Source organism: Thioalkalivibrio sp. ALE23 (genome assembly GCF_000378545.1).
Taxonomy (GTDB): Bacteria; Pseudomonadota; Gammaproteobacteria; order Ectothiorhodospirales; family Ectothiorhodospiraceae; genus Thioalkalivibrio.
This window is the reverse complement of record NZ_KB900035.1, coordinates 224637-279182: the sequence shown is the minus strand read 5'-3', so window position 1 is coordinate 279182 and position 54546 is coordinate 224637. Positions and strand designations below refer to the sequence as shown.

Below are 54546 nucleotides of genomic sequence, written 5' to 3'. Positions count from 1 at the left end.
CACCGGGCTGGCCCGCGAGCTGCTTCAGGCCCTCACCGAAAACGCCGGCGTACCGGTCACCCTGAAGATGCGTCTGGGCCTGGACCCCGAGCGCATGAACGCGGAAACCATTGCCGGGATCGCCGCAGATGCCGGGATTGCGATGCTCACGGTGCATGGCCGCACCCGGGCGGCGGGCTATCGCGGCGTGGCGGATCACGAGGCGATCGCCCGGGTGGTGGCCGCCACGGACCTGCCGGTGCTGGCCAACGGGGACATCCGCGACGTCGAGGATGCCCGGCGGGCCCTCGCCCGCACCGGTGCCACCGGGATCATGATCGGACGTGGCGCGCAGGGACGCCCGTGGCTGCCGGGACGGATCCGCGCCGCGCTGGCCGGCGAGGCCCTGCCGGACGCACCCGACCCCGCGTCCATCGCGGGCCTGATGCGCGAGCACGTCGCCGCCCTGCACCGGCAATATGGTCCGCATCAGGGCGTGCGTATCGCCCGCAAGCACATCGGCTGGTATCTTGAGCAGCTGGGGAGAGGCGAGGCAGAGACCCGCGCACTGCGGGCCGAACTGTTCGCCCTGGAGGACGCCGGCGAACAGCTCCGGCGCCTCGAGGCAATGTTTCCATCAGGCGATTCGCCTGCGGACGATTCGGACAGGGCCGCATGAGCAGCAACGGGAATCCCGCGCGTCGCAAGGACGGCAACGGACAGACGACATGGCCGGGACAGGGTCCGGCCGCGCCGCCGGAATCGGACAGCGTCCTCGCGCAGTCCGTCCATCAGGCCATGGAAGACTATTTCGACACCCTGGACGGGCAGTCCAGCCACGACCTCTACGCCCTGGTGATGGAGGAGGTCGAACGCCCGCTGCTGGCCTGCGTGCTGGAACGCTGTGGCCACAACCAGAGCCGCGCGGCGGCCGTGCTCGGCCTCAACCGCGCGACCCTGCGCAAGAAGCTGCGCAGCCACGGGCTGCTCGACTAGCCAGCTCGGCGGGTCACCCCCAGGCGAGACGCTCGCGCAGGGTGGCGTGCAGCTCGGGGGTGCCCGCCGCCAGCACCGTGCTGGTGTCGAGGTCCAGCTCGCCGCCGGCGAGGTCGGTGAACGTCCCGCCCGCTTCGCGCACGATCACGGCCAGGGCCGCAATGTCGAGGATGTTCACGTCCGACTCGACGATGCAGTCGATGCTGCCGCGGGCCAGCAGGTGGTAATGGTAGAAGTCGCCGTAACCGCGGACGCGGTTGACCTCGGCGACGATCCCGCCCAGCGCGTTCCAGCAGTCGCCGCGCGCCGCCAGCGAGCGGAGGTTGCCGGTGGACAGGGTCGCGCGATCGACCGCGGTGATGCCCTTCTCCACGCCGATGCGCTCGCCGTTGAGCCAGGCGCCCTGTCCCTTCTCGGCCCAGGCGCGCTCGCCGAACTGCGGCCCGCTCGACAGGCCCAGAATCAGCTCGCCCTTGTACATCAGCGCGATCTGGGTGGAGAAGAACGGGTAGCGGCGCACGAAGCTCTTGGTGCCGTCGATCGGGTCGATCAGCCAGACATAGTCGGAGTCCATGTCCGACTGGCCCGTCTCTTCGCCGTAGAAACCGTGATCCGGAAAGCGCTCGCGGATGATCGAGCGGATCGCCTCTTCGCTCTCCACGTCGGCACGCGTGACCGGCGTGTCGTCGGCCTTGGTTTCAACGTCCACGCCGTGTTCGTAGTAGTGACGGATCACCTTCTCGGCGGCGTCGGCCGCAGCCTGCGCGGCTTCCAGGAACGGGCTTGCCTGCATGTTCTCGGTCCTCGGGGAAAAGCCGCTATCGTAGCAGGAGCGGCACGACGCGACGAACCCGCCATGATTGCGGACGGTTGTGGCCGGGCCGGGCAGCCCCGATAATGCCGCCGATTCATCCGAGGAGCCCGGCATGTCCAAAAAACTGCCCGACGTGAGCAATATCGAACGCCTCGAACTGTTCGGCGAGGACTACAACCCCACCGCCACCATCGAGAACCAGGAGGGGCAGAAGCTCTCCCTGCAGGTGTACTACCAGCTGGCGCTGGATTTCGGCGGCATCGGTCCCAAGGCGGCCAATTCCGGTCTGCTGATGTACGGCAGCCATGCCGACGAGGCCCGCGCCAACCCGGGCAGGCACCCCAACATCGACCGTCTGATCGACATCCTCGAGAACGACTACTACCTGTCGGTGAAGGCGGTCCCGAAGCGCAAGAGCAACGCCGGCTGAGTCAGTCCGCCACGACCCGGTTGGTGAACGCCAGCCGCCAGCCGCGGTCGGTCTGGCGATGGATCCGGGTGAGGCTGGCGTAGTCGCAGTCGAGCTGGAACAGGTGGCCGTCCGGTACGGCCATTACGCCGCCGACCAGCGCACGGATCACGCCGGCGTGGACCACCAGCAACACGTGTTCGTCGGACCGGCCGGGCGCTTCCACGCTCTCGGCAAAGGCCGCCGCCACCCGCTGACGAAACGCATCCAGCATCTCCGCCCCCTCCGGCCGGTTGTGCTCGGGGTCGGCGTAGAAGGCGCGGTATTCCTCCGGACGTTCCTCCTGCAGCTGGGCGCGGGTGCGGCCCTCCCAGGCGCCGAAGCCGATCTCGCGCAGGTCATGCGCCGTCGCCAGCGCCACACCACGCTCGTCCGCCAGGTGTTCGGCAAACGCGCGGCAGCGCGCCAGCGGCGAAGTCACGATCCGCTGCCATCCGGTCTCGGCGGCCGCGGCGCGCTCCATCTGGCGCCAGCCGGTCTCGCTCAGGGGGTCGTCGCAGCCGTGGCCGCGAAAGCGCTGGCCGCCGGCGGGCTCTCCGTGTCGCATCAGGTCGACGATCATCTACTTGCTCCAGGGGTGGATTCACCAGGGGGCGATGGCTCGAGGCTCCCCCAGCAGGGCGTGCAACCGATCCCAGTCGAAGCACGGACCGGGGTCGGTCTTGCGCCCCGGGGCGATGTCGCTGTGCCCCGCCAGGGCGTCCGCGGCGATCGCCGGGAAATGCTCCCGCAGCCAGCGGATCAGCGCCGCCAGCTCGGCATACTGCACCGCGGTGAAGGGGGTATGGTCGTCCCCCTCCAGTTCGATCCCGATGGAGAAATCGTTGCAGCGCTCGCGCCCGCGCCACGCGGAAACGCCGGCATGCCAGGCGCGCCGGCTGAACGGGACGAACTGGGTCGCCCGGCCCGCGCGATCGATGAACACATGCGCCGACACCCGCAGGTCACGGATCCCGGCGAAGAACGGATGCACGTCCGGGTCCAGGCGGTTGTGGAACAGGGCCTCGACGTGCGATCCGCCGAACTCGCCCGGCGGCAGACTGATCGCGTGCACCACGATCAGTTCCGGCCGCATCCCGGCCGGGCGCGCATCCTGATTCGGGCTCTCGCTGCACTCGGCGACCGGCCACCAGTCGCGCGCCCCGCCGTCCTCGCCGACCGCGCTCATGGCGCCTCCTCCGGCGGCTGGCGCAGGCGTTCCTCCAGGGCCGCACGCAGCAGCGGCACGCGCGGCGGGGCCTGCAGCGGGCCGTGGTACTCGCCATCGACGAACACGAACAGCGCCGGCAGGTGGAAGACCTCGAACTCGCGCACCAGTGCGGTATCGACCTCGGCATCCACGCAGAACAGCGCCGGGGGATCGCCGTCCACCTGCCAGCGCCGCAGGGCGTCGCCCATCGCGTGACAGGCGCTGCATCCGCGCCGGGTGAAGAGGACCACGGCCGCACCCGGCACCTCCTGCAGACGGTGATGGAAATCTCCTGCATCCAGGGCTGGCAGGTCCCCGGAAGCACCCGGCTTGTCGGCATTGGACGATTGCGACACGCTGCCTCCACGACGTCCCCGCGGGGAAACTCGCCGCGGGGCTTTATGATCAATGACGCGTGGGGTAGTTTACGCGCCCGCGTCCCGAGGAAGCGACCCGCCGGTGTCCGAACAGCTCAACCCCCAGCAACACGCCGCCGTCTCCACCACCGACCGTCCGCTGCTGGTCCTTGCCGGCGCGGGCTCGGGCAAGACCCGCGTGATCACCGAGAAGATCGCGCACCTGGTGGAAAAGCGCGGCCTGGACGCGCGCCAGATCGTCGCGATCACCTTCACCAACAAGGCCGCGCGCGAGATGCGCGAGCGGGTGCAGGGGCGGCTGTCGCGGGAACAGAGCCGCGGGCTGGGCGTGTCCACCTTCCACACCTTCGGCCTGCAGTTCCTGCGCCGCGAACTGGCGGCCACCGGCCTGCGCCCGGGCTTCTCCATCCTCGATCCCGGCGACTGTCGCCAGCTGCTGCGCGAGATCACCCACCGCGACGACACCGCGGCCGAGGTGGATGACCTGATCGGCCACATCAGCCGCTGGAAGAACGACCTGTTGACCCCCGACGAGGCGCTGGCCGAGGCCAGCCAGGCGGGCGACGAAGCCCCCGGGGCCCTGCTCGCGGCCAATCTCTACCCGCGCTATGAACAGGCCCTGCGCGCCTACAACGCGGTGGATTTCGACGACCTGATCAAGCGCCCGGTGGACTGCCTGCGCGCGGACGCCGAGCTGCGCAACCGCTGGCAGGACCGCATCCGCCACCTGCTGGTGGACGAATACCAGGACACCAACTCGGCGCAGTACCAGCTGGTACGTCTGCTGGTCGGGGTCAGCGACGGCCTGACCGTGGTCGGCGACGACGACCAGTCGATCTACGCCTGGCGCGGCGCGCGCCCGGAAAACCTCGCGCGCCTGCAGCAGGACTTTCCGCGTCTGGAAGTGGTCAAGCTGGAGCAGAACTACCGCTCCACCAACCGCATCCTGGCCACCGCCAACGCGCTGATCGCCAACAACCCGCACGTATTCGAGAAGCGCCTGTGGAGCGCGCTGGGCGAGGGCGAGAAAGTCGAGGTGATCGACTGCGCGGACTCCGACGCCGAGGCCGCGCGGGTGGTCTCCGAGCTGATGCGCCGGCGCTTCCGCCTGAACGCCGGCTGGGGCGATTTCGCCATCCTCTACCGCAGCAACCACCAGTCGCGGCTGTTCGAGAAGCTGCTGCGCGAGCAGGGCATCCCCTACCGCCTGAGCGGCGGGCAATCGTTCTTCGAGAAGGCCGAGATCAAGGATCTGGTGGCCTACCTGCGCCTGCTGGCCAACCCGGACGACAACACCGCCTTTCTGCGCGTGGTCAACGTACCGCGCCGCGAGATCGGCCCGGCCACTCTGGAAAAACTCGGCCAGTACGCCAACCAGCGCGGGGTCTCGCTGCTGCAGGCCGCGCGCGGGGCCGGCCTGGCCGAATACATGGACGAGCGTGCCCGGGCGCGTCTGGAACGCTTCGTCGACTGGGTCGACGGCTTCCGCGCACGCGCGGCCGAGGAGGCCCCGGATGCCCTGCTGCGCGCACTGGTCGAGGACATCGACTACGAATCCTGGCTGCTGGACAACAGCGCCAACCCGCGCGCCGCCACCCGGCGCATGGAACAGGTGCGTGAATTCATCGACTGGGTCGCACGCCTGGCCGGCTCGCGCGCGCCGGAGGCCGAATACGGCGACGACACGGCGGACGACGAGGACGGCATGGAACTGGCCGACATCGTCAACCGCATCAGCCTGATGGACATCCTCGACCGCAACCGCGATGCCCAGGACGATACCGAGGCGGTGCAGCTGCTGACCCTGCACACCGCCAAGGGCCTGGAGTTCCCGCACGTGTGCCTGGTCGGCTTCGAGGAGGAGCTGCTGCCGCACCGCGTGAGCCTGGAGGACGACGCCATCGAGGAGGAGCGCCGCCTGGCCTACGTCGGGCTGACCCGCGCGCAGCAGACCCTGCTGATCACCTACGCGCGCAGCCGCAAGCGCTACGGCGAGACCCTCGACTGCGAACCGTCGCGCTTTCTCGACGAGCTGCCCGAGGAACACCTCGACTGGCCCGACGCAAAGCCGCCGGACCCGGAGACCCAGCAGCTCACGGCGCGCGCCCATCTCGCCGGGCTCAAGGCCATGCTGGAGAAGTGATCACTCCTTCTTCAGCAGCTTGAGGCCGACCCGGGTGATGCGCGCGCCCTCCATCTCGCGCACCACCAGGCGCGTGGGCCCGAGATCCACGAAGTCCCCCACCACCGGCTCGGTCTGCAGTTCGGCGCGCAGGAAGGCCTCCAGGGTCTCGCCCTGACGTTCGGACGGCACCGGCGCGCCGTAGGTCATGCCCACCGCCCCCAGCAGGGCATCGCCGTTGAGGGCAAACTCCCCGAACACGCTGCGCTCGGTCAGGCGTTCCGGCACCTCTTCCTGCGGCACGAACAGGCGGTCCAGGTCCGGCAGGTCGGCGGGTGCGACCATGATGTAGAGATGGTCGCCGGCCTGCAGGTCCAGCAGTTCCAGGGTCTCCAGCAGCTGCCCTTCCCGCAGATGTGCGACCACCCGCGCCGACCCGGGCAGACGGAAACCGGACCAGGCCTCGCGCACCACCGGCGTGGTCTCCGCCAGCCGGTAGCCCACCAGCTCCATCTCCTGCTGCCCCGGGATGTCCAGCTCGGTGCGCTGGACCCGGGTGGTGGTCGGCGGCAGCTCCAGGCCCAGCCAGCGCGCCGAGGAGGCCACGGTCCAGCCCTGCACCATCAGCGAGATCAGCACCACGAAGAACACCACGTGGAAGAAGTATTCCGCCAGCTCCAGCCCCGCCAGCAACGGAAACAGCGCGAGGATGATGGGCACCGCCCCGCGCAGCCCGACCCAGGCGATGAACAGCTGCTCGCGCCACGGGAAGCGGAACGGATACAGGCACAGCGCCACCGCCAGCGGGCGTGCCAGCAGGATCAGCACCAGCGCTACCAGGCCCGCGTCCAGCGCCACCGGCGGCAGCTCCGAGGGCGTGACGATCATCCCCAGCATCAGGAACATGCCGATCTGCGCCAGCGCCGCGATGCCGTCGTGGAAACGCTTGATGTTCTGCGAGGCCTCCAGCGGGCGGTTGCCCAGCAGCAGCCCGGCGAGATACACCGCGAGGAAGCCCGATCCGCCCACCATGCCGGTCAGGCCGAAGATCGCCAGCGCCCCGGCCAGCGCGAACAGCGGGTAGAACCCGGCCGACATCGGCACACGGTTGATCAGCGCCAGCAGCGCGAGCCCGCCCCCGACCCCCAGCAGGGCCCCCAGCCCCATCTGCTGCACGAACTCGACCAGCACCACCACCCCGAAATCGGGCTGATCCATCAGGATCAGCTCGATCAGCACGATGGTGAGGAAGATTGCCATCGGGTCGTTGGATCCCGACTCGATCTCCAGGGTCGCCCCCACGCGGCTCTTCAACTCCAGCCCGCGCGAGCGCAGCAGGGAAAACACCGCGGCCGCGTCGGTGGAGCCGACGATCGCCCCCAGCAGCAGTCCCTCCAGCCACGACAGCCCCAGCCACCACACCGCGAACAGCCCGGTCAGGCCGGAGGTGATCAGCACCCCCACGGTGGCCAGCCCCACCGCCGGCTTCAGTCCGATACGGAAATTGCGCGCCGGCGTGCGCATCCCGCCATCGAACAGGATGATGGCCAGGGCCGCGGAGCCGATCAGATGGGCCAGGGTGATATTCTCGAACGACACGCCGCCGGGGCCCTCCGGGCCCAGCAGCATGCCGATGCCGAGGAACACCAGCAGCAGTGGTACACCCAGCCGCGAGGTGACCACGCTGGACAGGATGCTGCCGAGCAGGACCACGGCGACGAGAAAGATGATCTGACTGGAGAAATCCATGGCGCCATCATACCGGAGCGTTCCCCGCATCCGGCCCGCGGTCTCCGTAATCGCCGTCACCGCCCTGCTGGCGGGGTCGCTGGCCGGCTCGCCCGCGGCGGCCGAACGCGGCGGCGTGGATGCCCTGCATTTCGAGTTCGAGAACGACCTGTTCGCCGGCGAGGACCGCTACTACACCAATGGCGTGCGCGCCGGCTGGACGCGGCGCGGCGAACGGGTCCCGCCCTGGCTCCAGGACGTGGCGGACTTCTTCCCGCTGTTCGTCGATCGCGAGGAACGCGGCCGCCTGAAGACCTCGGTGCACCTGGCGCAGAACATGTACACCCCGGAAGACATCGAACGCGAGCAGCCGGACCCGGACGACCGCCCCTACGCCGGCTGGCTGTACCTGAACTTCAGCCTGGCCGAGGACCACGGCGACCGGCTCGACCGGCTGCAGGTCACGCTGGGGACAGTGGGCCCGGCGTCCCTGGCCGACCGCACCCAGGAGACGGTCCATGACCTGACGGGCGCCCCCGATCCGCGCGGATGGGACGCGCAGATCGGCAACGAGCCCACGCTGATGCTGGGCTACGAACGCCAGCTGCGCGGCCGATCCGGCCATCTGGGGAGCGGCTGGGACTGGGATCTGACCCCGCACTGGGGCGCCTCCATCGGCAGCCCCTTCACCTTCGCCAATGCCGGCGCGATCCTGCGCACGGGCCGCAACCTGCCCCGCGATTTCGGCCCACCGCGGATCAACCCGGCACTGTCCGGGTCGCACACCTTCGAGGCGGTCGACACCGCCGGCGGCTACCTGTTCGCCGGGGTGGACACTCGCCTGATGGCCTTTGATCTGTTCCTCGACGGGCCGCTGTTCCGCGACGGGCCCTCGGTGGACAAGCACCCGGTGGTGGGCGAATTCACCGCGGGCGTGGTGTTCCACTGGCACGGGGTGCGTCTGGGCTATACCCATGTCTGGCGCTCGCGCGAATTCAGCGGCCAGGCTACCGGCGCCGCGGAGTTCGGCTCGCTGCACGCCACCTGGCAGTTCTGAACCGACCCGCCCCGGCGTTGTTACGATCGAGGCGTCGCCCCTTCCGGAGAACCTGCGTGCGCAAGATTTCCCGAACCTTCCTCACCGGCCTGGCCGCGATCCTGCCGGCGATGGTCACGCTGGCCCTGCTGTGGTGGCTGGGCAGCACCGCGGAACAGGTGCTGGGCGGCCTGCTGCAGGCCATCCTGCCGGAGCTGCTGTACGTGCCGGGCATGGGGATCGCGGCCGGCGTCGGCCTGGTATTCGCGGTGGGGGTACTGCTGCAGGCCTACGTGGTGCGCTGGCTGTTCAACTGGCTGGAAGGCCTGATGCAGCGCATCCCGGTGGTCAAGACCATCCACGGCACGGTGCGCGATGTTACCAACCTGGTCTCCGGCGACATCCACCAGCAGTTCGGCCAGGCAGTGCTGGTCACGCTGCCGGGGCTGGAAGCGCGCGTCATCGGCTTCGTCACGCGCGAGGACTTCGAAGGCCTGCCGGACGCACTGGGCGGGGCGGAGACCCTCGCGGTCTACATGCCGATGAGCTACCAGATCGGCGGCTACACCCTGATGCTGCCGCGCGACCGGGTGGAACCGCTGGAGCTGTCGCTGGAAGATGCCATGCGCTACGCCCTGACCGCCGGGGTCTCCGCGCGCAAGGACGAGCCCGGAGTGTAAACGGGGACGTGAACCGGACGCTGCAGCGCGGCGCCCCCGTCAGCCGTCCTCCAGCGGGGAGATGTCGCGCACCGCGCCGAACGCGGCCGAGGTGGTCATCAGAGCATAGGCGCGCAGGGCCTGAGTCACCGGCCGATTGCGCGACTCGGGCTTCCAGGCCTTCGCCCCGCGGGCCTCCATCGCCTCGCGCCGCGCCGCCAGCGTGGCGTCGTCGACGTCGATGCGAATGTCGCGCGCGGGGATGTCGATCACGATGGTGTCGCCCTCTTCAACCAGGCCGATCGCCCCGCCCTGCGCGGCCTCCGGCGAGACGTGGCCGATGGACAGGCCGGAGGTGCCGCCGGAGAAACGCCCGTCGGTGATCAGCGCGCAGTCCTTGCCCAGCCCCTTCGACTTCAGATACGAGGTGGGATAGAGCATCTCCTGCATGCCGGGACCGCCCTTCGGACCCTCGTAGCGGATGATCACCACGTCCCCCGCCCGGATGCGGTCAGCGAGGATGGCCTCCACCGCGGCGTCCTGGCTCTCGAACACCCGCGCCGGGCCGGAGAAGGTCAGGATGCTCTCGTCGACGCCGGCGGTCTTCACGATGCAGCCATCCGGGGCCATGTTGCCGTAGAGCACGGCCAGGCCCCCGTCCTGCGAGTAGGCGTGCTCGATGTCGCGGATGCAACCGTTGGCGCGGTCGAGGTCGAGGCTGTCCCAGGCACGGTCCTGGCTGAACGCGGTCTGGGTGGGCACCCCGCCCGGCGCGGCACTGTACAGACGCTCGGATTCGGCCGCATGCCGCATCACGTCCCACTGTTCCAGGGCGGCGCCCAGGGTCGGGGCATGCACGGTCGGGATGTCGCGATGGATCAGCCCGCCACGGTCCAGTTCGGCGAGGATGCCGACCACGCCACCGGCGCGGTGTACGTCCTCCATGTGGTACTGCTGCGTCGCCGGGGCCACCTTGCACAGGTTGGGCACGTGGCGCGACAGGCGGTCGATGTCGGCCATGGTGAAGTTGACCTCGCCCTCGCGCGCGGCCGCCAGCAGGTGCAGCACGGTGTTGGTGGAACCGCCCATCGCGATGTCCAGGCTCATCGCGTTCTCGAACGCCTCGAAGGTGGCGATGGAACGCGGCAGGGCCGAGGCGTCGTCCTGCTCGTAGTAGCGCTTCGCCAGCTCGACCACGCGCCGCCCGGCCTCCTCGAACAGCGCCTGGCGCGCGGCATGCGTGGCCAGCAGCGAGCCGTTGCCCGGCAGCGACAGCCCCAGGGCCTCGGTCAGGCAGTTCATCGAGTTGGCGGTGAACATGCCGGAGCAGGAGCCACAGGTCGGGCAGGCGGAACGCTCGACGGCCTCCACCTCCTCGTCGCTGGCGCTGGAATCGGCCGCCTTGACCATCGCATCCACCAGGTCGAGGTGGATCACGTTGTCCTGCCCCGGCGCCTGCACCTTGCCGGCCTCCATCGGCCCGCCGGAGACGAACACCACCGGGATGTTCAGGCGCATCGCGGCCAGCAGCATCCCAGGGGTGATCTTGTCGCAGTTGGAGATGCACACCAGCGCATCGGCGCAGTGGGCGTTGACCATGTACTCCACCGAGTCGGCGATGATCTCGCGCGAGGGCAGCGAATAGAGCATCCCGCCGTGACCCATCGCGATGCCGTCGTCCACCGCGATGGTATTGAATTCCCTGGCCACGCCACCGGCCTGTTCGATCTCGCGCGCGACCAGCTGGCCCATGTCCTTCAGATGCACGTGTCCCGGCACGAACTGGGTGAAGGAGTTGGCGACGGCGACAATCGGCTTGTCGAAGTCGCCATCCTTCATGCCGGTGGCGCGCCACAGGGCGCGGGCCCCGGCCATGTTGCGGCCGTGGGTGGTTGTGCGGGAACGATAGGCAGGCATGATGGGCAGGTCTCGCGAACGTTCGTGGAAATGCGAAATCGTACATAATGCGAGCATCAATACCCAGTAGGGGAGGAAGCGTTCATGAAATTCGAGGTCGAGAACATCAAGTGCGGCGGCTGCGCCAGCTCCATCCGCAAGGGCCTGATGCAGGTCGAGGGCGTGGAATCCGCCGAGGTGGACGTCGAGAACGGGGCCGTGGAGGTCACCGCGCCGGAGTCCGCCACCGACGCGATCCGCGAGAAACTGGCCCACATGGGCTATCCGGAGGTCGGCTCGGTCTCCGGACTGCGCTCCGCCGGGGCCCGGGCGAAGTCGTTCGCCAGCTGCGCGGTCGGACGCATGAGCGGTGACAGCTGAGCGCAGGCATCCGGCATGAACCATGACGCGGGGCATGCCCGGAGCCGGCCGGCCCCGGCCGTCCGCCACCTGCTCCCGGCACGGTGGCAGACCGGACTGGTCGTCCTGGTCGCCGCGCTGTTGCTGGCCGCGCCCGCCGCGGCCACGCCGCCCGAGCACGACGGACTGCCGGAGACGACCCTGGAGGTCGGCGACCGGGAACTGACGGTGGAACTGGCCGCGGATGACGCCAGCCGCAGCCAGGGCCTGATGTTCCGCGAGGCGCTCGCGGACGATCGCGGCATGCTGTTCATCTGGGATACGCCGGACCGCCGGGCGATGTGGATGCGCAATACGTTGATCCCGCTGGATGTGGCCTTCATCGACGGCGACGGCGAGATCACCAACATCGAGACCATGGCGCCCGAGACCACCCGCCTGCACTGGTCCGTGGCACCGATCGAGTATGCACTGGAGGTCAACGCGGAATGGTTCGCGCAGCACGGGATCGAGGCAGGTGACCGCATCCCCGGCCTGGATGCCGCGCGCGAGACCGAGCGCGGCCAATGAGCACCGCGCCGGGGCACTTGCCTGCCGTCGCGCACCGCCTCCAGAATTGATTCAGGCCACCGGGAACGCGCCTGCATTCGGCCACCCACCGTATCGCCCGGCCCCGCCGCTCAACCCTTAGCCCACCTGCATCGCGAGGGATCCGCGTGAACCCGCCAGACCATCCATCCCACCCGCGCCCCGCACGTCGCGCCCCGGCGCCCGGAGAACTCGCGTGGTTCCGCGACGCCGTGCCATACATCGCCGCGCACCGCGGACGCACGATGGTCATCGCGCTGGCCGGCGAGGCCGCGCAGGCGGCGGAGTTTCCTGCCCTGATGCGGGACATCGCCAAGCTGCATGCACTGGGTGTGCGCGTGGTGCTGGTATACGGCGCGCGCCCGCAGATCGAGGCGCGCCTGGCCGAACGCGGCCTGCAGCCGCAGTACGCCGGGGGCCTGCGGGTCACCGATGCCGCGGCGCTGGATGCCGTACTGGACGCGGTCGGCCGCCTGCGGCTGCAGATCGAGGGCCTGCTGTCCCGCAGCCTGGGCCAGCCGGGCACCGGCAATGCACGCCTGCGGGTGGCCGGCGGCAACTTCGTCACCGCGCGCCCGCTGGGCGTCCGCGACGGGGTCGATTTCCATTACACCGGCGAGGTGCGCGGGGTAGACACCGCCGCGCTCACCGCGCTGCTGGATCAGGAGCAGGTCGCGCTGGTCTCGCCGCTGGGGTATTCGCCCACCGGCGAGGTCTTCAACCTGTCGGGCGAGGAGGTGGCGACCCGCGTGGCGATCGCCCTGGACGCGGACAAGCTGATCTTCCTGACCGAGGCCGGCGTGCTGCGCGGGCCGCAGGACGACGTCCTCGACCAGCTGACCGTGCCCGCCGCGGAGCGCATCCTGGAACAGCGCGACGATCTGCCGCAGGAACTCGCCAGCCACCTGCGCAGCGCGGTGGATGCCTGCCATGCACGCGACCTGCGCGTGCATCTGGTCGACCGCCGCGATGACGGCGGGCTGCTGACGGAACTGTTCACCCGCCAGGGCATCGGCACCCTGGTCTCGCGCGAGCCGCTGGAGCGCCTGCGCCCCGCGACCCTGGACGATGTCGGTGGCATCCATGCGCTGCTGGAACCACTGGAGGCCGAGGGTGTGCTGGTGCACCGCGCCCGCGAGCACCTGGAACTGGAGATCGACCGCTTCCACGTGCTGGAGGTCGACGGGCTGATCATCGGCACCGCGGCGCTGTACCCGTTCGGCGACCACGCCGCGGAGATCGCCTGCCTGGCGCTGCACGCCGAATACCGCGGCCACGGCCGGGGCGACCGGCTGCTGACCGCGATGGAAGATCTGGCACGCGAACAGGGGGTTCGCCGGGTATTCGTGCTCACCACCCGCACGGCGCAGTGGTTCCAGGAACGCGGTTACGCCCCCGGCAGCGTCGACGACCTCCCGCCGGAGCGCCGCCAGCGCTACAATCAGGCGCGCAACTCGCGGGTCTTCACGCGCGAGCTGGAGGGCTGACCCGGGGCAGCGCCGGGCTCAGCGGCCGCGGGCCTCGTCGCGTTCGTGGGCCTCCTGCGCGGCCACGCTGAGGGTGGCGATGGGACGGATCTCGAGGCGCTCGAGGCCGATCGGCTCGCCGGTCTCCTCGCAGTAGCCGTACTCGCCGCGCTCGATGCGAGCCAGCGCCTCGTCGATCTTGGTCAGAAGCTTGCGCTCGCGGTCGCGGGTGCGCAGCTCCACGCCGGCATCGGCCTCGTGGGTGGCGCGATCGGAGGGATCCGGCTCCTGCCAGTTCTCGGTGCGCAGATGCTCCAGGGTCTCTTCCGACTCGGCGATCAGCTCGGCCCGCCACGCCTCGAGTTTGCGCCGGAAATAGTCCAGCTGGCGCGGATTCATGTAGGGTTCGTCCTCGGAGGGACGATAGTCGGGATCCACCATGTTGCACCTCCGGATCGTGACCCGAGCCACGGGCCCGCCACAACGGGTAAACCTGCACTAGAACACATGTGCCGGACTCAGTACAGACCGCCAGACCACAGGGATCGAACATGCACGAACCGCTGCGCCTGATCCAGGTAACCGACAGTCACCTGGGGACCGAACCGGGCCCGGTGCGCGCGGGCTACCCGGACAGCGACCTCGCATTGCGCCACGTCCTGGAAACCGCGCGGGCGCGGGAAGGCCTGCCCGACCGCCTCCTGCTGACCGGCGACCTCGCCGAGAACCCGTCGCCGGAGACCTATGCGCGCCTGAAGGCACTGCTGGACGACACGGGACCCTGGCCCACCAGCGCGCTGGCCGGCAACCACGACGACGCACGCGAACTGGCGGTGACCCTGGAGTCGGCCGGCCATGCGGTCCATCGCAGCGAACGCCTGGGCAGCTGGCAGCTGATCGCCCTGGACTCCTCGCAGCCCGGAGGGCCGGCCGGCCATCTGTCCGACGCCGAACTGCAACGCCTCGAGGGGGCCCTCACCGCGCACCCGGAACGCCCGGCCCTGATCGCCGTACATCATCCGGTGGTACCGGTGGGCAGCCCGTGGATGGACGGCATGGGCCTGACCAATGCCGACGCGCTGTTCGCCGTGCTCGACCACCATCCGCAGGTGCGGGCCTGCGTGTTCGGCCACGCGCACCAGGTGGTCGACACCTTTCATGGCGACGTACGCGTGCTCGGCTGCCCCGCCACCTGCGTGCAGTTCCGCCCCGGGGCCACGGAATATCAGCTCGACGATGACCCGGACACCGGGCGCCCGGGTTACCGCGTGCTCGAACTCTATCCCGACGGCCGCCTGGACACGCGGGTCGAGCGGCTGCCTGCGCCGCCCGCGTGAGGGCCGCATGAGCGCATCTTCGGTGCCGGAGGATACCCGCGCCACCGCCCTGCAGGCCTGGCTGGCGCAGCGACCCGGGTACTTCGAGGGGCTGCAACTGCTGCGCGCGGATGCCAGCTTCCGCCGCTATTTCCGCGCGCGACGCGACGGTGAGCCGGTGGTCATCATGGATGCCCCGCCGGAACGCGAACCGGTGGCCCCGTTCCTGCGCATCGCCCGTCTGCTGGAGGCCCTCGGCCAGCGTCCGCCACGCATCCATGACGAGGACCCGGACGCGGGTTTCCTGGTGCTGGAGGACCTCGGCGACCGCACGTTCACCCGGGCACTGGCCGAGGGCGAGGACGAGAAGGCCCTGTATCAGCGGGCCATCGACCGGCTGGCCGACCTGCACCGGGCCTGGCCACAGCGGCCTGCGGAGGCCACACCCGCGCTGGCCGCCTACGACACCCCGCGCCTGCTGGACGAGGCGCGCCTGTTCATCGACTGGTATGTCCCGGAACAACAGGGCCATCCACCGGCGGAGGCCGCCCGCGGCGCCTGGGAAGCGGCCTGGACGCAGACCCTGGACGCCCTGCCGTACCTGGAGCCCACGCTGGTGCTGCGCGACTTTCACGTGGACAACCTGATGATCCCGCCGGAAGGTACGGGCTGCGCGCTGCTGGACTTCCAGGACGCGGTGCTCGGGAGCCCGGCCTACGACGTGGTATCGCTGCTGGAGGATGCGCGGCGCGACGTTTCACCGGCGGTCGCGCGGGAGGCCCTCGCGCACTACCTGCAGGCCACCGGGTGGCCCGATGAGGCCTTTCGCGTGCATTACCGGGTGCTCGGGGTCCAGCGCGCGATCAAGATCCTCGGCATCTTCACCCGCCTGCACCGGCGTGACGGCAAGCCCGACTACCGCCGCCACGAACCGCGCCTGCAGACGCTGGTGCGACGCGGACTGGCACACCCGGACCTGCAGCCCGTGGCGCAGTGGTTTCGCCGGCATCTCCCCGGCGATCCCGCCACTCCCGAACCCGCGCCGGAGGCACGCGCGTGAAACGGGCCATGATCCTCGCCGCCGGGCGCGGCGAACGCATGCGCCCGCTGACCGACGAACGCCCCAAGCCCCTGCTGGAGGCCGGCGGCAAACCGCTGATCGTCTGGACCCTGGAACGCCTGGCCCGCGCGGGGTTTGGCGAGGTCATCATCAACACCGCCCACCTGGGTGAGCAGATCCCCCGGCGGCTGGGCGACGGCTCGGCCTTCGGGCTGAAGATCCGCTATTCGCCGGAACCCGCCGGCGCCCTGGAAACCGCCGGCGGCATCCGCCAGGCCCTGCCCCTGCTGGGCCCCGAAGCCTTCCTGGTGATCAACGGCGACATCTGGTGCGACCACCCGCTCGTACCCCCCTCGCGGCTGCCGGGGGCCATCGAAGAACACGATGCCCCACTGGCCCATCTGGTGCTGGTGGACAACCCGCCGCAGCATCCGGACGGGGACTTCGCCCTGGGCGCCGACGGCCGCGTCACCACCGACACCGGCCCGGAACGCCTGACCTTCAGTGGCATCGGCTGGTATCACCCGGCCCTGTTCGCGTCGCTGGAGCCGGGCCGCCGCCCGCTGGGGCCGGTGCTGCGCGAGGCGATCGCGCAGGGCCGGGTGAGTGGCGAACACTACCTCGGCGACTGGCGGGACATCGGCACGCCGCAGCGCCTGGCGGCGCTGGACCGCGATCTCGCGACCACGGATCAGGGCTTGATGTAGGTAAACCCCTTGCGCTGCAGGCGATACAGCTCGGTGATCCCGCTGGTCACCATCTCGTCGCGGATCACGTCGTGGAGATCGGCGCGCTCCAGGCCACGGGCCTCCATGGATCGCCGGCTGACCAGAAACTCGAAGCCCTGCAGCCGCAGGGTGTCGATGCGAATGGCGGTGGCGGTGTCCATGGAGGCCGATTCCAGCAGGCGCACCCCCTCGCCATGCAGCACGATGCGTACATCGGCCGGCCCGTGTCCCGGATCGCCCAGGTGCTCCTTCAGATAGCGCAGGACGTTGGAGAAATGCTCGCGGTCGCCGGAATCCAGGTGGTAGACGATCCGGGTGACGGAGGGGCCGGCGTCGGGTGCCGCGCCACCCTCCCCCGCGACCGCGACCGGCTGCAGGGCCGCCAGCAGCAGGCACAGGCCGGCCCAGCGGAGCAGCGGAAGCGTCCGAGAGGAGGGCACTCGACGCTCCCGCCCCGGATCAGACCTTGATGTAGATCCAGCCTTCCGCCTGACGACGGGCAGCTTCGGCCACACCCGAATCAATGCGCTCGGCCTGTGGCAGGATATCGATATCCTGCAGCCCCTCTTCCCGCGCCAGGCGGCCGAGGGTCTCGTTGCAGGCCGTAAACCGCAGTCCGGGGTGTTCCCGGCTCAGACTGTCGACCCGCTCCGGGAACGGGGCCCGGTCCGCGCGCAGCATGTTGATGGCCTTGTTGTGCACCACGACCTGGACATTCAGCTGCCGGCCATCGCGCGCGGCCTCATTGAACATCGCCTCGATGTCGTCCAGCAGCTCCTCCATCGCGACCCGGTCGGCGTCATTGACATGCAGAAGGATCTGATCGGTCTCGCTGGCTGCATGGACCGGCTGCGGTGCGGCGGCTCCGCCCGCGGATTCGGCTTCCGCCATCTCCGTGAACAGGGCACTGACGGTGTCGTCGAGCTCGGGCACCCCCTGGCCTTCGGACGCCGTCGCATGGGCTGCCGAGCCGGTCCCGGCCCCGTCCACGAACCAGCCGGCGTCACGGGTCACCTCGTAACCGGCCACCGAGCCCAGCACCAGCGCCACGACACCGGCGGCCACCGATGAGAACCAGCCGGTACGCCGGGGACCACCCCTCGGCGAGCGGAGCAATCCCGCACCACCGGAGCGGCCGCCGGCACCGCCGTGGTCATCCGCGCCGCCACGGTGATCCCGGGCCGGCGGTTCCACGTCCTCGTACGCCATCGCCACCAGCTCCTTGAGCTGGTGCATGTCACAGACCTCACGGCTCAGGTGCTCGCTGGAGGCGATCGCCTGCAGGGTCTGCAGCCGGTCCTCCGGAGAGAATTCGCCATCGACGAAGGCGTTGAGAATCTCTTCGCTCGGACGGTCCTGCGCCTTGAGTCGGTCTTCAGCCATTCTGGCTCCTTACTACCCTGAGTTGCGGCCCCTCTTCAGCGGGTTCCGCGGCGGATTCCGTCGCCGCTGTGTCCTGCGGGGCCTGCTGCTGTTCCAGCAGCTGCTTTTTCAGTTGTGCCCGGGCGCGGCTGAGGCGGCTCATCACGGTGCCGATCGGGACGTCCAGCACTTCGGAGACCTCGGCATAGGCAAAGCCCTCCAGGTCGACCAGCGACACCACCTGCCGGTGATCGCTGCTGAGCCGGGCCATCGCCTGGTGCACGTCCGCCACCCGGCGGTTGCGCTCGGTCTGCTGCTCCGGGCAGTCCTCGCAGGCCAGCTCCATGTTGTCGACGTCCACCGTGTCCTTCTGCCGCCGTCCCCAGTCGCGGTAGCAGTTGGTCATGATGCGGAACACCCAGGACTTCAGGGCATTCTCGTCCTGCAACGACTTCAGCCGGGTGAGGGCCTTCATCATGGCCTCCTGCACCAGATCGTCGGCCAGCGCGGCGTCGTGACACCAGGCATAGGCCATGCGGTACATCTGCGGCCGCAGGTCGCAAACCTGCTGGCGCAGCCGCCTTTGCGCGAACCAGGTCGCCATTGTTCTGTCTCCTCACATCCTGCAGGCCGTCTGTGCGGCCCTGCTTGTTCTTGTACCCTGTAGGACGCGGTCCCCGGGGGCGCTATTCCCGGTCCCGGACCGGGTTGCCGCGCGCACGCGACACACTTCTGCAGTCAAGGATACGCAATGCCCTTCGATCCGCAACAGCTCGAGGCCTCGTTCGCCTTTGACCCGGACACCACAACGGACCTGCGCGAGCGCTGGGCGCAACTGATGACCGACGCGGTGTGGGCCGACCTCAAGACCGGCACCATCGGCGCGGTGCCACGCCTGCGCAAGCGCCTGCTGGAGCTGGGCGAAAACCTGCGCTCCCTGCTGTCCGATCGCGCCTGGATCCCGCACGAGCGCGAACGGGTAAAAGGGGCGATGGCCGCCAGCCTCAACCTGCGCGACAGCCTCAACCAGACCGACCGCGCGGCGAAACTGCTCAATGGCGGCGAGGACTTCGAGCGCTTCGAGGCCGACTACCTGGCTTTCCGCAAGGCGCTGCTGGCGTTCATCGAACACCACGAGCAGCTCTGGGGGGACCTCCTCGAGTCGCTTTACGAAGACGCCCCGGACGACGCGGACACGGACGAGGACTGATCCATGGGCGAGGAGATCGGCTCGGAGTACTTCACCCCGGAGGACCGTGAACGGTTCCGCCGGGCCCTGGCCCACGAGACCGATCTGCTGCTGACCTGGCTGGACAGCCACCGGGATACTCCGCGGGGTCCGACCACCCTGGGCTTCGAAATCGAGGCCTGGCTGTGCGACGCCGAGGGCCGGGCGCTGGCGGAGAACGGTGCCTTCCTGGAGGCGATGGACAGCCCGCTGGTGTCGCGCGAGCTGGCCCGCTTCAACGTGGAACTGAACACCAGCGTGTTCACCGCGGGCCCGGGCTGCTTCACCGCGATCCTGCAGGAGCTGCGGGACACCGTGAAACGGGCGGATCGCGCGGCCGCGCGCTTCAATGGCGGGATCCTGATGGCCGGCAGCCTCGCCACCCTGCCCCCGGAGGAGCTGGGCCAGCACCGCATGTCACCCCAGGCGCGCTTTCGCGCGCTGAACGAGGCGGTACTGGAGAACCGGGCGCGGCGGCCGCTGCACGTCGACATCCGCGGCCGCGAACACCTGCTGCATGACCACGACGACGTGATGCTGGAGGCCCTGGCCACGTCGTTCCAGGTGCATATCGGCTGCGCACCGGGTGAGGCGCATCGCAGCCTGAACGCGGCCATGGTCGCCAGCGCCCCGGTACTCGCGGCGGCCGGCAACTCGCCCTATCTGTTCGGGCACGAGCTGTGGGAAGAGAGCCGCATCCCGCTGTTCGAGCAGGCGGTGGAAAGCGGCGGCTTCGCCGACTCGGCCCGGGGGCCGATCCGCCGGGTCACCTTCGGCAGCGGTTATCTGCACCAGTCGGTGGGTGAGCTCTTCCGCGAGAACCGGGACCATTTTCCGGTGATGCTGCCGGTCGACCTGCAGCATCCGCCGGAGGATCTGGCCCATCTCGCGCTGCACAACGGCACCATCTGGCGCTGGAACCGGCCGATCGTCGGCACCGACGCCGGGGGGCGGCATCACCTGCGCGTGGAGTTTCGCTGCCTGCCCGCCGGCCCGTCGCTGATCGACATGCTGGCCAACGCCGCCTTCGCGCTGGGGGTGATCGAATGGCTGCGCGATGCTCCCGGGGACGGCACCGCCCACACCCCGTTCGCCGAAGCCCGCGACAACTTCTATCATGCCGCCCGCGAAGGCCTGCACGCGCGACTGCGCTGGGGCCACGCGGACCCGCTCCCGGCCCCGCGCCTGATCCGGCACCAGCTGCTGCCGCGGGCCGCCGAGGGCCTGGAGAACCTGGAGATCGACCCCGGCGAGCGCGACGCGCTGCTGGGCATCATCGCCGCGCGCGTGGACAGCGGCCAGACCGGAAGCGTCTGGCAGCGCCGCTGGGTCGCGCGACACGGACGCGACTGGGCGGGACTCGTGCGCGCCTATCGCGGCTGGCAGAACACCGGCGCCCCGGTACATACCTGGGGCCTGTAACCCGAGATACCGAATCATGCCGCAAGACCGACCCGCGATCCGCGAATATTTCGAGCTGCCCGACGGCTTTCTCGACGCCACGCCACGCACCCTGAGCGAGGTCGTGCCGGAACCGGCCCTGATCCACCTCGGCGGGCGCCGCGAGCCCGCGGTGGCCGTGGTGCTCCTGCTGCACGGCAACGAACCGGTCGGCCTGCATGCCATCCAGCAGCTGCTGCGCCACTACACCCATCGCGAGCTGCCGCGCGCGCTGACCCTGGTGATCGGCAACCCGCAGGCCGCCGCGCTGAACCAGCGCCACCTCGACCAGCAGCCCGACTTCAACCGGATCTGGCCGGGCACCGAACAGCCGGGATCGCCCGAGGCGGAGAGCTTCGCCGCACTGGTGGCCCGGCTGCGCGAGCGCGGGCTGTTCGCGGCCATCGACCTGCACAACAACACCGGACGCAACCCGCATTACGCCTGCATCAACCGCCTCGACCCGGCGTTCATGCAGCTGGCCGCCCTGTTCGGACGTACGGTGGTCTATTTCACCCGCCCGCGTGGCGTCGCCTCCATGGCCCTGGCCGAACTGGCGCCCTCGGTCACCCTGGAATGCGGGCACCCGGACGATGCCGCCGGGGTACAGCACGCCTTCGAGATGGTGGATGCGGTGCTGCACCTCAGCGCCTTCCCCGACCACCCGCCGGAGCGCGACGCGATCGACATCTACCACACCGTGGCGCGGGTGCGGCTGCGTCCGGGGATGCGGGCGAGCACCGGAACGGATGCGGACGTCCGCCTGGAACCCGACCTGGACCGGCTCAACTTCCAGATGCTGCCGGCCGGTTCCTGCCTGGTTCGGCGACAGCCGGAGGTGGACGACCCGCTGGTGGTCACCGCGGAGGACGGAGCGGAGGTCACCGGAACCTATCTGGAGACCCGCGGGGAGGAGATCCGCCTGCGGCGCGACGCGATGCCGTCGATGCTGACCCTCGACAGCCGGGTCATCACCCAGGACTGCCTTTGCTACCTGATGGAACCCATGGACATGGGGACACTCACCGGAAACGTCGGCTGAGGCGGGAGACGGGAATCAGGCGTCGCGCTCGATGCGCTCGACGATCTGAGCGGGGCGGTCACCCTTGCGGTAGTTCGACAGATCGGCGGTGGTCTCGGCAAAGGCCTTTTCGCGGGCCTCTTCGGTCTCGTACCAGCGACAGGCCTCCCAGTCGGGACCCAGCAGATGCGGCATGCGGAAGGTCGCGTCCTCGGGCATGCGAATGCGAATACCGTAACGTTTCATGGTTCGGGCCTGCGCGGGTAGTGGAAACAGCGCGCCAAGTGTAGCCATCCCCCGGAATCGCGGCAATACACGCCACCGGAGACCGAAGGTACGACCCGGCCAGAGCGTGAATACTTGTCCCGGCATCCACTCCGTACAGCCCGACGGGCAACCGGACGGACAATCAGGGCGCGACGAGGGCCAGGCGTCTTTGAATCTCAGTGGCGTTTTCGGATGCGATCCTGCGGAACGTGGAACCGACGCGGGTGTCTTCCGACACAGTCTGCCAGTACCCAATAGCGGTGTGACAGGCGGTGACCCAGACGCCCTGGTCACGGGGCAATGGCATGGCGGGATCGAACGTCAACCGGGGAAGCTCGCCACCCGGGAGCGGCGCGTACGCCATCGGCAGCATGTCGTACACCGGGCACAGGACGAGGCGGCCCTGATCCGGGCGAAAGGCGAGGTTGCCCGGATGCATGTCGCTATTGGCGATCAGTCGACCGAACCAGGTGATGTGACGGATAGCTGCAACCGCCTCCGGGGTCAGCAGACGCTTGTCGGCGAGCCCCGGGGCAAGGGTGTCCCATGCCGATGGCGCATGGCCGAGCAAGGCCGCGTTCACGGTCTCCAGCGTCACCACCGGGCTGCGGCCGACCAGGCCATGGCGATCGAAGCGTTCGACTTCCAGGAACGTGCGGCCCTGATGCTGGAGGATTCGGCTGGGCGGCCCCTGCACGCCGGGAAGCGCCGCGATCGCCTCCAGCGCCAGATGTTCCGCCACCAACAGATCCGACCAGCGCTGCATGGTCGCGGAATCATCCGCACCGGAGAATTTCACGATGACATGCGGGCTACGGCTGTCCTGCAATTCCCGGAGAGCGGTGAATTTCGGGAACTCACCCGCGGCGCTGGAGCCCGCGAGGCCCAGCGAGATGGCCTCCTCCGCCGCCTTCACATACATCCGTTCGATATCGTCCGCCCCGAGGACTGCGGGCGGATCCAGGCGAGCCTTTTGCCACTCATGGAACGCGGCGTCCCCGACGATCAGGTTACCCGGGAGGTCCGACCCCACACGACTCAGAACCCACAGGATATCGTCGTCACTCCAGGTATCCGGGCTGGACGAGACCCCCAGGGCATTCTGGAAGCGATGCGCCAGCTGGCGCCCGAGATAGCCCTGAGGGCGCATGTCATACAAAGGGTATGGCAACCCGTCCCACCAACCATCGCGGGTATGGTCGCTCTCCTCCACAGGCCAGTCCGAGCCACCGAAGTCGGCATGGCAGCCCTGCGGCTGAACGGGCGAGAGTTCCGTGAGTTCGTGCGGCCGGCCGGATTCATCAATCGTACGGATGGGGAGGGGCGCGAGGTCACCTCGCAGCGCTCGGCGCAGGGCGTAGCGAGTGCGCCGGGCCCGCCCGGCCGCAAGCACGGGCTCGGCCGTCTCCTGCAGCAGGCGGTGCAAGGTGGGGACCGACAACCCCAGTTCGCGGGCAAGATCGCCCGCACGCGCCGGCGCGAACCTGGCAAGCACCGGGCCGAGCCGCTGGTGCGCTGCTTCCCGCTTGCTCCTCATCGGAATCCACCCAAATGAAAGGATTATTGAGAAGATCTTAACCGATTAAGGTTCTGATTAATATGGCTGCAAAAGCCCACCCGGACATGGACTGAAACAATCACGGCGCCAGGGCGCGGAGCCGCTCCTGGCGAGAGAGGGAGTTCGAAGGGGTTGCCCCGGAGCGACCGCGCGCAATGGCCTGGCAGCAGTTCGGAGCTACAGGAAATGCCAGGCAAACATGCCCGGGCACCAGATGAGTACGGCGTGGGCACAACTGGGCACGGTGGGAGCCCAAACGAAAAAGGGCTGCCGAAGCAGCCCCTTGAATCTGGTTGGTGGCTACGCCCTGATTCGAACAGGGGACCCCATCATTATGAGTGATGTGCTCTAACCAGCTGAGCTACGTAGCCACGCGGGTTGCGAATTCTCCCGGGCCGGGATGGTGAAGTCAAGGCCCCGCCGGGTATCCGCCGTGTCAGATCTGCAGGCGTTCGACGATCCGTCCGTTCGCCAGGTGTTCTTCCAGGATCTCGTCGATGTCGCGCTCGTCCTGGTAGGTGTACCAGACGCCTTCGGGATACACCACCGCCACCGGGCCTTCGTTGCAGCGGTCCAGGCAGCCGGCGGTGTTCACCCGCACCTGCCCCTTGCCGTGGATGCCCATCTCCTTGGCCCGGTTCTTGGCATACGAGCGCATCTCGGTCGCCCCGTGATCCTCGCAGCAGTTGCCGTCTTCCCGGCAATTGGTACAGAAGAAGATATGCCGCTGGTAATAGCCCATGCGATGCTCCCGGATCAAATCCGCTTCATCATACTGTGTCCGGCCGGTTCAGCGAAAACGCCAGACCAGGCTGACCTCACTGATGGTATCGGTTTCCCATCCCTCCGCATCCCAGGCCTGAGCCTGCGAGACTGGTATGCTGACAAGCATGACGGAAGACAACAGTACGGCGGCAGAACGCGGTACACGCGACAACATGGGACCCTCCGGGTCAGCAGACGGGCCCGGGACCCTAGCAAAGCCGCTGGGGGGCTCCGACCAACCCTCGAAGTACACGGGGCTTTCGGCGGTGGATCAGTGCGTGCACTGCGGTCTGTGCCTGCCCCACTGCCCCACCTACGGACTGCACCGGCAGGAAGGCGACTCCCCGCGAGGTCGCCTGACCCTGATGCAGGGCCTGGCCCGCGGCGAGCTCGATCCCCAGTCCCCCCGCCTGCGCAGCCATCTGGAAGGCTGTCTCGGCTGCCGCTCCTGCGAGGCCGTGTGCCCGGCCGGAGTCCCCTTCGGTGCCCTGATGGACCGCACCCACGAAATCCTCCTTCAGGAATCGGAAACGCCGGCGAGCGCCCCGCTGCCCATGCCGCGCATGCTGCACGACCGCCTGTTGGGATCGCCCCGGCTGCGGCGACTCGCCGGCCTCGGGGCCCGGGCCGCCGCACGCCTGCCGCGCGCCGGGCTCCCGGGACTGGACGCCACCGTGCGCCGGGCCCTGGAACATGCGCGCCCCAGCCTCGCCCCGCCTCCCCGGCTGCGCGCCGACGGCCCGCCCGACGCGGTCGACGTGCTGCTGTTCACCGGCTGCATGGACGCCTTTTTCACGGGGCCGGACCTGGAAGCGGCCCTGACCGTCCTGCATGCGCTGGGTCTGAAGGTGGGCATCCCCCCCTCCCGGACCTGCTGCGGCGCCCTGGACCGACACGCCGGACGACCCGCGGCGGCCACGGAACTCGAGCGGCACAATCGCGAAGCCTTTGGTGCGGCCGAGGATGGCCCGCCGGTGATCGTCCTCGACAGCGGCTGCGAGGCGACCCTGCGCGAGGCCGCCGACAGCTTCCCCGGGACCCGCGCGACCAGCCTCACGCGTTTCGTCGCCCGACACCTGGCGGAACACGGCCCGCCCCGTGACGGCTGGCGCGAAGACCCGGTGCGCGTCGCCCTGCACCGCCCCTGCACCCAGCGCAACGTCACCCGCGAAGGCGAGATCCTGCCGACGCTGCTGCGCGGCCTGCCCGGCGTGACCCTCGCCGGGACCCCGTCCCTCCCCAACTGCTGTGGCGCGGGTGGCACCGCGATGCTCGCCTGGCCGGAACAGGCCGATGCCCTGGGGCAGCAGACCCTGCAGGCCCTGGGCACCGAGGCTCCTGACTGCATCGTCTCCGGCAACGTGGGTTGCCGGGTGCATCTGCGCGCCCTGCAGCCGCAATCGCCTGAAGACCCGCCGCTGCTCTCCCCGGCCCGTTTCCTTGCGGGGCGCCTCGCGGTAACCTGAGACAAGGCCCATACCCGAGCGCCCGCCATGCGCCGACTCTCCCCGCTGGATCATCTGATCACCCAGGCCGACGCCCTCGTCAAGGTCGTCTCCGGGCATGCCCGCTCCACCGGTCGCCCGTCGCCCGGGGGCGACGAACCCGGTCCGATGCTGGACGACCACGACCGTCAGGAAACCGGGCGGCTGATGCGGGTCAACCATGCCGGCGAGGTGGCCGCCCAGGGCCTGTATCAGGGACAGATGCTCACCGCCCGCACCCCGGCGATTCGCGCGCAGCTGGACCAGGCGGCACGCGAGGAAGGCGACCACCTGCACTGGTGCGCCCGGCGGGTCCACGAGATGGGCATGCACACCAGCCTGCTGACGCCCTTGTGGTACGTCAGCTCGCTGGGCGTGGGTGCGCTGGCCGGGCTGGCCGGGGACCGTTACAGCCTGGGCTTTGTCGACGAGACCGAGCGCCAGGTGGAGCAGCACCTGGACCGCCACCTGGACCGCCTGCCGCCCTCCGACACCGTGTCGGCGCGCATCCTCGAGCAAATGAAGCAGGAAGAGGTGGAACACGGGGCAAAGGCCATGGCGATGGGGGGTCGGACCCTGCCGTGGCCGGTGCGCAGCGTGCTGATGCCGCTGACCTCGAAGATCATGACGCACACCGCCTACCGGCTCTGAGCCCGGTTTCCCCGGGCCGGGCATCCCGCGCGGCGCGTCAGCTCCCGCGGCTCATGTTCTTGCCGTAGAAGATCTCCATCATCTCGTGCTTGAGCAGCTTGGCGATGCGCTTGGCTTCCTTCGCCGAGTAGTCGTCCTTGCCCAGCCCGAACAGGTAGTTGTCGAGGTCGAAATCCTTCAGCACCATCTTGGTGTGGAACAGGTACTCCTGGTACACGTTCACGTCCACCATCTGGTACTTGTCCTTGGTGTCGCGCGACAGGAAGTCCTGGATGGAGTTGATCTTGTGATCGATGAAATGCTTCTTGCCGCGCACGTCCCGGGTGAACCCCCGCACCCGGTAGTCCATGATCACGATGTCCGATTCGAAGCTGTGGATCAGGTAGTTCAGCGCGCGCAGCGGTGAAATGCGCCCGCAGGTGGACACGTCGATATCCGCGCGGAAGGTCGCGATCCCGCCCTCCGGATGCGCCTCCGGATAGGTGTGCACGGTGATGTGGCTCTTGTCGAGGTGACCGACCACGGTCTCCGGCAGCGGGCCCGGGCCCTCGGTGTAGCCGATCTGCTCGGTGGCCACCGGCTCCTCGGAGATCAGCATGGTCACCGACGCGCCCTGCGGGTCGTAGTCCTGGCGCGAGATGTCGAGGATGTTGGCACCGATCAGGTGCGCCACGTCCGTCAGGATCTGCGTCAGACGCTGGGCGTTGTAGGCCTCGTCGATGTAGGCGATGTACTCGTCGCGATGACGATCGCCCGACGCATAGCAGATGTCATAGATATTGAAGCTCAGGCTCTTGGTCAGGTTGTTGAAGCCGTGGAGCTTGATCTGCTTCTTGTGACGCGACATGGCGTACCCTCTTGCCCGGGCCGTAAGGAGCGGCGAATTGTAGAGACATCACGCGGCGAGTCAACGGCTTGCACCCGCCAGCGGCTCAGCGCGGAGCCGGCCCTTCCACGATCTCGAAATCATGGGTCACGCGGGCCGACGCCCCCAGCATCATCGACGCCGAACAGTATTTCTCGGCGGAGAGTTGCACCGCCCGTGCGACGTGCTTTTCCGACAGATCGTTCCCGTACACCCGGAAATGCACATGGATGTCGGTGAAGACCTTCGGCACCTCGTCGGCGCGGGTGCCGTCGATGTCCACCTGACAGTCCAGCACATCCTGCCGCGACTTCTTCAGCATCGCCACCACGTCGAAACTGGTGCAGCCGCCCAGTCCCAGCAGCAGCATCTCCATCGGCCGCGCCCCCAGGTTGCGCCCGCCGGCGTCCGGCGCCCCGTCCATCACCACCGCGTGGCCGCTGTCCGTCTCGCCGACGAAAGCCACACCGTCCAGCCATTTCACGCGTACCTGCATTTATCCACCCTGCCCGATGTTTTTGTGAACCCGTCGAAGCAGAATCGTCACCGAACCCCCCGCCGGGTGCATTACACTCTCGTGCACTACACTTTAACGTGTTCTCCCGATCGAACCGGTAATCATGAGCAAGCCTTCCGCAGTCCAAACGGCCACGCCCAACCATTCTCCGGCGATGGAGCGCCTGCTGGAACACTGCCAGCGCCGCCACTATCCGCGCCGCACCACCGTGATCCAGGCGGGCACGGTACCGGACACGCTGTACTACGTACTCGGCGGCTCGGTCTCCGTGCTGGGCGAGAACAACGGCCACGAACTGGTGCTGGCCTATCTCAACCGCGGCGAATTCTTCGGCGAGCTCGGGCTGTTCGAGGACGACCCGCGCAGCGCCACGGTTGTCACCCGCGAGGACACCGACACCGCGGAGATCCCCTACACGCGCTTCCGCGAGCTGGCGATGCGCGACCCCGAGATCCTGATGCTGCTGACCCGGCAGATCGCCGCCCGCCTGCGGCAGACCTCGCGCAAGGTCATGGACCTCGCCTTTGTCGACGTCACCGGCCGCATCGCGCACACCCTGCTCGACCTCGCTCAGCAACCCGACGCAATGACCCACCCAGACGGCATGCAGCTGCGCATCACCCGCCAGGAACTGGCGCGCATCGTCGGCTGCTCGCGCGAGATGGCCGGCCGCGTGCTCAAGGAACTGGAAGAACGCGGCCTGATCAGCGCGCACGGCAAGACCATCGTGGTCTACGGCACGCGCTGATCCCGCAGCCCCGGCTCAGCCCTCGCCGCGGAACAGCCGCCCGAGGGCTGCGCCCGGATCCTCCTCGCGCATGAAGGCCTCGCCCACGAGGAACGCATTCACGCCCGCCTCGCGCATCCGCTGCACGTCCTCGACGCTGTGGATGCCGCTCTCGGTCACCAGCAGCACGTCTTCCGGCACCCGGTCGAGCAGCTCCAGGGTGGTCTCCAGACGCGTCTCGAAACTGCGCAGATCGCGGTTGTTGATGCCGATCAGGTCCGCACCCAGGCGTACCGCGCGCTCCAGTTCCTCGGCGTCGTGCACCTCCACCAGCGGATCCATGCCCAGCTCGCGGGTCAGGAAGATCAGTTCGCCCAGGTTGGTGTCATCCAGCACCGCCGCAATCAGCAGCACCGCATCGGCCCCCAGCACCCGCGCCTCGTAGACCTGATACAGGTCGATCACGAAGTCCTTGCGCAGGATCGGCAGGTCGCAGGCCACGTGCGCCGCACGCAGGTCACCGTCGCGGCCCTTGAAGAAGCTCACGTCCGTCAGCACCGACAGGCAGGTGGCCCCGTGCTCGGCATACGAGCGGGCGAAGGCATCCGGGTTGAAGTTCGGACTGATCTGCCCCTTGCTGGGACTGGCCTTCTTGATCTCGGCGATCACCGCGGCGCGCCCGGCGTCGATGTCCGCCTGCAGCGCGGCGCGGAAACCGCGCGGCTCCTCCGCCGACGTCAGCCAGCCACGCAGTTCGCGCAGGGGCTGCACGTCGGAGCGCTCGATCAGCTCCTCGCGCTTGCGCTCGAGGATCCGCTCGAGGATATCGGGGGTGTCGTCACTCATGTTTCAACTCTCCTTTTGTGCCAGCCGCGTGGAGACGGCCTGCAGCTGTTCCAGTCGTTCGCGGGCAGCGCCGTTGTCGATCACCTCGGCGGCACGGCGTACGCCCGCCTCCAGGCTGGGCGCACCGCCGCCCACGAAGATCGCCGCGCCGGCGTTGAGCAGGACGATGTCGCGCGCGGGTCCCGGCGTACCCGCCAGCACGTCGCGCAGCATGGCCGCCGAGGCCGCCACGTCGGCGACCCGCACGGTGTCCAGGGCGGCGGTGCTCAGGCCGACATCCTCCGGCCGCAGGGTATATTCCGTAATCTCGCCGTCGCGCAGCTCCGCCACCCGGGTCGGCGCGCCGATGCTGATCTCGTCCAGCCCGTCCTCGGCGTTCACCACCATCACGTGTTCGGAACCCAGGCCCTTCAGGGCCTCCGCCAGCGGCCGCAGCCAGTCCGCGGAGAACACCCCCAGCACCTGGTTGGGCGCACCGGCCGGATTGGTCAGCGGCCCCAGCACGTTGAACAGCGTGCGCACGCCGAGCTCCCGGCGTGGCCCGATCGCATGGCGCATCGCCCCGTGATGGGCCGGGGCGAACAGGAAGCCGACCCCGACCTCCCGGATGCAGGTAGCCACCGCGTCGGGGCCCAGCTCCAGGTTTACGCCCAGGGTTTCCAGCACATCGGCGGAGCCCGAACGCGAGGACACCGACCGGTTGCCGTGCTTGGCCACCCGCACCCCGGCGGCCGCGGCCACCAGTGCCGAGGCGGTGGAGATGTTGAAGGTCCCGGAGGCATCGCCCCCGGTCCCGCAGGTATCCACCAGGCCGGCGCGCGGGACGTCCACCCGCGTGGCCAGTTCCCGCATCACCCCGGCGGCGGCGCGGATCTCGTCGATGGTCTCGCCCTTCATCCGCAGGGCGACCAGCAGGCCGCCGATCTGGGCATCGGTCGCCTCGCCGCCCATCACCGCGCGCATCACGGCGGTCATCTCGTCGGCGTCCAGGTCCTGGCGTTCAATCAGTCGGGCAATGGCTTGTGGCAGTGTCACTCTGGTTCTCCCGGATGGCGGGCAGCGGTGGCCCGGAGTCGGTCGGGGGTCAACGGGGCATCAGTGTAGGGAAACACGCGCCGTTACGCAGGCCGACCGGCCGCAGGGGCGCGCGGCACGTCGCGCGGACCGCCGCCCAGCCACCAGATCAGCGCCCCGACCGACCACACCACCAGGGCCCCCGCCACCAGGTGGCGCGGATCATCATCCAGATGGTCGACCAGGAACAGCGTCAGCAATGCACTGATCCCCAGCTGCACGAAGGCCTGCATGGCCGAGGCCATGCCGCGTGCCCCGGGGTAGCAGTCCAGCGCCAGCAGGGTCAGCGACGGCATGGCCGTGGCCAGGGCGAAACTGTACAGCGCGAACGGCCCGGTGATCGACACCACCGGTCCGTCCAGCCAGGCGCCGCCCCCGATCAGCACCAGGGCCGTTCCGCTCAGGCCCAGCCCGATGCTCACGGCCGCCTGCGGCGTCAGGCGCGCAGCCGTGCGCCCGGCCACGAACGCCCCCAGCAGCAGCCCCGCCACCAGCGGCAGGAACAGCCACCAGAAATCGCGTTCGTCCCCGCCCAGATGCTCGTAGATCAGCGTGGGCGAGGCCGCGATGAAGATGAACATCGCCCCGAACATCGCCGCGTGCACCCCCACCGGCCGCAGGAATCGCGGGTTGCGCAGGGTGCGCAGATAGCCCTGCACGATCGCCGGCGGCCGGCTGCGCACCCGCCCGACCGGCGGCAGCGTCTCCGGCAGGAACGCCCGCGCCGTCAGCAGCAGCACGCCGCCGTACAGCGCGAGGAAGGCGAACACCGAGCGCCAGCCAAAGCCGGCCTGCAGCCAGCCCCCGATGATGGGTGCGGCAGCCGGCCCGATGGAGAACACCATGGTGACCAGAGCAAAGACCCGGCGCGCATCGGTCGGGTCGAAACGGTCGCGCACCAGCGCCCTACCGACCACCACCCCGGTGGCCGCCGCCAGCCCCTGCAGGATGCGCAGGGTGACGACCTGCCAGTAGGCGGTGGACACCACCAGCAGAGCGGAGATCAGCAGATAGGCGAACAGCGCCCACAACACCACCGGGCGCCGCCCGAAGGCGTCCGACAGCGGACCGGTGACCAGCGTGGACAGGGCAAACGCCACCAGGTAGGCGGACAGCGTGGCCTGCATGGCCGCGGAATCCACCGCCAGGGATTCCGCCATCGCCGGAAACGATGGCAGATAGGTATCCAGCGAGAACGGCGCCAGCATCACCAGCGGCGCCACCAGCAGCGCGTAGCGCAGCCGGGTACGGCGGTCGCTCAATGACGGCACGGCAGTCGTCGCGCCGGGTGGTCACGCAAAGGCGTCTGGAGCGCGAACGCGCACATCGGTTCGCGTTTGCCCGGCGTCACGCCGGCTGCGGCAGGCGGCGCAGGAAGTTGTCCAGCAGCTCGTGGCCCTGACGGGTCAGGATGGACTCCGGGTGGAACTGTACGCCTTCCACATCCAGTTCACGGTGGCGCAGCCCCATGATCTCGTCACGCCTGCCGTCGGCGTGTTCCGTCCACGCGGTGACTTCCAGGCAGTCCGGCACCGAGCCGGCATCCACCACCAGCGAGTGATAGCGGGTGGCCTCCAGCGGGTTCTCCAGCCCGGTGAACACGCCCTGACCGGTGTGATGCACCGGCGAGGTCTTCCCGTGCATGATCTCGCGGGCGCGCACCACAGATCCGCCGAAGGCCTGCCCGATGGCCTGGTGCCCGAGGCAGACCCCGAGGATCGGGGTCTCGCCGGCGAAGCGCTCGATCACCGCCAGCGATACCCCGGCCTCGTTGGGCGTGCAGGGGCCCGGCGAGATGACGATCCCGGCGGGGTCCAGCGTGGCGATGTCCTCCGGGGTGATGCGGTCGTTGCGATGCACGGCCACCTCCGCCCCCAGCTCGCCCAGATACTGCACGAGGTTGTAGGTGAAGGAGTCATAGTTGTCGAGCATCAGGATCATGTCGGGCTCCCGGATGGCCTGGACGGCGAGTTGCGGACAAGCGTAGCGCGGCTCGAGGAACGAAGCCCGGAAACCCGGGCAAAAGGGGGTCCACCCGCGCCGGCGGCGAAATCAGCGGCGGTGGCGGCGCGGCCCCAGCCCGCCGAGCGCAGTCTCCGCCGCGCGCACCACGGCGCGGCCCTTGTTCAGGGTCTCCTGCCACTCGTTCTCGGGCACCGAGTCGTGGACCACGCCGGCCCCGGCCTGGATGTGCAGCTCGCCTTCGTGCAGCACCGCCGTACGGATGGCGATCGCGGTGTCCATGTTGCCGGACCAGGAGAGATACCCCACCGCCCCGGAGTACGGCCCGCGCTTGACCGGCTCCAGCTCGTCGATGATCTCCAGCGCTCGGATCTTGGGCGCGCCGCTGACCGTGCCGGCCGGGAAGGTCGCGCGCAGCACGTCCATCGCCGACAGCCCCGGCGCCAGCTCGCCTTCCACGTTGGAGACGATGTGCATCACGTGCGAATAGCGTTCCACCACCATGGTGTCGGTGACCCGCACCGAGCCGGTGCGGCTGACCCGGCCGGCATCATTGCGCCCCAGGTCGATCAGCATCAGATGTTCGGCGCGCTCCTTGGGATCGGCCAGCAGTTCGGCCTCCAGCGCGCGGTCCTCGTCCGGATCGCGCCCGCGCGGCCGGGTCCCGGCGATCGGGCGCACGGTCACGCGTTCGTCCTCCAGGCGCACCAGGATCTCCGGCGACGCGCCGACCACGTGGTGATCGCCCAGGTCCAGGTAATACATGTAGGGCGAAGGGTTCAGTTCGCGCAGGGCGCGGTAGAGATCCAGCGGCGGCGCGGAGAACGGCACGCTCATGCGCTGGGCCAGCACCACCTGCATCACGTCGCCGTCGAGGATGTACTGCTGCGCCTTCTCCACCGCGGCCTGGAAGCCCTCGGCCGACCACCCGGGGACATACTCCGGCACCGCGTGCGGATGCGGCGGATCGTCCGGCGGAACCAGCGGTTCGCCCAGACGGGTCTCGAGTTCGTCCAGGCGCTCGGACGCCACCGCCTGCCCGTCCGGCCGGGACGCATCGGCGTGCACGACCAGATACGCGCGACTGGACAGGTTGTCGTAGACCACGACTTCCTCGGACACCAGCAGCAGGATGTCCGGCAGGCCCAGTTCGTCAGGCTTGTCCGGGCCGTCCAGGCGCGGCTCGATGAGACGCACGGTCTCGAACCCGAAGTAGCCGACCAGTCCGCCGGTGAAGCGCGGCAGGCCCGGCAGATCGGCCACCCGGAAGCGCGCCTGATAGGCCTCGATCCAGGCCAGCGGGTCGGCCACGGTCTCGCGTTCGACCACCTCGCCGTCGGTCTCCACCGTGATCTCGTGGCCGTGCACCCTCACCAGGGTGCGGGCCGGCAGCCCCACGAACGAATAGCGCCCCCAGCGCTCGCCGCCCTGCACCGATTCGAACAGATACGAATACGGCCGGTTGGCCAGCTTGAGGAAGATCGACAGCGGGGTCTCGAGGTCGGCGAGCACCTCGCGCACCAGCGGGATGCGGTTATGCCCCTCGCGGGCGAGTTCGTCGAACTGTTCGGGGGTCATGGCGGACATTTCCTGGCAACGGGTCGGATGAAGGACGGCGGTTCAGAGGCCGTCGCGCCATCGTCCGGTCGCGGGGAAGCAGGCGTCCATGACCGGCCTCATGCCGCCCGTGCCGGCAGTCGCGCAGGGAGCTCGTCCAGACGGTCCAGCACCGCGTCCGGATTCTGGTCGCGGATGTCGTCCCCGTGATTGTAGCCGTAGGTCATGCAGACGATCTGGAATCCCGCCGCGCGCGCCGCCTTCACGTCGCTCTTCGAATCCCCGACCATCAGCGAATCCTCCGGCTTCACGCCCAGCTCGCGTGCGGCATGCCACAGGGGCTCGGGGTCCGGTTTTTTCTTGTCCAGGTCGTCGCCGGCGACCACGATCTCGAAGTCGTCGAGGATGCCCTTCTCCGCCAGCAACGGGCGGGTGAAGCAGCCCGCCTTGTTGGTCACGCAGCCCAGGCGGTAACCCTCGGCCTTCAACCGGTCCAGGCCCTCGCGCACGCCGGGATACAGCGGGCTGCGCCCGGCGGTGTTCTCCTGGTAGATCCGCATGAACACCGGCAGGGCCCGCTGGTACAGCTCCGGGTCGGGCTCGCCGTCGAGATCGTTGACCAGCGCACGCTGCACCAGCCGTTCGACGCCGTTGCCCACCCAGTTGCGCACCGCGGCCTCGCCGCGCTCGGGCAGACCGAGCTCGCGCATCATCGCGTCCACGCTCCAGGCCAGATCGGGCACGCTGTCGATCAGCGTGCCGTCCAGGTCGATCAGGATCATGGCGGGACGTTTCAGACTCACGCGAACCTCGCAGCGACGGGCGGAACGGACGGACGGGGCACCAACGCCTCAGGCGCCGGCCAGCTCCTCGCGCATCTTCTTGAGGATGCTGTCGTAGCGGTTCGGATCGGAATCCTCGCCCGCGCCGAAGATCGCCGAGCCGGCGACGAAGGTATCCGCGCCGGCCGCCTTGACCTCGCGGATGTTGTCGGCCTTCACGCCACCATCGATCTCCAGGCGGATTTCACGCCCGGAGGCGTCGATGCGCTGGCGCGCCTCGCGCAGCTTGTCCAGCGTGGCCGGGATGAACTTCTGCCCGCCGAAACCGGGGTTTACCGACATCAGCAGGATCATGTCGACCTTGTCCATCACGTAATCCAGATGCGACAGCGGGGTCGCCGGATTGAAGACCAGCCCGGCCTTGCAGCCCTCGCTCTTGATCAGCTGCAGGGTGCGGTCGATGTGGTCGGAGGCCTCCGGATGGAAGGTGATGTAGCTGGCACCGGCCTGGGCGAAATCCGGGATGATGCGGTCCACCGGCTTGACCATCAGGTGCACGTCGATCGGCGCCTGGATGCCGTGCTTGCGCAGGGCCTCGCAGACCAGCGGACCGATGGTCAGGTTGGGGACATAGTGGTTGTCCATCACGTCGAAGTGGACGATGTCGGCGCCCGAGTTGAGGACGTTCTCGACTTCCTCGCCCAGCCGGGCGAAATCGGCGGACAGGATGGACGGAGCAATCAGGTCGGGTTGTGCCATGCGGTGCCTCGCGAAGGTTAAATCGGGAAGGAGACCGGCGCGTGCCGGTTCTTCTGAACCGCAAAACTTTACCCGAAGGCGCGGCCCCGGGCAAAAATCCGGGACCGCGCAGCGGGGCCGACGAGCGTCGCCCCCGGGGCAAACCGCGCCTTATTCGGCGAACTCGGTCTCGATGAAGGCCGCCACGTTGGCGATGTCCTCGTCACTCAGCGACTGCGCGTGGGGGCGCATCAGCGCGGTGTTGTCGCCCACCTGCTCGCCGGCGCGGTAGCGTTCGAGCTTGTCGGTCACGTAGGCGGCGTCCTGACCCTTCAGGGCCGGGAAGATCGCTTGACCACGCCCGTCGGCCTGGTGGCAGCTGGCACACACGGCCTGGTACATGGACTGCCCGGCCTTGATGTCGGCCGCCTGCGCCGGGAGGGTGAAGGCGAGGGCCAGACCGGCCCCGGTCATCAGCGCGAATGCGTTCTTCATTGTTGTTGTCTCCTGCTGGATCCTTCGGGTTTTATGCACAGGGTCTCGACCGCTGCGTGGAAGGAACATTAGCAGGCACTTCCTGAACGGTTCATTAAACAAATGCTGATTTGATCGGGGCAGGTCAGCGTCCGTGGAGATAGCGCTCGTCCGACCAGGTGGCCAGCCAGCCCGGGCGCAGGACCACCAGGGCCGTGACCACGATGCCGTTGACCACCGACTCGGGCAGGATCAGCAGGGGGAGATAACGCACGTAGTCGCGATAGACCTCGTGCCAGGCCAGTTCGGTGAACAGGCCGTACACCGCCGCGGTACCCAGCACCGCGACCACCGCCGACAGCGCCCCTCCGAGGAAGGCGACCCCGTAGAGATAGATGAACATGTGCGGCGGCAGGCGGGTTTCGGTCAGGCGCAGCAGACCCCAGGTCACCGCCACCGGCAGAATGCCGGCCAGCAGCACGGTCAGGGGCACGGTCGACATCGGCAGCACGCCGAACAGTCCGAGCACGCCCACCACCAGAAACGCCAGCAGGATCGCCAGCTGCCAGCCGAACACCAGGGTCACTGCGGTCATGCCCATCAGGTGGAGGGCCAGGCCGTCCACGGTCTGCGCGCGCAGGGTCCAGATCACCAGCAGCGCGATGAATGCGCCGACGAACAGCTGCGCGCGACCGGGAAAGAAAAAGGCCTCCCAGGGCATGCGACGCAGCATCACGACCAGCCCCGTCCCGGTCAGCAGGGCCACCAGCACCTGGAGCGCGACGGGCAGATCGGCCGCACCCTCGGCCACGGGTCAGTCCTCCTCGCGGCGCGCCAGGGCGACGGTGTAGTCGCGCCCCTGCTTGAGCTTGTCGTAGTTGCCGAACACCTCGCGAAACCCCTTTTCGATGAAGCGTCGCAGCCCTGTAATGGTCACGACATACAACCGCCCTCCGGGGTTCATCTGCTCGTGCGCATCCAGCAGCCAGGTATAGAGCAGCTCGCGCCCGACCTTGGCCGGGAGATTGGAGGCGACGACATCGAAGCGACGGTCGCGGATATGCGAGAAGCCGTTGCTCAGCAGGCATTCGACGTTGGTCAGCCCGTTACGCTCGGCATTCGCGCGGGCGTATTCCACCGCCATGAAGTTGGTGTCTACCAGGGTGCAGGCCCCGGGCGCGGCCTTGTGGGCCATCACCAGGCCGATCGGACCATAGCCGCAGCCGAGATCGAGGCAGCGATCACCGGATCCAATCTCGGCGTGCCGCAGCAACAGCCGGGTCCCGTCGTCGATCCGCCGCGGCGAGAACAGGCCCCACGTGGTGCGCAGGCGCAGCGGCACGCCTTCCAGGGTCTCCTCGATCTCGAGGTCCTGTTTCAGTTCGGCCTGACGCGCGCGACGCGCGGCGACATCGGGAAAATCGTTCCGACTCATTGCAATGGTTCTCCGGCGAGGCCCCGCCACAGGGATTCGGCGACGTCGGCCACTGCGTCGGCGTCGTCCTCGCCCGGCAGGCCGACCACGTTCACATGCCCCATCTTGCGCCCCGGACGGGCCTCGGCCTTGCCGTACAGATGCAGCCGGGCCCGCGACTCGCCGAGCACGCCGGTCCAGTCCGGCGCGGTCGCCGCCGGCCACAGGTCGCCCAGCAGGTTGACCATGGCCACCGGGGCGGTCGCCCGGGCCGGGGCCAGCGCCAGGCCACAGACCGCACGCAGCTGCTGTTCGAACTGCGACACGCTGCAGGCATCCAGGGTGTAATGGCCGGAATTGTGGGGCCGCGGGGCGATCTCGTTGACCAGCAGCTCGCCGCCGGCGGTCACGAAGAATTCCACCGCCAGCACCCCGCAGTAATCCAGACGATCGGCCACCCGCAGCGCGACGTCTCGGGCCTGCTGCTCCAGTGCGGCGGACAGACGCGCCGGGACCCGGGTCAGGTGCAGGATGCCGTGGCGATGATGGTTCTCGGCCACCGGGAACACCTCGCTGCGCCCGTCCGGCGCGCGCGCCACGATCACCGAGACCTCGCGCGCCAGCTCGACCTGCTCTTCCAGCACGCAATCCACCCCGCCCAGCCCGGCATGGGCCGCGGCCAGGTGGTCCGGATCCTCGAGACGGGCCTGCCCCTTGCCGTCATAGCCCAGACGAGCGGTCTTGAGCACCGCCGGGAAGCGCGGCTCGCCGGCCCCGGTGGCCGGGGGCTGCGGATCACGACCGGCCAGCACCGGTCGCCACGGCGCCACCGCGATCCCTGCCTCGGCGAGGAAGCGCTTCTCCGCCAGCCGGTCCTGGGCGATGGTCAGCGCGCGTGGCCCGGGGCGCAGACAGCCGCGCGCCGCCACGCGTTCCAGCGACGCGGCGGGGATGTTCTCGAACTCGGCGGTGACCGCCGCGCAGGCATCGGCCAGCTGATCCAGCGCCGCATGATCGTCGAATGCGGCGACGCGGTGCCAGTCCGCGACCGCTCCGGCCGGGCTGCGCGGGTCCGGGTCCATCACCATCACGGCGTAGCCCGAACGGCGCGCGGCCAGCACGAAATAGCGGCCCAGCTGGCCGCCGCCCAGCAGGCCGAGGGTGGCGGGCGGAGCAATCATGGACGGTTCACGCCGGATCCGGCGGCAGGCTCTGACCGAGAACGGCGTCGCGCTGTTCGGCGCGGAAGGCGTCCAGCCGCGCCGCGAGATCGGGGTCGCCGGTGGCCAGCATCGCGGCCGCGAACAGCGCGGCATTGGCGGCACCCGATTCGCCGATGGCGAAGGTGGCCACCGGGATCCCGCGCGGCATCTGCACGATGGACAGCAGCGAGTCCTCGCCCTGCAGGTGCCGCGAGGCCACGGGCACGCCCAGCACCGGCACCGGCGTCTTGGCGGCCAGCATGCCCGGCAGGTGCGCGGCGCCGCCGGCGCCCGCGATGATCGCGGACAGACCCCGCTCGCGCGCCTGTTCGGCATACTCGAACAGCAGATCCGGCGTGCGATGCGCGGACACCACGCGGGTCTCGTGGGGAATCTCCAGGCGCGCCAGCAGTTCGGCCGCACGCTCCATGGTTCCCCAGTCCGAGGTGCTGCCCATGACCACGCCCACGCGCGGCGGTGTTGCGGTGTCGGTGATATTCATCCGCGCAACCATAGCGGGAGCGCCGTGCGGCGACAAGCCGGCCGGCGGTCTTCGGCGGCGCGTTCCCTGTGTCGCCACAGCCGCTACAATACGCGGATGGACGATACCCTTCTTGAAAGTGACATCCCCGACCTGAAATGCGTCCACCGCGGCAAGGTGCGCGACCTGTACCGGGTGGACGACGACCACTGGCTGATGGTGACCACCGACCGGCTGTCGGCATTCGACGTGATCCTGCCTACCCCGGTGCCGGACAAGGGACGGGTGCTGACCGCGATCACCGTGTACTGGATGCAGCGCATCGAACGCGAGCTGGACATCCCCAATCAGCTGACCGATATACCGCTGGCCGAGGTAGTGCCGGACCCCGCGGTGCGCGCGCCGCTCGAGGGGCGCAGCCTGGTGGTCCGGCGACTGGAGGCCCTGCCGGTGGAAGCGGTGGTGCGCGGCTACCTGATCGGCTCCGGCTGGAAGGACTATCAGGCGACGGGTGCGGTCTGCGGTCTCCCGCTGCCACCGGGCCTGGAACTGGCCGGGGCACTGCCGGAGCCATTGTTCACTCCCAGCACCAAGGCGGCGGTCGGGGATCACGACGAGAACGTCGACTTCGACCATGTCGCCGCGGCCATCGGCGAGGAACGCGCGCGCGAAGTCCGCGAGGCCAGCATCGCGATCTACAAGCTGGCGCGCGAGCACGCCGCCGCGCGCGGGATCATCATCGCCGACACCAAATTCGAATTCGGGCTCGACCGCGAAGGCCGCCTGCATCTGATCGACGAGGTCCTGACACCCGACTCCTCACGCTTCTGGCCGGCGGACGAATACGCCCCGGGCCGCAGCCCCGCGTCGTTCGACAAGCAGTACGTGCGCGACTATCTCGAAACCCTGGACTGGGACAAGACGGCCCCGGGCCCGGCCCTGCCCGCGGAGATCGCCGAGCAGACGGCGGCGCGCTATCGCGAGGCGCTGGAACGCCTGACCGGGTCGCCGCTCGACCGGCCATGAATCCCGCGGGCCTGTTCGTCAGCGCCACCGACACCGGCGTGGGCAAGACCTTCGTTGGCTGCGCGCTGCTGCGGGCCTGGTGCGCGGCGGGGCTGAGGCCCGTCCCGTGCAAGCCGGCGGAATCCGGCTGCGAGACAGGACCGGACGGCCTGTATCCCGCCGACGGCGCGGCCCTGACCGCCGCCGCGGGGCTGCCCCCGGCGGCAGTGGCACGGGTGACCCCCTGGCGATTCCCCGATGCCCTCGCCCCGGACCAGGCGGCGCGTAACACCGGCCGCCCGCTGTACCTCGCGGACCTGGTCGACGCCTGCGAGGCTCAACGGGAAGAAGCGGAGGGGCCGCTGCTGGTGGAAGGCGCCGGCGGCTTCTATTCGCCGTTGGCCGAGGACGCGCTGAACGCCGACCTGGCCGCGGCGCTCGGCCTGCCCGTACTGCTGGTGGCGGAAGATCGCCTGGGGACGCTGAACACCTGCCTGCTGACACTCGAAGCCCTGGAGCGGCGCGGACTCGCACTGGCGGGGATCGTGCTCAACCGGCGCCAGCCCGACACCGATCCACGCCTGGACAACGCATCCGCCCTGCAACGGCGCAGCCCGGTACCGGTGATCGAACTGGCCGAGGGGACAGCCCCGGAGGCGGCCGGTCAGAGGGTCTCGACCTCCATCGCATCGGGCCTGATCCCGCCTTCGGCCGGATCGGCCTCCGGCCGCTGATCCTCACCGCCGCGCGCCGGGGCCTCGCCAGCCTCGTCGCGGCGGAGCTCGAGCAGGGCATCACGCAGGGCATGAGTCCCGGGGTGATCCACCCGACGGCCCTCCAGGATGTGCACCGGCCGCAGGTCCTCGCCGTAGTAGGCCTCGTTGAAGTCTTCGCGAACCGTCAGGCGTGAGCCTTCGAAGCTCATCCCCAGATACGCCCCGCGGGCCCGCGCGTAAGAGATGAAATCCGCATTGACGGAGGCACTGCGCCCGGCGCCCACCGGCCCCGCGGCGACTTCGGCATCACCTCCCAGGCGCATGGACGAGGCAAACAGCGAATCGCGGGCATCGGGCCGCCGTGCAACCATCACCACCTCGGCGGCATCCCCGCCGATCTGTACGCCGAAGCTGACGGATCCGAGTGAATAGAACCCCACCGGACTGTAATCGCCCTCGTCTTCGTCCCAGGCCAGGGCCACGCCCAGCCCGCCGGATCCGCCAATGAAGAACCCGCCACGGATCACGCGCGGGAAGATCACCACCGCATGCGCTTCCCGCAGGTCGGCGCGCAGCGCGGGATAGTCGGGGTGCCCGGCCATGCGGGTGAGGGTGTCCTTCGCGCGGTCGACGATGTCCTGCGGATCGACGTCGCGCGCGAACGGGTTGGCGCTGGCCGGGGCCATCAGGGAGAGGGCCACGGCAAGAGCGAGAGCAATGACGATAAACGGGCGCATCGGGGCCTCCGTGGAGGTGCCTGGGTTCGAACAGGATCCCGACATGATGGCACAAAAAAAGGGGGCCGAAGCCCCCTTTTTCGTGCATCCGTGCGCGGATCGCGAGATCAGTTGATCTTCGGATCCAGATCGCCGCTGTTGTAGCGGGCAACCATGTCGTCCAGCGACATCGGCTTGATCTTGGACGCCATCCCGGCGCAGCCGAAGGCTTCGAAGCGCTGCTTGCAGACGTCCTTCATGCCGGCGGTCGAGGCCTTCAGGAACTTGCGCGGGTCGAATTCCTTCGGGTTCTCGGCCAGGAACTTGCGCACCGCGCCGGTGGAGGCCATGCGCAGGTCGGTGTCGATGTTGACCTTGCGCACGCCGTGCTTGATGCCTTCCTGGATCTCCTTGACCGGCACGCCGTAGGTCTCGCCCATGTCACCGCCGTACTGGTTGATGATCTTCAGCCATTCTTCCGGCACCGAGGAGGAGCCGTGCATCACCAGGTGGGTGTCCGGGATCCGGGCGTGGATCTCCTTGATGCGCTCGATCGCCAGGATGTCACCGGTCGGCGGACGGGTGAACTTGTAGGCGCCGTGCGAGGTGCCGATGGCGATGGCCAGGGCGTCGCACTTGGTCTTCTTGACGAAGTCCGCGGCCTCGTCCGGGTCGGTCAGCAGCTGGTCGTGGGACAGCGTGCCTTCGGCGCCGGAACCGTCTTCCTCACCGGCCTGGCCGGTTTCCAGGGAGCCCAGGCAGCCCAGCTCGCCTTCCACGGACACACCGCCGGAATGGGCCATCTCGGCCACCTTGGCGGTCACGTCGACGTTGTAGTCGTAGGTCGACGGGGTCTTCATGTCGGGCATCAGGGACCCGTCCATCATCACCGAGGTGAAGCCCGACTGGATGGAACGCAGGCACACCGCCGGCTCGGAGCCGTGGTCCTGGTGCAGCGCGATCGGGATGTCCGGATACTGCTCGGCGGCCGCTTCGATCATGCGGCGCAGGAAGGGCTCACCGGCGTACTTCCGCGCACCGGCGGACGCCTGGATGATCACGGGGGAGTCCACTTCCTTCGCGGCCTCCATGATCGAATGGATCTGTTCCATGTTGTTGGCGTTGTAGGCCGGCATGCCGTAGCCATGCTCGGCGGCATGGTCCAGCAGCTGGCGAAGCGAGATCAGTGCCATGGTTCCTCCTTACGGGATTCGCACTTCAGGTTGGGAACTGGACGTCCGGGTGACGGTCGCCGTCAGGCGACTTCGCCGGCCCGGACGATTTTCATTGCGTTGGTGCCGCCATGGGCACCCTGCAGGTCGCCCTTGGTGATTATGACCAGCTGGCCATCCTGCACGACCCCCTCGGCCTGGAGCAAGTTGACCGCTTCGCGGTTCAGGCTCTCGTGGCTCTCCGGCAGCGAGTCGACATACACCGGATAGACACCGCGGTACAGACTCATGCGCCGACTGGTGTCCATGCGCCGGGTCAGCGCGTAAATCGGGATCCCGGAACTGATCCGCGACATCCACAGGGCGGTGGCGCCGGACTCCGTGAGGGCCGCGATCGCCTGCACATCCAGGTGATTGGCCGTGTACATGGTGGCCATCGCGATCGCCTCGTCCACGCGCCCGAAGGTGGAGTCCATGCGGTGGTCCGACTGCCGAGCGGCACGCTGGCGCTCCGCGGCTTCGCAGATCCGGTCCATGCTGGAGACCACCCGTCCGGGATAGCGTCCGGTGGCGGTCTCGCCCGACAGCATCACGGCGTCGGTGCCGTCCAGCACCGCGTTGGCCACGTCGAAGACCTCCGCCCGCGTGGGGATCGGATTCTGGATCATGGTCTCCATCATCTGGGTCGCGGTGATGACCAGACGGTTGAGGGCGCGGGCCCGCGAGATCAGGGTCTTCTGCACCCCGGGGAGTTCGGCATCGCCGATCTCCACGCCGAGATCCCCGCGCGCGATCATGATCACCTCGGTCGCCGAGATGATCTCGTCGATCACGTCCAGGGCCTCGGAACGCTCGATCTTGGCGCAGATCCCGGCCTCCCAGCCGGCCTCCTTCAGGAGCCCGCGGGCCAGGTGGATGTCCTGCGCCGAGCGCGGAAACGACACCGCCAGGTAGTCCACCTCCAGCTCGGCCGCCAGGCGGATGTCCTCGCGATCCTTGTCGGTGATCGCCGGGGCGGACAGGCCACCCCCCTGGCGATTGATGCCCTTGTTGTTGGACAGCTCGCCGCCGACCACGACCTCGGTTTCGACCCGGCTGGCCGCGACCGCGGTCACCTTGAGCACGATGCGGCCGTCATCCAGCAGCAGGATGTCATCCGGGCGCACGTCCTTCGGCAGGTCGGTGTAGGTCAGGCCGACCTGGGTGTCGTCACCGTCGTCGCGGCCCAGACCCGCGTCCAGCGCGAACGGTGCGCCTTCTTCCAGGTGCACCTTGCCATTGGCGAAGCGCTCGATGCGGATCTTGGGCCCCTGAAGGTCGCCGAGGACGCCGACCACGCGATGGGCGCGCTCGGCGGCCGCGCGCAGTCGCTGCACGCGGGCACGGTGGTCATCCGGATCCCCGTGCGAGAAGTTGACGCGCACGACATCGACGCCGGCCTGGATGATGGCATCCATGGCTTCGTCGCTGTCGGTCGCGGGGCCAAGGGTGGCTACGATCTTGGTGCGTCTCACGCGGGGCTCTCCGATGTTCGATGACGTGGCGTTCAAGGCCGTTCAGCCCTTCGCCCGCTCCTCGAGCATCGCCACGGCCGGCAACGTCTTGCCTTCCAGGAACTCGAGGAAGGCGCCGCCGCCGGTGGAGATGTAGCTGATGCGCTCGGAGAGATCGTATTTGTCGATCGCCGCCAGGGTGTCGCCACCGCCGGCAATGGAGAAGGCATCGCTTTCCGCGATCGCCTCGCCCAGGGCCTTCGTGCCGGCCGCAAACTGGTCGAACTCGAACACGCCCACCGGGCCGTTCCAGACGATGGTGCCGGCATTGCGCAGGGCTTCCGCGTAGGTGGAGGCGGTCTCCGGACCCACGTCGAAGATCATGTCGTCGGCGCCGATCGCGTCCACCGACTTGGTCTCCGCCGGCGTGCTGTCGGAAAACTCCTTGCCGACGGTGACGTCGGTCGGCACCGGGATCTCGCCGCCCTTGGCGCGCGCGGCTTCCATCAGTCGCTTCGATTCGTCGACCAGATCGGCCTCGTACAGCGAGTTGCCGACATCATGGCCCTGGGCCGCGATGAAGGTGTTGGCGATGCCGCCCCCCACGATCAGCTGGTCCACGACCTTGGACAGGGACTCCAGCACGGTCAGCTTGGTCGAGACCTTGGAGCCGCCGACGATCGCGACCAGCGGGCGCTTCGGGTTATCCAGCGCCTTGCTCAGGGCTTCCAGTTCGCGGGCCAGCAGCGGACCGGCGCAGGCCTGCGGCGCGAACTTGCCGGCCCCGTGGGTGGAGGCCTGGGCGCGGTGAGCAGTACCGAAGGCGTCCATCACGTAGACGTCGCACAGCGCGGCGTACTTCTTCGCCAGCGCCTCGTCATCCTTCTTCTCGCCCTTGTTGAAACGGACGTTTTCGAGCATCACCACCTCGCCGGGCTGGATCTCCACCCCGTCGAGATAATCCCGCACCAGACGCACTTCGCGGCCGAGCAGCTGCCCCATGTGCTCGGCGACCGGGGCCAGGGAATCCTCCTCGGAGAATTCGCCCTCGGTGGGCCGACCCAGATGCGACATCAGCATCACGCCGGCGCCGCCTTCCAGGGCCTTCTGCACGGTCTCGAGACTCGCGCGGATACGCGCATCGGACGTGACCTTGCCGTCCTTGACGGGGACGTTCAGGTCCTGGCGCACGAGCACGCGGCGACCCTGCAGATCGAGATCGGTCATCTTGGTGACGGACATGGAATACCTCGCGAAAAAGGTTGGAACGAAAAAGTCTTCGGTGCAGCCTCCCCTACGGGGAAGCTGCGCCCAAGACTCTGGCGGGACGCCGCCGGGAGCGGCACGCGCCCCGGCGGACTCCCCGCAGGTCTTATTGGGCGACGTGCTCCACCATGCGGAGCATGTTGCAGGTGTAGCCGTACTCGTTGTCGTACCAGGCCACGACCTTCACGAACGTCGAGTCCAGCTGGATGCCGGCGCCGGCATCGAACACCGACGGGGCGGTGTAGCCGCGGAAGTCGGTGGAGACCACCAGGTCCTCGGTGTAGCCCAGAACGCCCTTCAGCTCGCCCTCGGAGGCCTTCTTCATGGCCTCGCACACGGCCTTGTAGTCGGCCTCGCCATTGAGTTCGGCGGTCAGGTCGACCACCGACACGTCGGAGGTGGGCACACGGAAGGCCATGCCGGTCAGCTTGCCGTTCAGCTCGGTCAGCACCTTGCCCACCGCCTTGGCGGCACCGGTGGAGGACGGGATGATGTTCTCCAGGATGCCGCGGCCGCCGCGCCAGTCCTTCATGGACGGGCCGTCGACGGTCTTCTGCGTGGCGGTGGCGGCGTGCACGGTGGTCATCAGGCCGCGCTTGATGCCCCAGTTGTCGTGCAGGACCTTGGCCACCGGCGCCAGGGCGTTGGTGGTGCAGGAAGCGGCGGAAACCATGTTCTGGCCGCTGTAGTCGCCGTGGTTCACGCCGTAGACGAACATCGGGGTGTCGTCCTTGGACGGGGCGGACATCACGACCTTCTTGGCGCCGGCGTCCAGATGCTTCTGCGCGGTCTCGCCGGTCAGGAACAGGCCGGTGGACTCGATCACCACGTCGGCGCCGATGTCGCCCCACTTCAGGGCGGCCGGATCCTTCTCCGCGGTCAGGCGGATGCGGTTGCCGTTCACGACCAGGTCGTTGCCCTCGACACTGATGTCGCCTTCGAAGCGGCCGTGGACCGAATCGTAGCGCAGCATGTAGGCCAGGTATTCCGGATCCAGCAGGTCATTGATGCCGACCACCTGCAGGTTGGGGAAGTCCTGGGCGATGGCGCGGAAGGCCATGCGGCCGATGCGGCCGAAACCGTTGATACCAACCTTGATAGCCATGGGAGTCTCCTCTTTCAGCTCTTATTGAAAATCGTCGGGGCTCAGCCGTTCAGCACGTCGCGGGCGATCTGCGCGACATTCTCCGGCTTGAAGCCGAAGTAATCGAACAGCGCACCGCCCGGGGCGGATTCGCCGAAGCAGTCCATGCCGAACACCGCGCCGTCCATGCCGGTGAACTTGTACCAGCCCGCGGTGGCGCCGGCTTCCACGGCCACGCGCTTGCGCACGGCGGACGGCAGCACGGATTCGCGGTAGGCCGGATCCTGCTGTTCGAACAGTTCCACGCAGGGCATGGACACGACGCGCGCCTTCTTGCCCTCGCCGGCCAGCGTCTCGGCCGCCTGCACGGCCAGCTCGACCTCGGAACCGGTCGCGATGAAGATCAGATCCGGGGTGCCGTCGCAGTCCTTCAGCACGTAGCCACCGCGCGCGATGTTGGCGAGCTGCTCGCCGTCGCGCTCCATGTGCGGCATGCCCTGGCGCGACAGGATGAACGCGGACGGCCCGTCGGTGCGCTCGACACCGGCCTTCCAGGCCACCGCGGTCTCGACCGCGTCACAGGGGCGCCACACGTTCAGGTTGGGGATCAGGCGCAGGCTCGGGGTCTGTTCGATCGGCTGGTGGGTCGGGCCGTCCTCGCCAAGGCCGATGGAATCGTGCGTCAGCACGTACATCACGCGCTGCTTCATCAGCGCGGACATGCGGATGCCGTTACGCGCATAGTCCGAGAAGATCAGGAAGGTGCCGCCGTACGGGATGAACCCGCCGTGCAGCGCAATGCCGTTCATGATCGCGGCCATGCCGAACTCGCGCACGCCGTAGTACACGTAGTTGCCGGCGGCGTCTTCCTTCGAAACGGGCTTCGAGCCGCTGTACATGGTCAGGTTGGAGCCCGCCAGGTCGGCGGAGCCGCCCAGCAGTTCCGGCAGCGCCGGGGCATAGCCACCGATGGTCGCCTGCGACGCCTTGCGCGTGGCGGTCTTCTCGGCCTTCTCGACGGTTTCCTTGATGAAAGCCGTGGCCTTCTCGGTCCAGTCGGAGGGCAGGTCGCCGGCCATGCGGCGTTCGAATTCGGCGGCCAGTTCGGGGTGCGCCTTGCGATACGCCTCGAAGCGTTCCTTCCATTCGGCCTCGGCCTTCGCGCCCTTGTCCTTCGCATCCCAGCCGGCGTAGATGTCGTTCGGGATCTCGAACGGGGCGTGGTTCCAGCCCAGCTCCTTGCGGGTCAGCGCGACTTCGTCATCGCCCAGGGCAGCGCCGTGGCACTCTTCCTTGCCGGACTTGTTCGGGGAACCAAAGCCGATCACGGTGCGGCAGCAGACCAGGGTCGGCTTGCCGGTTTCCTTGCGGGCCTGCTCGATCGCGGCCTTGACCGCATCGGCGTCATGGCCGTCCACGTCGCGCACCACGTGCCAGCCATAGGCCTCGAAGCGGGACGGGGTGTCGTCGGTGAACCAGCCTTCGACCTCGCCGTCGATGGAGATGCCGTTGTCATCCCAGAACGCGACCAGCTTGCCCAGGCCCAGGGTACCGGCCAGCGCGCAGGCCTCGTGCGAGACGCCTTCCATCAGGCAGCCGTCACCGAGGAACACATAGGTGTTGTGATCGACGATCTCGTGGCCCGGACGGTTGAAGTGGGAGGCCATGACCTTCTCGGCCAGCGCCATGCCCACGGCGTTGGACACGCCCTGACCCAGCGGGCCGGTGGTGGTCTCGACGCCTGCGGTATAGCCGTACTCGGGGTGCCCCGGTGTCTGCGAATGCAGCTGACGGAACTGCTTGAGCTCGCCCATCGGCAGGTCGTAGCCGGTGAGGTGCAGCAGCGAGTACACCAGCATCGATCCGTGGCCGTTGGACATCACGAAACGGTCGCGGTCGGCCCAGTCCGGGTTCGCCGGATTGTGCTGCATGTAGTCGTTCCACAGCACCTCGGCGATGTCCGCCATCCCCATCGGGGCCCCCGGGTGACCGGAATTGGCCTTCTGGACCGCGTCCATCGAAAGGGCGCGGATGGCATTGGCAAGCTCTCTACGGGTGGGCATGCGGGTCTCCTGCTCAAGTGATGAAAGATTCTGGCCGGGGCGGGAACCGGTCTCGCGGCTCCGGCGCTGCAGCATCAAGGCGCGCCGGGCGGACCGGACAACGGGCGGGCAAGGCCGCACAACCCCAGTGACGGCGGAGCATTTTGGCCACTTTCAACCAGCGGGGCAAGTCGCGTCCCGACGCGCCGCAGCGGGCGCGCCGGCGCGGATCGCCGACACCCCCGCAGCCGGGGCTCGTGGGTTCCGCCGACAGGGGGGGCTTAGAAATTCCCGGCGAGTCGCGTTACACTAGCGGTCGTTTTGCGCAAAACTAAATCGAAACGACAGAAAAGGAACGCTTAATGTCCAACTACATCTTCACCTCGGAATCGGTCTCTGCGGGTCACCCCGACAAGATGGCCGACCTGGTCTCCGACACCATCGTCGACGCCATCATCGAGCAGGACCCGCACGCCCGCATCGCGTGTGAAACCGCCACCAAGACCGGCATGGTCATGCTGCTGGGCGAGATCACCACCGGCGCGCAGATCGATTACGAGCGCCTGGTGCGCGAGACCGTCTGCGAGATCGGCTACGACGATTCCCACAAGGGCTTCGACGGCAACACCTGCGCCGTGCTGAACGTGCTGGGCGAGCAGTCCCAGGACATCGCCATGGGCGTGGACCGCGACGTCTCCGACCGCGCCACCCAGGGCGCCGGTGACCAGGGCCTGATGTTCGGCTACGCCGCGCGCGAAACCGATACCCTGATGCCCGCCCCGATCTTCTACGCCCACAAGATGGTGCGCATCCAGTCCGAGCTGATGAAGAGCGGCAAGCTGCCGTGGCTGCGCCCGGACGCCAAGAGCCAGGTCTCCCTGCGCTATGAAGACGGCAAGCCGGCCGGTCTGGACGCGGTCGTGCTGTCCACCCAGCACAGCCCGGAGATTTCCCAGAAGGACCTGCAGGAAGCCATCTATGAAGAGGTCTTCAAGAAGGTCCTGCCGGCCGAATGGCTGAACCAGGTCTCCAATGACCAGATCCACATCAACCCGACCGGCAAGTTCGAGATCGGCGGCCCGGTGGGCGACGCCGGCCTGACCGGTCGCAAGATCATCGTCGACACCTACGGCGGCATGGCGCGCCACGGTGGCGGTGCGTTCTCCGGCAAGGACCCGTCCAAGGTGGACCGTTCCGCCGCCTACGCCGGCCGCTATGTGGCCAAGAACGTCGTCGCCGCCGGCCTGGCCGACAAGTGCGAGATCCAGGTCTCCTACGCCATCGGCGTGGCCGACCCGACCTCGATCACCATCGACACCTTTGGCACCGGCAAGATCGACGACCGTCGCATCGAGACGCTGGTCCGTGACATCTTCGATCTGCGCCCGTGGGGCCTGATCCAGATGATGGATCTGCTGCGTCCGATGTACAAGGCGACCGCCGCCTACGGCCACTTCGGCCGCGAAGACGTCGACCTCCCCTGGGAGCGCACCGACAAGGCCGAGGAACTCAAGAAGGCCGCCGGACTCTAAGAGTCCATATTTCGTAAGCGAAACACCCATCCGGCTGAGGAGCGCTGCAGCGGTTCCACCGTCAGGCTCAGCCGGATGTTCCCCTGAAGTAACACGGCGCTCATCCAGACCAACGGAGAAGTAACACCATGAATGCTGTGATGGATGCCAAGAAAACCGGCGACTACGTCGTCAAGGACATCAACCAGGCCGAGTTTGGCCGCAAGGAAATCGCGATCGCCGAGACCGAAATGCCCGGTCTGATCCAGACTCGCGAAGAGTACGCGGCCTCCCAGCCGCTGAAGGGCGCCAAGATCGCCGGCTCCCTGCACATGACCATCCAGACCGCCGTGCTGATCCAGACCCTGGAAGCGCTGGGTGCCGAGGTCCGCTGGGCCTCCTGCAACATCTACTCCACGCAGGACCACGCTGCCGCGGCCATCGCCGACAACGGCACGCCGGTCTTCGCCGTGAAGGGTGAGACCCTGGAAGAGTACTGGGACTACTGCCACCGCATCTTCGAATTCGACGGCGGTGCCAACATGATCCTGGACGACGGTGGCGACGCGACCCTGCTGCTGCACATCGGCGCCAAGGCCGAGAAAGACCCCTCCGTGCTGGAAAACCCCGAGCACGAAGAAGAAGTGGCCCTGTTCGCCAAGATCAAGGAACGCCTGGCCGAGCAGCCCACCTGGTACTCGGACATGCTGTCCAAGATCCACGGCGTGACCGAAGAGACCACCACCGGCGTGCACCGTCTGTACCAGATGGCGAAGACCGGCGAGCTGGCCTTCCCCGCCATCAACGTCAACGACTCGGTCACCAAGTCCAAGTTCGACAACCTGTACGGCTGCCGCGAGTCCACCGTGGACTCCATCAAGCGCGCCACCGACGTGATGATCGCGGGCAAGATCTCCGTGGTCGCCGGCTACGGTGACGTCGGCAAGGGCGCCGCCCAGTCGCTGCGTGGCCTCGGTTCCACCGTGTGGGTCACCGAAATCGACCCGATCTGCGCCCTGCAGGCCGCGATGGAAGGCTTCCGCGTCGTGACGATGGACGAAGCCGCCGACAAGGCCGACATCTTCATCACCGCCACGGGCAACAAGGACGTGATCACCGAAGATCACATGACCCGGATGAAGGATCAGGCCATCGTCTGCAACATCGGCCACTTCGACTCCGAGATCGACGTCGCCTCGATGCGCAAGTACGAGTGGGACAACATCAAGCCGCAGGTTGACCACATCATCCTGCCGAACGGCAACCGCATCCTGATGCTGGCCGAAGGCCGTCTGGTGAACCTGGGCTGCGGCACGGGCCACCCGTCCTTCGTGATGTCCAACTCGTTCACCAACCAGTCGCTGGCGCAGATCGAGCTCTGGAACAAGGGCTCGGAGTACGACAAGCAGGTCTACATCCTGCCGAAGCATCTGGACGAGAAGGTCGCGAACCTGCACCTGAAGAAGCTGGGCGCGAACCTGACGCGCCTGACCGACGACCAGGCCAAGTACCTGGGCATGTCGGTGGATGGTCCGTTCAAGCCGGAACACTACCGCTACTGATCGGCCAGCCTCACATTAGTCAACTGACTGTGTGACAGCCCGGGCGGGCCGCATACTCGTGCGGTCCGCCTTCTTTTTGTCTGGAGGACAAGCAATGAGCAATCAGGAACGCGTCTTCAGCGTTGAATTCTTCCCGCCCAAGGACGATGCCGGCGCCGAACGCCTGGCCAAGGCCCGCAAGCGTCTGGGCGCCCTCAAGCCGGAGTTCTACTCCGTCACCTTCGGCGCCGGCGGTTCGACCCGTGACCGCACCCTCGAGACGGTCAAGGACATCATCCGGAACGATGGCATCCCGGCCGCCCCGCACGTCTCCTGCATCTCGTCCACGAAGGACGAACTGCGCGACCTGCTGAACGCCTACCGCGACATCGGCGTGGACCGCATCGTGGCGCTGCGTGGCGACCTGCCGTCCGGCACCAAGCATTCCGGTGGTGATTTCCGTTACGCCTCGGAGCTGGTCGAATTCGTACGCGCCGAGTTCGGTGACCAGTTCAAGCTGGAAGTGGCAGCCTATCCGGAATTCCATCCGCAGGCCCCCAGCGCCGAGAAGGACCTGGAAAACTTCAAGACCAAGGTGGACGCCGGCGCGAATACCGCGATCACCCAGTACTTCTATAACGTGGATGCCTACGTCGCATTCATGGAGCGGGTCGAGGCGATGGGCATCACGATCCCGATCATCCCGGGGATCATGCCGATCACCAACTACACCCAGATCATGCGCTTCTCCGAGATGTGCGGCGCGGAGATCCCGCGCTACATCCGCAAGCGCATGGAGGCCTACGGGGACGACAAGGACTCCATCCGCAAATTCGGTATCGAGGTGGCCTCCCGTCTGACCGACGAGCTGCTGGAGAAAGGCGCCCCGGGCATCCATTTCTACTCCATGAACCAGGCCGGCCCGACCGAGCAGATCTGGAAGGACCTGGACCTCGACAACCGTCGCTGACCATGCGCTGCCCCCGTCTGCTGATCGAGAATGCCGATCTCGCGGCGGGGCTGCGTCTGCCGGCACCGGAGGATCGGCTGCATTACGCCACCCGGGTTCTCCGGCTGAAAGACGGCGCCGCGTGCCGGGTATTCGACGGTCGCGGCAATGAATTCGACGCCCGCCTGGAGACCACCGGTCGCCGGGCGGGCGTTTTTCATCTGGCAGAGCGCGCCGCCGAACCTACCACCCCGCGCTTTCCGGTGACCCTGTGGCAGGGCATCGCGCGCGGCGATCACATGGACCTCGCCCTTCAGAAGGCAGTGGAACTGGGCGTGTCGCGGATCCGGCCCGTCTTGTGCGAACGCAGCCGTTCAGCCGGCGGGCACAAGGGCCTGGACCGGCGCCAGAGTCACTGGCGGGGGGTCATTGCGGCGGCCGCGGAGCAGTGCGGCCGCAACGAGTTGCCGGTGCTGGAAGCGGTCTGCGAGCCCGACGAAATACGTCCCGGCGAGGCCCCGGAATCCGGGGGTGGCGACCTGGCCCTGCTGGCCGACGAGGCCGGGGTCCCGCTCTCCCGGGCCGTTGCATCAAACGATGCCTCCGGGCCCGACAGCGCCAGCCTCCTGGTGGGTCCGGAAGGGGGGCTGACGGATGCGGAGCGCGCCCTCGCGCGGGACAGGGGATTCCTTCCGGTCCGCACCGGGCCACGCACCCTGCGCACCGAAACCGCGGCCATGGCGATACTGACCCTGGTTCAGTGGCGCTTCGGCGATCTCGAGCCGGCTGACGCGGACGGCTGACGCGGCCCTTCAGCCCACAGGCGTATCCGCTGTCGTCCCTGAACCGGCCGCCCGCTCTCGCGGGCCACCTTGCGGCAGCTCCCGCAGACGGGCTTCGATCGTATCCAGCCGCAACAGGTGCGTAGTCACGCCCGATGCCTTGACCCGCCATGACCACGGCGTGGTCTCCACACCCTCCAGGGCGAAGATGTTCTGCGGCGTGATGCGCACCGGGTGCGGTGTCCCCCGCACCTCCAGGGCGTAATACGGCAGCCTGTCCGGTTCATCGGCACCCTGCAGGACCAGCAGACGCGTGAATCTGCGGTGGTCCTCACCGGTGTCACGCGCCGGATCCAGCAGGTGGTTGACGTTGATCACCGGGATCTGCAGCTCGTTCCAGGTCAGGGGCGCCGCCAGCCACGGCAGTTCGGCCGACACCTCGTCTTCCTCAAGGCTGGAACCCGGTCGCGTGGTGACCTCCAGGAGCGCACTGCGCGGCAGCAGGATCGAGCCTGCTTCCAGCTGGACGATCACCGCCTCGACGCGCTCTTCGCTTTCGCTCATCGTTCTCCTCCGCGACCGGTGACCCGGGTCATGCCGGCGCCCCTTCCAGCTGATGCTCGATCTCGTTGAGCAGGTCGTTTTCGAGGTAAGGCTTCCCGAGATAGCCGTTCACGCCCAGACGCATGGCCCGCTCGCGGTGCTTCGAGCCGCTGCGCGAGGTGATCATGATGATCGGTACGTCGCGGAACTCGGGATGTTCGCGCACATGAGCAGCGAACTCGAAACCGTCCATCCGCGGCATCTCCACGTCCAGCAGGATCAGGTGCGGCCGGCGCTCGTCCAGCAGGGTCACCGCGTCCAGACCGTCGCGCGCGGTCACCACCTCGAAGCCCCGGCGGGTCAGCAGACGGGCCGTCACCTTGCGAATGGTGATCGAGTCGTCGACCACCATGATGCGCGTCGCGGCGCTTTCGGGCTCGACGGCCTCGGCCTCGGCGGCGGTCGCCACGGTTGCGAACCGCATAAGCATGCTCAGATCCAGGATCAGCATCACCGAGCCGTCACCCT

At 68.4% G+C, this 54546-nt stretch carries 59 protein-coding genes, 1 tRNA gene, 1 pseudogene and 1 riboswitch (2 of these 62 running past the window's edge); of the genes and pseudogenes, 24 read left to right on the top strand and 37 right to left on the bottom strand.

What is annotated here, in order from left to right; genetic code table 11:
- Positions 1 to 658, top strand: partial view of a tRNA dihydrouridine synthase DusB gene (gene dusB, locus F573_RS0111685; RefSeq protein ID WP_019022728.1) — the 3' portion only. 353 nt of this gene lie to the left of the window's left edge; 658 of the gene's 1011 nt are visible here — the last part of the coding sequence; its start codon lies off the left edge, out of view; its stop codon occupies positions 656 to 658.
- Positions 655 to 975 carry a helix-turn-helix domain-containing protein gene (locus tag F573_RS0111680; protein ID WP_019022727.1) on the top strand — a complete coding sequence of 107 codons (321 nt, stop codon included), beginning with the start codon at positions 655 to 657 and terminating at the stop codon, positions 973 to 975. Before dusB ends, F573_RS0111680 begins: the two co-directional genes overlap by 4 nt.
- Positions 976 to 988: 13 nt before the next feature.
- Here the strand turns inward: F573_RS0111680 and F573_RS0111675 are convergent, their stop codons facing one another.
- Positions 989 to 1768 (bottom strand): inositol monophosphatase family protein, encoded by a 780-nt coding sequence (locus F573_RS0111675; protein WP_019022726.1) that lies wholly within the window; start codon positions 1766 to 1768, stop codon positions 989 to 991.
- A gap of 133 nt (positions 1769 to 1901) precedes the next feature.
- Between F573_RS0111675 and F573_RS0111670 the strand changes: the two genes are divergently transcribed.
- Complete coding sequence (locus F573_RS0111670) at positions 1902 to 2219, top strand: DUF2322 family protein (RefSeq protein ID WP_019022725.1); 318 nt, start codon at positions 1902 to 1904, stop codon at positions 2217 to 2219.
- 1 nt (position 2220) lies between these two features.
- Here F573_RS0111670 and F573_RS0111665 read toward each other — a convergent pair whose 3' ends face one another.
- From F573_RS0111665 to F573_RS0111655, 3 genes are read right to left on the bottom strand one after another with little or no spacing between them, the layout of a single operon-like run.
- Positions 2221 to 2820, bottom strand: a complete 600-nt coding sequence (locus F573_RS0111665; protein ID WP_019022724.1) for a histidine phosphatase family protein — start codon at positions 2818 to 2820, stop codon at positions 2221 to 2223.
- 21 nt (positions 2821 to 2841) lie between these two features.
- Complete coding sequence (ampD, locus tag F573_RS0111660) at positions 2842 to 3426, bottom strand: 1,6-anhydro-N-acetylmuramyl-L-alanine amidase AmpD (protein WP_019022723.1); 585 nt, start codon at positions 3424 to 3426, stop codon at positions 2842 to 2844.
- Positions 3423 to 3803 (bottom strand): thioredoxin family protein, encoded by a 381-nt coding sequence (locus F573_RS0111655; RefSeq protein ID WP_019022722.1) that lies wholly within the window; start codon positions 3801 to 3803, stop codon positions 3423 to 3425. Before F573_RS0111655 ends, ampD begins: the two co-directional genes overlap by 4 nt.
- A 103-nt stretch (positions 3804 to 3906) precedes the next feature.
- Here F573_RS0111655 and F573_RS0111650 point away from each other — a divergent pair, with 103 nt between their 5' ends.
- Positions 3907 to 5967, top strand: a complete 2061-nt coding sequence (locus tag F573_RS0111650) for a UvrD-helicase domain-containing protein (protein ID WP_019022721.1) — start codon at positions 3907 to 3909, stop codon at positions 5965 to 5967.
- Here the strand turns inward: F573_RS0111650 and F573_RS0111645 are convergent, their stop codons facing one another.
- A complete protein-coding gene (locus tag F573_RS0111645) occupies positions 5968 to 7695 on the bottom strand; it encodes a potassium/proton antiporter (protein ID WP_019022720.1) in 1728 nt (575 codons plus the stop codon).
- On the opposite strand from F573_RS0111645, the gene F573_RS0111640 reads away from it, so the two are divergent.
- Both F573_RS0111640 and F573_RS0111635 read left to right on the top strand, forming a co-directional pair.
- On the top strand, positions 7694 to 8731 hold the full coding sequence (locus F573_RS0111640) for a lipid A deacylase LpxR family protein (protein WP_018869741.1): 1038 nt from the start codon (positions 7694 to 7696) through the stop codon (positions 8729 to 8731). The genes F573_RS0111645 and F573_RS0111640 overlap by 2 nt on opposite strands.
- 56 nt (positions 8732 to 8787) lie before the next feature.
- Entirely contained in the window at positions 8788 to 9390 is a 603-nt protein-coding gene (locus tag F573_RS0111635; protein WP_018935372.1) for a DUF502 domain-containing protein, read from the top strand.
- A gap of 39 nt (positions 9391 to 9429) precedes the next feature.
- Here F573_RS0111635 and ilvD read toward each other — a convergent pair whose 3' ends face one another.
- Positions 9430 to 11286, bottom strand: a complete 1857-nt coding sequence (gene ilvD / locus F573_RS0111630) for a dihydroxy-acid dehydratase (protein ID WP_019022719.1) — start codon at positions 11284 to 11286, stop codon at positions 9430 to 9432.
- 84 nt (positions 11287 to 11370) lie between these two features.
- Here ilvD and F573_RS0111625 point away from each other — a divergent pair, with 84 nt between their 5' ends.
- The 3 genes from F573_RS0111625 (at position 11371) to argA (ending at position 13700) form a co-directional block, all read left to right on the top strand.
- Positions 11371 to 11646: a heavy-metal-associated domain-containing protein gene (locus F573_RS0111625; RefSeq protein ID WP_018869738.1), complete on the top strand. Its 276-nt coding sequence runs from the start codon at positions 11371 to 11373 to the stop codon at positions 11644 to 11646.
- A 15-nt stretch (positions 11647 to 11661) separates the two neighbouring features.
- Positions 11662 to 12195: a DUF192 domain-containing protein gene (locus F573_RS0111620; protein WP_019022718.1), complete on the top strand. Its 534-nt coding sequence runs from the start codon at positions 11662 to 11664 to the stop codon at positions 12193 to 12195.
- Between the two features lie 140 nt (positions 12196 to 12335).
- Positions 12336 to 13700, top strand: coding sequence for an amino-acid N-acetyltransferase (gene argA, locus F573_RS0111615; protein WP_369773218.1), 1365 nt, complete (start codon positions 12336 to 12338; stop codon positions 13698 to 13700).
- An 18-nt stretch (positions 13701 to 13718) separates the two neighbouring features.
- On the opposite strand, the gene dksA is transcribed toward argA, so the two are convergent.
- Positions 13719 to 14120 (bottom strand): RNA polymerase-binding protein DksA, encoded by a 402-nt coding sequence (gene dksA, locus F573_RS0111610; RefSeq protein WP_018869735.1) that lies wholly within the window; start codon positions 14118 to 14120, stop codon positions 13719 to 13721.
- 110 nt (positions 14121 to 14230) lie between these two features.
- On the opposite strand from dksA, the gene F573_RS0111605 reads away from it, so the two are divergent.
- From F573_RS0111605 to murU, 3 genes are read left to right on the top strand one after another with little or no spacing between them, the layout of a single operon-like run.
- Positions 14231 to 15016, top strand: coding sequence for a metallophosphoesterase (locus tag F573_RS0111605; RefSeq protein ID WP_019022716.1), 786 nt, complete (start codon positions 14231 to 14233; stop codon positions 15014 to 15016).
- A gap of 7 nt (positions 15017 to 15023) precedes the next feature.
- The gene (locus F573_RS0111600; protein WP_026300896.1) at positions 15024 to 16055 is read left to right on the top strand and encodes an aminoglycoside phosphotransferase family protein; all 1032 of its coding nucleotides are present in this window, start codon (positions 15024 to 15026) and stop codon (positions 16053 to 16055) included.
- 8 nt (positions 16056 to 16063) lie between these two features.
- The gene (gene murU / locus F573_RS0111595) at positions 16064 to 16762 is read left to right on the top strand and encodes an N-acetylmuramate alpha-1-phosphate uridylyltransferase MurU (protein WP_019589056.1); all 699 of its coding nucleotides are present in this window, start codon (positions 16064 to 16066) and stop codon (positions 16760 to 16762) included.
- Here the strand turns inward: murU and F573_RS0111590 are convergent.
- The 3 genes from F573_RS0111590 to F573_RS0111580 are packed head-to-tail and all read right to left on the bottom strand — an operon-like array spanning position 16747 to position 18749.
- Positions 16747 to 17223, bottom strand: coding sequence for a DsrE family protein (locus F573_RS0111590; RefSeq protein WP_019022714.1), 477 nt, complete (start codon positions 17221 to 17223; stop codon positions 16747 to 16749). The genes murU and F573_RS0111590 overlap by 16 nt on opposite strands.
- Before the next feature lie 19 nt (positions 17224 to 17242).
- The gene (locus F573_RS0111585; RefSeq protein ID WP_019022713.1) at positions 17243 to 18166 is read right to left on the bottom strand and encodes a hypothetical protein; all 924 of its coding nucleotides are present in this window, start codon (positions 18164 to 18166) and stop codon (positions 17243 to 17245) included.
- The gene (locus F573_RS0111580; RefSeq protein ID WP_018869729.1) at positions 18159 to 18749 is read right to left on the bottom strand and encodes an RNA polymerase sigma factor; all 591 of its coding nucleotides are present in this window, start codon (positions 18747 to 18749) and stop codon (positions 18159 to 18161) included. The genes F573_RS0111585 and F573_RS0111580 overlap by 8 nt, the downstream gene beginning before the upstream one ends.
- A 147-nt stretch (positions 18750 to 18896) precedes the next feature.
- Here F573_RS0111580 and F573_RS0111575 point away from each other — a divergent pair, with 147 nt between their 5' ends.
- From F573_RS0111575 to F573_RS0111565, 3 genes are read left to right on the top strand one after another with little or no spacing between them, the layout of a single operon-like run.
- The gene (locus F573_RS0111575) at positions 18897 to 19355 is read left to right on the top strand and encodes a hypothetical protein (RefSeq protein ID WP_018869728.1); all 459 of its coding nucleotides are present in this window, start codon (positions 18897 to 18899) and stop codon (positions 19353 to 19355) included.
- Between the two features lie 3 nt (positions 19356 to 19358).
- Positions 19359 to 20795 (top strand): hypothetical protein, encoded by a 1437-nt coding sequence (locus F573_RS0111570; RefSeq protein ID WP_019022712.1) that lies wholly within the window; start codon positions 19359 to 19361, stop codon positions 20793 to 20795.
- Between the two features lie 16 nt (positions 20796 to 20811).
- Positions 20812 to 21855: a M14 family metallopeptidase gene (locus F573_RS0111565; RefSeq protein ID WP_019022711.1), complete on the top strand. Its 1044-nt coding sequence runs from the start codon at positions 20812 to 20814 to the stop codon at positions 21853 to 21855.
- Positions 21856 to 21870: 15 nt separating this feature from the next.
- Here the strand turns inward: F573_RS0111565 and F573_RS0111560 are convergent, their stop codons facing one another.
- The 5 genes and pseudogenes from F573_RS0111560 to F573_RS15565 form a co-directional block, all read right to left on the bottom strand.
- A complete protein-coding gene (locus tag F573_RS0111560) occupies positions 21871 to 22080 on the bottom strand; it encodes a hypothetical protein (RefSeq protein WP_024328285.1) in 210 nt (69 codons plus the stop codon).
- A 163-nt stretch (positions 22081 to 22243) separates the two neighbouring features.
- Complete coding sequence (gene yjjJ, locus F573_RS14260) at positions 22244 to 23638, bottom strand: type II toxin-antitoxin system HipA family toxin YjjJ (RefSeq protein ID WP_019022710.1); 1395 nt, start codon at positions 23636 to 23638, stop codon at positions 22244 to 22246.
- A 315-nt stretch (positions 23639 to 23953) separates the two neighbouring features.
- Positions 23954 to 24030, bottom strand: a tRNA-Met gene (locus tag F573_RS0111550).
- 65 nt (positions 24031 to 24095) lie between these two features.
- Positions 24096 to 24401 (bottom strand): ferredoxin, encoded by a 306-nt coding sequence (locus tag F573_RS0111545; protein WP_018869723.1) that lies wholly within the window; start codon positions 24399 to 24401, stop codon positions 24096 to 24098.
- Positions 24402 to 24467: 66 nt separating this feature from the next.
- Positions 24468 to 24599, bottom strand: a pseudogene (locus F573_RS15565) (DUF481 domain-containing protein); the annotation flags it as partial.
- Between the two features lie 103 nt (positions 24600 to 24702).
- Between F573_RS15565 and F573_RS0111540 the strand changes: the two are divergent.
- Positions 24703 to 25890 (top strand): (Fe-S)-binding protein, encoded by a 1188-nt coding sequence (locus F573_RS0111540; protein WP_081619218.1) that lies wholly within the window; start codon positions 24703 to 24705, stop codon positions 25888 to 25890.
- A 27-nt stretch (positions 25891 to 25917) separates the two neighbouring features.
- Positions 25918 to 26559 carry a 2-polyprenyl-3-methyl-6-methoxy-1,4-benzoquinone monooxygenase gene (gene coq7, locus F573_RS0111535; RefSeq protein ID WP_019022708.1) on the top strand — a complete coding sequence of 214 codons (642 nt, stop codon included), beginning with the start codon at positions 25918 to 25920 and terminating at the stop codon, positions 26557 to 26559.
- A 37-nt stretch (positions 26560 to 26596) separates the two neighbouring features.
- On the opposite strand, the gene speD is transcribed toward coq7, so the two are convergent.
- A complete protein-coding gene (speD, locus tag F573_RS0111530; protein WP_018869719.1) occupies positions 26597 to 27406 on the bottom strand; it encodes an adenosylmethionine decarboxylase in 810 nt (269 codons plus the stop codon).
- 85 nt (positions 27407 to 27491) lie between these two features.
- Positions 27492 to 27920, bottom strand: coding sequence for an OsmC family protein (locus F573_RS0111525; RefSeq protein WP_018937151.1), 429 nt, complete (start codon positions 27918 to 27920; stop codon positions 27492 to 27494).
- A gap of 124 nt (positions 27921 to 28044) precedes the next feature.
- On the opposite strand from F573_RS0111525, the gene crp reads away from it, so the two are divergent.
- Positions 28045 to 28689, top strand: coding sequence for a cAMP-activated global transcriptional regulator CRP (gene crp / locus F573_RS0111520; protein ID WP_026279476.1), 645 nt, complete (start codon positions 28045 to 28047; stop codon positions 28687 to 28689).
- Positions 28690 to 28704: 15 nt separating this feature from the next.
- Here the strand turns inward: crp and trpC are convergent, their stop codons facing one another.
- From trpC to purE, 12 genes are all read right to left on the bottom strand, one after another.
- Positions 28705 to 29514: an indole-3-glycerol phosphate synthase TrpC gene (gene trpC / locus F573_RS0111515; RefSeq protein ID WP_019022707.1), complete on the bottom strand. Its 810-nt coding sequence runs from the start codon at positions 29512 to 29514 to the stop codon at positions 28705 to 28707.
- A 3-nt stretch (positions 29515 to 29517) separates the two neighbouring features.
- The gene (gene trpD / locus F573_RS0111510) at positions 29518 to 30549 is read right to left on the bottom strand and encodes an anthranilate phosphoribosyltransferase (RefSeq protein WP_019022706.1); all 1032 of its coding nucleotides are present in this window, start codon (positions 30547 to 30549) and stop codon (positions 29518 to 29520) included.
- 83 nt (positions 30550 to 30632) lie between these two features.
- Entirely contained in the window at positions 30633 to 31850 is a 1218-nt protein-coding gene (locus F573_RS0111505; protein WP_019022705.1) for a multidrug effflux MFS transporter, read from the bottom strand.
- 85 nt (positions 31851 to 31935) lie between these two features.
- The gene (locus tag F573_RS0111500; RefSeq protein ID WP_019022704.1) at positions 31936 to 32529 is read right to left on the bottom strand and encodes an aminodeoxychorismate/anthranilate synthase component II; all 594 of its coding nucleotides are present in this window, start codon (positions 32527 to 32529) and stop codon (positions 31936 to 31938) included.
- Between the two features lie 111 nt (positions 32530 to 32640).
- Positions 32641 to 34128, bottom strand: coding sequence for an anthranilate synthase component I (gene trpE / locus F573_RS0111495; RefSeq protein ID WP_018869712.1), 1488 nt, complete (start codon positions 34126 to 34128; stop codon positions 32641 to 32643).
- A gap of 98 nt (positions 34129 to 34226) precedes the next feature.
- A complete protein-coding gene (locus tag F573_RS0111490; RefSeq protein WP_026300895.1) occupies positions 34227 to 34910 on the bottom strand; it encodes a phosphoglycolate phosphatase in 684 nt (227 codons plus the stop codon).
- 48 nt (positions 34911 to 34958) lie between these two features.
- Positions 34959 to 35648, bottom strand: coding sequence for a ribulose-phosphate 3-epimerase (gene rpe / locus F573_RS0111485; RefSeq protein WP_019022702.1), 690 nt, complete (start codon positions 35646 to 35648; stop codon positions 34959 to 34961).
- Between the two features lie 150 nt (positions 35649 to 35798).
- Positions 35799 to 36122: a c-type cytochrome gene (locus F573_RS0111480; protein WP_018869709.1), complete on the bottom strand. Its 324-nt coding sequence runs from the start codon at positions 36120 to 36122 to the stop codon at positions 35799 to 35801.
- A gap of 124 nt (positions 36123 to 36246) precedes the next feature.
- A complete protein-coding gene (locus F573_RS0111475) occupies positions 36247 to 36912 on the bottom strand; it encodes an energy-coupling factor ABC transporter permease (RefSeq protein WP_019022701.1) in 666 nt (221 codons plus the stop codon).
- 3 nt (positions 36913 to 36915) lie between these two features.
- Positions 36916 to 37536 carry a class I SAM-dependent methyltransferase gene (locus tag F573_RS0111470; protein WP_019022700.1) on the bottom strand — a complete coding sequence of 207 codons (621 nt, stop codon included), beginning with the start codon at positions 37534 to 37536 and terminating at the stop codon, positions 36916 to 36918.
- Positions 37533 to 38696, bottom strand: a complete 1164-nt coding sequence (locus F573_RS0111465) for a 5-(carboxyamino)imidazole ribonucleotide synthase (RefSeq protein WP_019022699.1) — start codon at positions 38694 to 38696, stop codon at positions 37533 to 37535. The genes F573_RS0111470 and F573_RS0111465 overlap by 4 nt, the downstream gene beginning before the upstream one ends.
- 7 nt (positions 38697 to 38703) lie before the next feature.
- A complete protein-coding gene (purE, locus tag F573_RS0111460) occupies positions 38704 to 39219 on the bottom strand; it encodes a 5-(carboxyamino)imidazole ribonucleotide mutase (RefSeq protein WP_019022698.1) in 516 nt (171 codons plus the stop codon).
- Between the two features lie 96 nt (positions 39220 to 39315).
- On the opposite strand from purE, the gene F573_RS0111455 reads away from it, so the two are divergent.
- The gene (locus F573_RS0111455) at positions 39316 to 40224 is read left to right on the top strand and encodes a phosphoribosylaminoimidazolesuccinocarboxamide synthase (RefSeq protein WP_019022697.1); all 909 of its coding nucleotides are present in this window, start codon (positions 39316 to 39318) and stop codon (positions 40222 to 40224) included.
- Positions 40221 to 40937: a dethiobiotin synthase gene (gene bioD, locus F573_RS0111450; protein WP_019022696.1), complete on the top strand. Its 717-nt coding sequence runs from the start codon at positions 40221 to 40223 to the stop codon at positions 40935 to 40937. Before F573_RS0111455 ends, bioD begins: the two co-directional genes overlap by 4 nt.
- Here bioD and F573_RS0111445 read toward each other — a convergent pair.
- From F573_RS0111445 to tkt, 6 genes are all read right to left on the bottom strand, one after another.
- Positions 40868 to 41656 carry a lipid-binding SYLF domain-containing protein gene (locus F573_RS0111445; RefSeq protein ID WP_018869702.1) on the bottom strand — a complete coding sequence of 263 codons (789 nt, stop codon included), beginning with the start codon at positions 41654 to 41656 and terminating at the stop codon, positions 40868 to 40870. The genes bioD and F573_RS0111445 overlap by 70 nt on opposite strands.
- A 107-nt stretch (positions 41657 to 41763) precedes the next feature.
- Positions 41764 to 42828, bottom strand: a complete 1065-nt coding sequence (fba, locus tag F573_RS0111440; RefSeq protein ID WP_019022695.1) for a class II fructose-bisphosphate aldolase — start codon at positions 42826 to 42828, stop codon at positions 41764 to 41766.
- 62 nt (positions 42829 to 42890) lie between these two features.
- Positions 42891 to 44321 carry a pyruvate kinase gene (gene pyk, locus F573_RS0111435; RefSeq protein WP_019022694.1) on the bottom strand — a complete coding sequence of 477 codons (1431 nt, stop codon included), beginning with the start codon at positions 44319 to 44321 and terminating at the stop codon, positions 42891 to 42893.
- Between the two features lie 42 nt (positions 44322 to 44363).
- A complete protein-coding gene (locus F573_RS0111430) occupies positions 44364 to 45542 on the bottom strand; it encodes a phosphoglycerate kinase (RefSeq protein WP_019022693.1) in 1179 nt (392 codons plus the stop codon).
- A 130-nt stretch (positions 45543 to 45672) separates the two neighbouring features.
- A complete protein-coding gene (gene gap, locus F573_RS0111425) occupies positions 45673 to 46671 on the bottom strand; it encodes a type I glyceraldehyde-3-phosphate dehydrogenase (RefSeq protein ID WP_019022692.1) in 999 nt (332 codons plus the stop codon).
- Positions 46672 to 46712: 41 nt separating this feature from the next.
- Positions 46713 to 48713 (bottom strand): transketolase, encoded by a 2001-nt coding sequence (gene tkt, locus F573_RS0111420; RefSeq protein ID WP_019022691.1) that lies wholly within the window; start codon positions 48711 to 48713, stop codon positions 46713 to 46715.
- Between the two features lie 341 nt (positions 48714 to 49054).
- On the opposite strand from tkt, the gene metK reads away from it, so the two are divergent.
- The 4 genes from metK to F573_RS0111400 all read left to right on the top strand — a co-directional run bounded on the left by metK (position 49055) and on the right by F573_RS0111400 (position 53496).
- The gene (gene metK, locus F573_RS0111415; RefSeq protein WP_019022690.1) at positions 49055 to 50224 is read left to right on the top strand and encodes a methionine adenosyltransferase; all 1170 of its coding nucleotides are present in this window, start codon (positions 49055 to 49057) and stop codon (positions 50222 to 50224) included.
- A 30-nt stretch (positions 50225 to 50254) separates the two neighbouring features.
- A riboswitch (S-adenosyl-L-homocysteine riboswitch) is annotated at positions 50255 to 50333 on the top strand.
- Between the two features lie 19 nt (positions 50334 to 50352).
- On the top strand, positions 50353 to 51765 hold the full coding sequence (gene ahcY / locus F573_RS0111410; RefSeq protein WP_019022689.1) for an adenosylhomocysteinase: 1413 nt from the start codon (positions 50353 to 50355) through the stop codon (positions 51763 to 51765).
- A 94-nt stretch (positions 51766 to 51859) separates the two neighbouring features.
- Positions 51860 to 52714: a methylenetetrahydrofolate reductase [NAD(P)H] gene (metF, locus tag F573_RS0111405; RefSeq protein ID WP_019022688.1), complete on the top strand. Its 855-nt coding sequence runs from the start codon at positions 51860 to 51862 to the stop codon at positions 52712 to 52714.
- Between the two features lie 2 nt (positions 52715 to 52716).
- On the top strand, positions 52717 to 53496 hold the full coding sequence (locus tag F573_RS0111400) for a 16S rRNA (uracil(1498)-N(3))-methyltransferase (RefSeq protein WP_019022687.1): 780 nt from the start codon (positions 52717 to 52719) through the stop codon (positions 53494 to 53496).
- Between the two features lie 9 nt (positions 53497 to 53505).
- On the opposite strand, the gene F573_RS0111395 is transcribed toward F573_RS0111400, so the two are convergent.
- Positions 53506 to 54039, bottom strand: coding sequence for a hypothetical protein (locus F573_RS0111395; protein ID WP_019022686.1), 534 nt, complete (start codon positions 54037 to 54039; stop codon positions 53506 to 53508).
- Positions 54040 to 54067: 28 nt separating this feature from the next.
- A protein-coding gene (locus tag F573_RS0111390; RefSeq protein WP_019022685.1) for an Hpt domain-containing protein crosses the window boundary here: on the bottom strand, positions 54068 to 54546 show its end. It continues 5284 nt past the right edge of the window; the window shows 479 of its 5763 coding nt (coding positions 5285–5763); its start codon lies off the right edge, out of view — the gene reads right to left on this strand; its stop codon occupies positions 54068 to 54070.

What these genes read in the sequence shown, in the direction of transcription:
- F573_RS0111680 (WP_019022727.1), top strand. Translation starts at nt 655, where the DNA reads ATGAGCAGCAACGGGAATCCCGCGCGTCGCAAGGACGGCAACGGACAG.
- F573_RS0111675 (WP_019022726.1), bottom strand. Translation starts at nt 1,768, where the DNA reads ATGCAGGCAAGCCCGTTCCTGGAAGCCGCGCAGGCTGCGGCCGACGCC.
- F573_RS0111670 (WP_019022725.1), top strand. Translation starts at nt 1,902, where the DNA reads ATGTCCAAAAAACTGCCCGACGTGAGCAATATCGAACGCCTCGAACTG.
- F573_RS0111665 (WP_019022724.1), bottom strand. Translation starts at nt 2,820, where the DNA reads ATGATCGTCGACCTGATGCGACACGGAGAGCCCGCCGGCGGCCAGCGC.
- ampD (WP_019022723.1), bottom strand. Translation starts at nt 3,426, where the DNA reads ATGAGCGCGGTCGGCGAGGACGGCGGGGCGCGCGACTGGTGGCCGGTC.
- F573_RS0111640 (WP_018869741.1), top strand. Translation starts at nt 7,694, where the DNA reads ATGGCGCCATCATACCGGAGCGTTCCCCGCATCCGGCCCGCGGTCTCC.
- F573_RS0111645 (WP_019022720.1), bottom strand. Translation starts at nt 7,695, where the DNA reads ATGGATTTCTCCAGTCAGATCATCTTTCTCGTCGCCGTGGTCCTGCTC.
- ilvD (WP_019022719.1), bottom strand. Translation starts at nt 11,286, where the DNA reads ATGCCTGCCTATCGTTCCCGCACAACCACCCACGGCCGCAACATGGCC.
- F573_RS0111625 (WP_018869738.1), top strand. Translation starts at nt 11,371, where the DNA reads ATGAAATTCGAGGTCGAGAACATCAAGTGCGGCGGCTGCGCCAGCTCC.
- F573_RS0111620 (WP_019022718.1), top strand. Translation starts at nt 11,662, where the DNA reads ATGAACCATGACGCGGGGCATGCCCGGAGCCGGCCGGCCCCGGCCGTC.
- dksA (WP_018869735.1), bottom strand. Translation starts at nt 14,120, where the DNA reads ATGGTGGATCCCGACTATCGTCCCTCCGAGGACGAACCCTACATGAAT.
- F573_RS0111605 (WP_019022716.1), top strand. Translation starts at nt 14,231, where the DNA reads ATGCACGAACCGCTGCGCCTGATCCAGGTAACCGACAGTCACCTGGGG.
- F573_RS0111600 (WP_026300896.1), top strand. Translation starts at nt 15,024, where the DNA reads ATGAGCGCATCTTCGGTGCCGGAGGATACCCGCGCCACCGCCCTGCAG.
- murU (WP_019589056.1), top strand. Translation starts at nt 16,064, where the DNA reads ATGATCCTCGCCGCCGGGCGCGGCGAACGCATGCGCCCGCTGACCGAC.
- F573_RS0111585 (WP_019022713.1), bottom strand. Translation starts at nt 18,166, where the DNA reads ATGGCTGAAGACCGACTCAAGGCGCAGGACCGTCCGAGCGAAGAGATT.
- F573_RS0111580 (WP_018869729.1), bottom strand. Translation starts at nt 18,749, where the DNA reads ATGGCGACCTGGTTCGCGCAAAGGCGGCTGCGCCAGCAGGTTTGCGAC.
- F573_RS0111575 (WP_018869728.1), top strand. Translation starts at nt 18,897, where the DNA reads ATGCCCTTCGATCCGCAACAGCTCGAGGCCTCGTTCGCCTTTGACCCG.
- F573_RS0111570 (WP_019022712.1), top strand. Translation starts at nt 19,359, where the DNA reads ATGGGCGAGGAGATCGGCTCGGAGTACTTCACCCCGGAGGACCGTGAA.
- F573_RS0111565 (WP_019022711.1), top strand. Translation starts at nt 20,812, where the DNA reads ATGCCGCAAGACCGACCCGCGATCCGCGAATATTTCGAGCTGCCCGAC.
- F573_RS0111560 (WP_024328285.1), bottom strand. Translation starts at nt 22,080, where the DNA reads ATGAAACGTTACGGTATTCGCATTCGCATGCCCGAGGACGCGACCTTC.
- yjjJ (WP_019022710.1), bottom strand. Translation starts at nt 23,638, where the DNA reads ATGAGGAGCAAGCGGGAAGCAGCGCACCAGCGGCTCGGCCCGGTGCTT.
- F573_RS0111545 (WP_018869723.1), bottom strand. Translation starts at nt 24,401, where the DNA reads ATGGGCTATTACCAGCGGCATATCTTCTTCTGTACCAATTGCCGGGAA.
- coq7 (WP_019022708.1), top strand. Translation starts at nt 25,918, where the DNA reads ATGCGCCGACTCTCCCCGCTGGATCATCTGATCACCCAGGCCGACGCC.
- speD (WP_018869719.1), bottom strand. Translation starts at nt 27,406, where the DNA reads ATGTCGCGTCACAAGAAGCAGATCAAGCTCCACGGCTTCAACAACCTG.
- F573_RS0111525 (WP_018937151.1), bottom strand. Translation starts at nt 27,920, where the DNA reads ATGCAGGTACGCGTGAAATGGCTGGACGGTGTGGCTTTCGTCGGCGAG.
- crp (WP_026279476.1), top strand. Translation starts at nt 28,045, where the DNA reads ATGAGCAAGCCTTCCGCAGTCCAAACGGCCACGCCCAACCATTCTCCG.
- trpC (WP_019022707.1), bottom strand. Translation starts at nt 29,514, where the DNA reads ATGAGTGACGACACCCCCGATATCCTCGAGCGGATCCTCGAGCGCAAG.
- F573_RS0111500 (WP_019022704.1), bottom strand. Translation starts at nt 32,529, where the DNA reads ATGATCCTGATGCTCGACAACTATGACTCCTTCACCTACAACCTCGTG.
- trpE (WP_018869712.1), bottom strand. Translation starts at nt 34,128, where the DNA reads ATGACCCCCGAACAGTTCGACGAACTCGCCCGCGAGGGGCATAACCGC.
- rpe (WP_019022702.1), bottom strand. Translation starts at nt 35,648, where the DNA reads ATGGCACAACCCGACCTGATTGCTCCGTCCATCCTGTCCGCCGATTTC.
- F573_RS0111480 (WP_018869709.1), bottom strand. Translation starts at nt 36,122, where the DNA reads ATGAAGAACGCATTCGCGCTGATGACCGGGGCCGGTCTGGCCCTCGCC.
- F573_RS0111470 (WP_019022700.1), bottom strand. Translation starts at nt 37,536, where the DNA reads ATGAGTCGGAACGATTTTCCCGATGTCGCCGCGCGTCGCGCGCGTCAG.
- F573_RS0111465 (WP_019022699.1), bottom strand. Translation starts at nt 38,696, where the DNA reads ATGATTGCTCCGCCCGCCACCCTCGGCCTGCTGGGCGGCGGCCAGCTG.
- purE (WP_019022698.1), bottom strand. Translation starts at nt 39,219, where the DNA reads ATGAATATCACCGACACCGCAACACCGCCGCGCGTGGGCGTGGTCATG.
- F573_RS0111455 (WP_019022697.1), top strand. Translation starts at nt 39,316, where the DNA reads ATGGACGATACCCTTCTTGAAAGTGACATCCCCGACCTGAAATGCGTC.
- bioD (WP_019022696.1), top strand. Translation starts at nt 40,221, where the DNA reads ATGAATCCCGCGGGCCTGTTCGTCAGCGCCACCGACACCGGCGTGGGC.
- F573_RS0111445 (WP_018869702.1), bottom strand. Translation starts at nt 41,656, where the DNA reads ATGCGCCCGTTTATCGTCATTGCTCTCGCTCTTGCCGTGGCCCTCTCC.
- fba (WP_019022695.1), bottom strand. Translation starts at nt 42,828, where the DNA reads ATGGCACTGATCTCGCTTCGCCAGCTGCTGGACCATGCCGCCGAGCAT.
- F573_RS0111430 (WP_019022693.1), bottom strand. Translation starts at nt 45,542, where the DNA reads ATGTCCGTCACCAAGATGACCGATCTCGATCTGCAGGGTCGCCGCGTG.
- gap (WP_019022692.1), bottom strand. Translation starts at nt 46,671, where the DNA reads ATGGCTATCAAGGTTGGTATCAACGGTTTCGGCCGCATCGGCCGCATG.
- tkt (WP_019022691.1), bottom strand. Translation starts at nt 48,713, where the DNA reads ATGCCCACCCGTAGAGAGCTTGCCAATGCCATCCGCGCCCTTTCGATG.
- metK (WP_019022690.1), top strand. Translation starts at nt 49,055, where the DNA reads ATGTCCAACTACATCTTCACCTCGGAATCGGTCTCTGCGGGTCACCCC.
- ahcY (WP_019022689.1), top strand. Translation starts at nt 50,353, where the DNA reads ATGAATGCTGTGATGGATGCCAAGAAAACCGGCGACTACGTCGTCAAG.
- metF (WP_019022688.1), top strand. Translation starts at nt 51,860, where the DNA reads ATGAGCAATCAGGAACGCGTCTTCAGCGTTGAATTCTTCCCGCCCAAG.
- F573_RS0111400 (WP_019022687.1), top strand. Translation starts at nt 52,717, where the DNA reads ATGCGCTGCCCCCGTCTGCTGATCGAGAATGCCGATCTCGCGGCGGGG.
- F573_RS0111395 (WP_019022686.1), bottom strand. Translation starts at nt 54,039, where the DNA reads ATGAGCGAAAGCGAAGAGCGCGTCGAGGCGGTGATCGTCCAGCTGGAA.